Here is a 49,947-nt window from a genome sequence, read left to right as displayed (position 1 = left end):
GTTGCGTGGCGGTTTAGAAATCGCGTTTGTAGAAGATGTCCAGCGAACTGGCCACGCCACCGGCGGCTTCCAGGTAAACCTTTTTGCTCAGTTTGTAGCGCAAGGCAATGGTGTTGGCCGGTTCGAACACACCAACGCCATAACGCAGGCTGAGCTTCTCGGAAAGGTTGCCGCTGGCGACCACGCTGGTGGCGTTGCCACTGCCCTCGGTGTCGAGCTGGAAATCGTCGATGCCCAGGTTCTTCGCCAGGCCACCGGTTACCCCGGAGCTGCCCATCAGGCCCAGGCCGAGTGCAGCCTGGGCGAGCATGTTGTTGTCTTCACCGTTGGTACTCAGTGGACGCCCCAGCACCAGATAGGACAGCGCCTGTTCCTGGCTCATGGCCGGTTCCGAGAAAATCTGCGTGGTCGGTTGCTCGGCGCTGCCGCTCAAGCGGATGCCGGCGATCACATCGTCGGTCTGGCGGATGGCCTCGATGTCCAGGTACGGCTGGTCGAGCGGGCCGGCGAACAGCAACCGCGCCCGGCGCACCGTAAGTCGCTGACCGTAGGCGCGGTAGCGGCCGTCGTTGAGCCATAGCTCGCCACGGGTGTCCATGTTGTCGCCAATGTGCACATGCCCCTGCACATTGGCGGTCAGGCCAAACCCGGCAAAGCTCAGCTTCTCTTCGCCAACCACCACATCGATGTCCATTTTCATCGCCAGGGGTGGTTTGCCCTCTTCGGTCTGCTGGCCGATGATCACCGTGTCATCGGAGAGCTTGACCGTCGATGGCGGCAACTCGCGAATGGTGATGTCGCCCTTGGGCACCCGCACTTTACCGGCGATGGCCAGCTCATCGCCCTTGAGCGAGATTTTCAGGTCCGGGGCCACTTCGACCTTGGCGTAGGGTTCGACGCTGACCGGCAACTGCGAGCCCTTGAGCGCCAGGTCCACTACCGGTGCCTGGCCCCAGGCGACATTGCCGTTGAGGCTGCCCTGCCCGGCCTTGCCGCTTTTCCAGCCGCCATTGAGCTGCACGGTTTCACCGGCGATCACCGCCTGCAGTTGCAACGCTTGAATCTCCATCGGCAACTCGGCGCCGGACACTTCGCCGTCACTGAGCACCAGATTGCCATTGACCAGCGGCGCCAGCAGGCCACCGGAAATCGTGCCGCTGCCATTGAGGCGACCGGTCAGTTTCTCGACCATGGGCACAAACGGCCGCGCCACCGACAGGTCCAGGCCACTCAAGCGGAAGGTACCGGTCAGCGGTTTGTTCTGCGGCAACGGGTTGATCTGCGCCTGTACCATCAATTCCCCAAGCTTGCCGCCAACGAAATTCAGGTTGGTATCGATGCGCTTGGGCGCAAGCGTGCTGGTGAGCTTGAGGGTCTGATACGGGAAATCCAGCCACTGCTCTTTCTCGCGCACGCGCAACGTCCCGCCGCTGGCATCGATGCTGATCACGCCGTTCGGGCCGCTGGCTGGCAGGTCCAGCTGCACGTCGGCGTTGAGCCGGCCCTGCCAGGCGAAATCCTTCGGCAGCCACTGGGCGAGGCTGTCGATGGGGAATTGCCGCAGGTGATAACGCAGCTTCGGCTCCGGCATCAGACGCTGGTCTTCACCGCACAGACTGGCCGGGCCAGAGGCCCAGCAATGGGCGCCAAAATTGATTTTGCCGTCCGCCAGCCGCTCGAGTCTTGCCGGACCTTGCAGCTTCCAGTCCTGGCCACCGGCCTGGATGTCGCCGCTGGCCAGACGTCCTCGCCAGTTGCCTTTGTCCAGTGCGCCGTCCAGACCAAGGGCCAGTTTCAACTTGGGCCCTTGCAGGTCAAGGCTCAGTTTCTGGTTCTTGATGTCGCCCTGACCGCTGGCGGTCAGGGTGCCCAACGAAGTGTCACCGGCCTGGATACCGCTGCCCTTGAGGTCGATTTTCGCCCGTTGCGCGCTGTCGAGGGTCGCGTCCAGGTTCAGGCTTTGCAGGCGATTGTCCTGGAAAGCCAGTTGCGTGCCTTGCAACCCGAGCTTGCCTTGCGGTGCCTTGAGCGTTCCGGCGACATCGACCCGGCCGTTGATCTGGCCCCGCAATTGCGGCCATAGCTGGGCCAGACGCGCCAGCTTGATGTCGATCTGGCCGTTAAGTTTCTGTTGCAGGCTGCCCTTGCCGTTGATGCTGTTGTCGCCGAGGCGAATCTGCAGGGCGTTCAGGTTCCATTGCTCGCCGCTGCCATCGGCCTTGGCTTGCAGGACGGCCGGCTGGCCACGCAGCTTGCCCTTGAGATCCAGGTCGGCGCTCAGGCTGAGCTGTTCATTTTTCATCTCGCCTTTGCTGCGCAAGGGGCCTGCCAACGTGCCCGGCAGTTCCGCGACCCAGTACGCCGGATCGATCGCGGAAAGATCCAGCGCAGTGTCCCAGGCGATGCCGTCGGCGAATTGCAGATTCAAGTGCCCTTCGGCCTTCCCCTGCCCGGCGACGAGTTGGATCTGTTGCAGGTAGATTTTTGTCAGGTCACCGGCGAACGGGCTGGTCAGGCTGAACGCCCCGGCCGGGCCATCCAGGGCGGCGTCGAAGTGCCCCAGGTATTTGCCGTCGGTGTAGGAGACGTCACCGTTGAAGCTGCGCAGGGCCACTTGCGGTTCGTCGATCAGCGGATAGAGCCGGTGCCAGGGGAAGTCCAGCCAGGCTATCTTGGCATCGGCGCTCAGGCCTTTGCTCCAGTCCAGTTGTCCGGTGAGCTTGAGGCTTTGCTTGTCGTTGGCGGTCAGGTCCAGGGCGGCGATCTGCGCGCCGTTGGCGTCGACCTTGCCTTGCAACGCCAGCGCGACCGGGCCTTGTTCGGCTGGCAGCATGGCCTTGCCGACTAACTGATAACCGTTTTTCAGGTCGCCGGCGCCAGTGAGTTCGAGCTGATTGAGTTGCAGGGTGTCCGGCAAGTCGGCGCTGGGTTTGAAGCCGTCAGCGGTGATGCGCACTGTGGCCGGCAGGTTTTCCACCAAGGGTTGCAGCTTGCCGGTCAGTTGCCCATTGAGATAGCCGCTGCTGTCGGCCTTGAGGTTCAAGGTGTTCAGCAGGTCACCGTCGACTTGCAGGGCCAGCGCCCAAGGTTCGGTGCCAGGTGCTGGCAGGGTCAGTTTGCCGTCTGCCTTCAGCGGCCAATTGCCAGTCGGTTGCAGCAAGCCGGACAGGTGCAGGCTCAGTTCATCGCGCTGCAGTTGCACCGAGTCGATCTGCAAGCCGTTGGCCGTCCAGTGCGCCGCCAGTTGCAAGCCCTTGAGCTGTTCGCTGCCGTTGAACAGCAGGCTGCCGACCTGGATGTCCCCCAGTTCGAGCGCCAGCGGCAAGTTCAAGTCTGGAAGACTGATCGGCCCGCTACTCTCTTCTGGCGCGCCGGGTGGAAATTGCAGGCTGACCTGATCGGCCTTCAGTTGTTCGATGCACAGGGTCATGCGCGTCAGACACAGCGGCGACCAGGCGAAGATGACTTTGCTGAGCTCGACCCGGCTGCTGTCTTGCTGCCACAACAGGCGATCGGCACTCCACTGCCCGCCCAGGCGACCCTGGAAATTGTCGAGGCTCAAACCCGGCACAAACCCGAGTGCCCGGCGACTGCCGGTCGCCGTGCCCAGCACTGTGGCCAGGGTCAGGACCACCAGCATCAGCAGCGCCAAAATGGTCAGCAACGTTATTTTCAAGCCACGTTTCACAACTCGGGTCCCATGGAAAAGTGCAAGCGAATGCCGCCATCGTCGTCGAGCGCATGGGCCAGGTCGAGGCGGATCGGCCCAACCGGAGAGACCCAGCGCACGCCGATGCCGACCCCGGTCTTGAGGTTCGGCAGTTCAAGTGTATTAAAGGAGTTGCCCTGGTCGACGAAAGTCGCCACGCGCCATTTTTCCGCAACGGAATACTGGTATTCGGCACTGGCGGTGACCATGTAGCGACCACCGATGCGGTCACCCTGGTTGTTTTCCGGGGACAGGCTCTGGTAGTCGTAGCCGCGCACACTCTGGTCGCCACCGGCGAAGAAGCGCAACGACGGCGGTATCGATTTGTAGCCGTTGGTGGCACTGCCGCCGACCTGCACCCGACCGAGCAAGCGGTGCTTGTCGAACACCGTGGTCAGGCCTTTGACCAGCGCCGTGCCGTACAGCAAGTTGTTATCGGAACCCAGGCCTTCCTTGGCGACCTTGGTTTCGAACTGCAGGCGATAACCATTGTGCGGGTCGATACGGTTGTCGCTTTTCAGGTACGAATAGCTGACACCGGGCATCAGCAAGGTACTGAGGCCGGAATCGTCGCCCAGGCGGTATTCCTCGCGCTGCCACTTGAGCGACACCACCCGCTGCCAGCCGCTGGGCAGCTTGCTGTGCCACTCGGGGCCTACGGTCAGCAACTTGCTGAGGCTGTCCTTGTCGGCGATTTCTTCGTTCTGGTAACCACCGGCGAAACGCAGCTTGTCGGTCAGCGGCGGGTCCAGGGGAATGTCGTAGAACAACCCGACGTTTTGCCGAGGTGCCGAGACTTCGGTCTCCCAGCCATAACTGTGGCCCTGGGGGTTGACCCAGTGCCGGGTCCAGTTGGCCTTGACCCGTGGGCCGACGTCGGTGGAGTAGCCAATGCCCAGGCCCATGGTGCGTGGCTTGCGGGTTTCGAGCTTGACGTCCACAGGGATCACATCGTGCTTGGACGCTGTCGGCGCGGCGTCGACCCGCACGCCTTCGAAATAGCCGCTCGATTGCAGCGCCTGATTGAGCTCGGCGATCAGTTCGGAGTCGTACGGCGTACCGGCCTTGAAAGGCACCATGCGTTGCAGCAGGTCTTCGTCGAACGGTGTGTCGCCTTCAAAATTGACCTTGCCCAGCGAGTAGCGCGGACCACTGTCGTAGACCAGCTCGATATCGGCCACGCCGGCCCGCGGGTCGACCGCCAACTTCTGGCGGCTGAAGCGGCCACTGAAAAAACCAAAACGCGAGGCCTGGTTCTGGATCAGGCGCTTGGCGTCCTCGTACTGACCGTGGTTGAGTACCGCACCGGTTTGCAGTGCAGGGCTCTTGGGCACACGAAAGGATTTGAGGCTGGCCGCCGGGCCGTCGACGCGGATGGTGACGTTGCGCAGATGTACCGGCTCGCCGGGATCGATGGTCAGCACCAGGCGCGGCGACTTGCCGCCCTTCACTTCGCTGTCGATTTGCGGCTGGTAGTAACCCAAGGCCTGGGCGGCCTTGCGCGCCTGTTCCTCGGCGCCACGGCTGAAGCGCAGCAAAGCCTCTTCGTCACGATCGCCGAGACTGCCGATATAGCCTTCGATATTGGCCTTCAGTGCATCGTTGGACGGTTTGATCCGCACATCCAATTCACTTTGCGCCAGTGCCGCGCAGCTGGTGATCAGCAGCAGTACGCCACTGGTAATTCTTCCTGGAAAATTCATAGGCGCGGATGCTATCACGAGCGTGGAGCGTGATAGAGCCTGGCGTGCACGTAAAGTTCGGCCTCAAGCCGTTGCTGAATGTAATACCTGCGGATTCGCGTGGAAAAACACGTGTTCGCGAACCGGTCCAACGGCCACCTCGCCGATTTCTTCGTAGCCCTGGCGCTTATAGAAGTCGAGATAACGCGGGTTGCCGGTGTCGAGAATCACGCCCTGGGAGTTTTCATCCACCGCGCACCAGTTATGTACCGCCTGCAACAGTTGCTCACCAAAGTGCTTGCCCTGGAATTGCGGGTGAACCCCCAGCAACGGCAGTACGTGCACCGAATCATTCGGCACGCAGGCCGCCACGGCGTCGTGGTACTCAAGGTAGCGCCGGGTGCAGCGAAAACCGGTACTGAGCACCATGCGCAGGCGCCAGGCCCAACTTTCCGTCACCCCCAGGCGCCGTTGTGGCGGCGCGATCAGGGCAATGCCGATCAACCGGTCGTTGACCAGCAGGCCGATGGCCGGCAGCTCCTGGAAAAAGTGTTGCTTGACCAACTCGCGCACGGTGGCGCGCACCCGTTGTTCATAGCCCGGACGCTCGGCTTCGAACAGGTAGCTGAACGTCGGCTCGTGGCGGTAGGCCTGATACAGCAGAGAACGCGCTTCGCGGGAATAGCCGCTGTCGAGCATGTGGATATCGGCAATGGCGGTGGAGGTTTCAGGCATGACGGTCGTTCTCCCTGACGCAGCTCGCGGGGCTGCGCTCTTGTTGTTACGAGCTCATTGGGGCCGAGACAGTTCCTTGCTGATCGCAAATCAGTGTAGGCAATGAAACCCTGTTCGTCCCACCCCGCACTGGCCCCCATTGCCCATGTCAGCTAGCATCGCCCTTTTGCCAGGACTGCCGAGCATGAAGATCGTCTCCTTCAACATCAACGGGCTTCGCGCCCGTCCCCATCAGCTGGCGGCGCTGATCGAAAAACATCAGCCGGACGTGATCGGGTTGCAGGAAACCAAGGTCCACGACGACCAGTTCCCGCTTGAAGAGGTCAAGGCCCTGGGCTACCACGTGTATTTCCATGGGCAAAAGGGTCATTACGGCGTCGCTCTGCTGTCGCGCCAGGAGCCACTGGCCTTGCACAAAGGCTTTGCCACCGATGAAGAGGATGCCCAGCGGCGTTTTATCTGGGGCACCTTCGCCGATGCCAACGGTGTGCCGGTGACCATCATGAACGGCTACTTCCCCCAAGGCGAAAGCCGCGACCACCCGACCAAGTTCCCGGCCAAACAGCGTTTCTACAGCGACCTGCAGGTGCTGCTGGAAAGCCAGTTCAAGAACGACCAGCCGCTGGTGGTGATGGGCGACGTGAACATTTCCCCGGAAGACTGCGACATCGGCATCGGCCCGGACAACATGAAACGCTGGCTGAAAACCGGCAAATGCAGCTTCCTGCCTGAAGAGCGCGAGTGGATGGCCCGATTGAAGAACTGGGGCCTGGTGGACAGTTTCCGCCACCTGAACCCCGAGGTGGCTGACGTCTTCAGTTGGTTCGACTATCGCAGCCGTGGCTTTGAGGATGAGCCCAAGCGCGGGCTGCGGATCGATGTGATCCTCGCCTCCCATGGTCTGTTGCCACGGGTCAAGGCGGCCGGTGTCGACTACGAACTGCGTGGAATGGAGAAGCCGTCGGATCATGCGCCGATCTGGTTGGAACTGAGCTAATACCAAAAGATCGCAGCCTGCGGCAGCTCCTACAGGAGTACGCCGATCCAATGTAGGAGCTGCCGCAGGCGCGATCTTTTGCTCTGTCATATTCAAGACATCTTACTGACTTAATCTCTCGGCACCTCCTCTGGCCATTTAGGTGCCGGCATGACCCTGCGCGTGTTGTTCCTGTTGATACTGTGCATCGGACTGCCGCCGACGGCCACGGCCAGCCCGTTACCGATCCCCGGGCAAGGTCCGGTGTTGCGCATCCAGGGCTCCAACACCATTGGCGCGGCACTGGGGCCGGCGCTGGTCGAGGGTTTGATGCGCGAGCAGGGTCTGCTCAAGGTGCACAGCGAAGCGGCGGACAAGGCCAACGAATCGCGTATCGTCGGTGAAACCCTGGAAGGCCGTCGGGTCGAAGTGGAGCTGGCGGCCCACGGCTCCAGTACCGGCTTCACCGCGCTGAAAAGCGCCAGTGCCGATCTCGCTGCCTCTTCCAGGCCGATCAAGGACAGCGAGCTGGTCAGCCTCCAACCACTGGGTGACCTGAAGAGCGCCGCCGCCGAACAGGTCATCGCCATCGATGGACTGGCGATCATCCTGCATCCGCAAAACCCGTTGAACACCCTCGATACCGGCCAACTGGCACGCATTTTCAGCGGCGAGGTGAAAAACTGGGAAGAACTCGGTGGCCAAGGCGGCGCCATTCATCTCTATGCGCGCGATGATCAGTCCGGCACCTACGATACTTTCAAGGAGCTGGTTCTCAGTGGTCATGGCAAAACCCTGAGCGGCAGCGCAAAACGGTTTGAATCCAGCGAACAACTGTCCGACGCCGTCACTCAGGATCCCCATGGCATCGGCTTCATCGGCCTGCCCTACGTGCGCTCGGCCAAGGCCGTGGCGATTGCCGACGGCCAGTCCATGGCGATGCTGCCGCTCAGCAGCCTGATTGCCACGGAAGACTACCCGTTATCCCGGCGCCTGTTCCTTTACCTGCCACCCAAGGGCAACAACCCTTGGGCGCAAGCGCTGGTGGCCTTCGCGCAAAGCCCCAAGGGCCAGGCGATCGTCGCGGCCAATGGCTTTATTGCCCAAACCATCCAGGCCATGAACGTCACGCCGAATGCGTTGATGCCCGAGGGCTACCAGGCACTGAGCCGCCACGCCATGCGCCTGACGGTGAACTTTCGCTTCGAAGAAGGCAGCGCCAGCCTGGACAACAAGGCCCGACAGGACCTGTCACGGGTGCTCGACTACATGAAACAGCACGACAAGACCGATCGCCGGGTAACGCTGGTAGGGTTCGGCGATGCCAAGCTCGACCCGGCACGTGCCGATCTGCTCTCGAAACTGCGGGCCATGGCAGTGCGCCGCGAACTGGTGAAAAGTGGCGTGGTGCTGCGTGATGTTCGCGGTTTCGGCGCCGAAATGCCGGTGGCAGCCAACAGCGAGGATGAGGGGCGGATCAGGAACCGGCGGGTCGAGGTGTGGGTTTATTGAGTCTGTCAGGCCAGGTCCTTCAGCAAAGCGGCTGATCGAACCTGGCCCGAAACGCCATCAGCCCAGCAGTTTCTCAAGCTGCGCAACGGTATCGACGGCACCCATGGTCTTGGCGGCATCCAGCGCGGTAATGCCGTTGGCGTCCTTGGCGCGCGGGTCGGCACCTTTGCCGATCAGGTAGTCGACCACTTCGACGCGGTTGAACATCGCGGCCATCATCAGCGCGGTGCGGCCGTCGAAAGACGAACCTTCGACCTGTGCGCCCCCCTCGACCAAGGCCTTGATCACGGCCAGGTCACCCTTGAAGGCCGCGCCGGCAATCGGGCTCTGGCCGTTGTCGTTGCGGATTTCCGGATCGGCCTTGTGTTCGAGCAAGACTTTTACCGTGTCGACATGGCCGTGGTAAGCGGCCAGCATCAGCAAGGTGTCGCCCTTGTGATTGCGCAGGTTCGGCGGCAGGCCCTTGCTCAGCAGCGCAGCCATCATGGCCGCATCGCCCTCACGCGCCTTGTTGAAGACCTGTTCGGCAAACTCGGCAGCTTCTTCGGGGGTCATCTGGCGGCTGTTGTCTGACATTGAACGCTCCACTTTCAGTTTTTCGCAAAGCCGACAGTTTCCCGAGCGGGCTCGTCACTGTCACTTCTTTTTTCTGGAACACGGCCATAGCCCTGTTCAATAGCGATGCTTGCCTCCCTGGATCTCCGCCAGGACCTGCTCGGTGACTTGCACATAGGTGTCGGTGCCCGGCAACCAGGCGTAGATCGGGTCAACGCCGGTCCTGCCGGGGTCGAACGCTTCGTCCTTGAGTCGGGTCTTCTGGTATTTGAACGTCCCGGTGGTTTCCATTTTCACTTTCACCCGCAAAAACAACGGCACCGCGTAGGCCGGCATGTGTTGACGGGCGAAGGCCAGCAACTCGTCGAAGTCCAGGGTCGCCAGGGATTCCGCGGGGGTGATCGCGGCCATCCCGGCCCGGCCGTTGGTGTTGTTCACTTCCACGCCATAGGCCACGGCCTCGGAAATGTTCGGGTGCTGCAGCAGGATGTTCTCGACCTCGGTGGTCGACACGTTTTCACCCTTCCAGCGGTAGGTGTCGCCCAGGCGATCGACAAACTGCGCATGACCGAATCCGATGTTGCGCAACAGGTCGCCGGTGTTGAAGTAGCGGTCACCCTTGACGAACACGTCGTGCAGCACGACCTTTTCGGTCTTGTGCGGGTCGGTGTAACCATCCAGCGGTGCCTTGTCGTCGATCCTGGCGAGCAGCAGCCCCTGCTCGCCCTTGCCGACCTTGCGCATGAAACCGTTGGCGCCACGGGTCGGCGCGCCGCTGTCGTGGTCGTACGCCGCCAGCTCCCAGGACATCAGGGAAAAGCCCACGGTATTGTCGAAATTGAGGATGTTGGTAAAACCGATGTTGCCGTCACTGGCGGCGTACAGTTCGCAGATATGCTCGACCGCGAAGCGCGTCTTGAACTCGCCCCATGCGCCCGGACGCAAACCGTTGCCGATCATCTTGGTCACGCCGTGCTGGCTGTCGTCGACACTGGGAGGCTGGTCGACCAGGTAGCGGCATAACTCACCGACGTAGCCCAGGGTGGTCGCCCGGTACTTGCGTACATCGCTCCAGAATTCTCTGGCGCTGAACTTGCGGCGGATGGCGAACCCCGAGGCCCCGCTGATGGCCGAGCCCCAGCACACGCACAAGCCGGTGGCGTGATACAGGGGCAAGGTGCAGTAGACGATGTCCTCGGGACGCATGTCCAGCGCGATCATGCCGAAGCTTGCGCAACTGCGCATCCAGCGCCCGTGCTTGAAAACCCCGGCCTTGGGCAACCCGGTGGTGCCCGAGGTATAGATGTAGAAACAGGGGTCGTCGAAAAAGACCTGCTGACTGCTGGCGGGGTTGTCGCTACAGGCGTCAACGCTGGCGGTCATCAGGTTGACGAACCCTTCGGGCGCTATGCCCGGGTGGCTGTAGGTGTCCTGATCGGCGACGAACCAGGTACGCGCCACCTCGATCGACACCCGCTCGCGCACCGCCAGGTAGGCCGGGACCAGTTCCGCACCGACGACAATCGCCGCTGGCGTCACCAGGTTCAGGCTATGGATAAGGGTATCGCGGGTTAACGAGGTATTGAGCAACGCGCTGATGGCGCCGACCTTGGCCAACGCCAGAATGGTCACCAGCAGTTCCGGGCGGTTCTCGATGAAGACCGCCACCACGTCGCCCTTACCGATGCCTTGGGCCATCAGGTGATGGGCGATGGAATTGGCCCAACGGTTGACCTGCGCGTACGTCAGTTGCACCTCGCCATACAGCAAGGCCGGGCCTTCGGGGTTACGCAGGGTGGCCTGCTCGAAACTCCAGCCCAGGCCACACGCTTGGGTCGGATCCGTGACGTTGGCGACCTTCATGCCCTTGACCACGCGAGGAATGGCTTTGGCAATGGAAGGCAGCTTGCGGAGCATCATGCCCCAGGTGATGGTGTCGCGCTGCGTGCGGCTCATGGCGGTTCCCGTTGGCTCTTCTTATTGTCGGGCGGCATTGATCGACCCCGAAAATACGTCAACGGTTCTGCAGCTGTACACGCGGTTTTTGAAATGTTTTGTATCCGCGACACCGACGTTTGAAATGATGAGCGCGTGGATGGGAAATGGTTCAATCGAATCGCCGAGGACCCCGCAAAATGCAGGATGCACGATAGCCATTCATGCAGATTGCACGAAAGCAAAAAACTTCAAAAATTATAAGTCGTTGTTTTATATGAATATTTTCTACGGATAAATACTGGCACAATCACTGCAACAGCCTCCCCATGCTTTGCCATCCAAGCACTTACGGAGCTGATAGACATGAGCCTGATCCAAGAAAAATTCTCTTCCTTGTTCTCCAACTTCGACGTGATCACCCAGGATCGACCTGACGGCGGCATCCTGCTCACCTTGCGCAGCGAAGGCCGGGAATTCAAACGCTCGATTTCCTACCAGCAGCTGCACAATGGCGACCAACTGTCGTGGGTCATCAGCGCCATTCGCCGCGACCTGGCCGAACAGGCCAGCGAGTTGCCGCAAATCTCCATGCTGCAAAGCCAGCAGCGTTTTGCCCTGCCGACCTATCATTCGCTGTAAGCGTCAGGCTTCGGTAAACCATCAGGCCGTGCAAGCTGGCGCTTCACGGCCTGAGTTGTGTTCGCAGACCGCTCAGTCGTCCATTCGCGGGAATCGACCCGCAATGTCGTCGCCGGTGAAATTGGCCACCCAAGGCTGATTGCTGGACAGACGAATCGCAACGACAAAAGGCTGTTCGCCGATGTCCAGCCACTGCCGCGTGCCCGCCGGCAGCATTATCAGGTCGTTTTTCTCGCACAGCACGGCGTAGACGTAATCGTCGATACGCACAGACAACAAGGCGCTGCCCGCGGCGACCAGCATGACTTCGTCCTGGTCCTGGCGCTGTTCTTCGATGAAGCTTGCGCGTATCGAGTCTTTTTGCGGGTGATCGCGGTCAAGGCTGATCACATCCATCGCACGCAACCCGTGCTCGGTCATCAGACTGTCACTTGGCGCCTGATAGGCATTGATGACGTCTTCATGGCTGGCGCCGGGGCGGACCTTCGCCGTGGCTTCCCAGCGGTCGAAGCGAACCCCCTGCTCGGCAAGCGTCGAAGCAATGTCTTCGAAGTGGGTCAGCACCTTGTTGGGGATGTCGGGACTGGAAAGGTGATAAACGGACAGGCTACTCATCTGGCAACTCCTTGATTGTTCAAGAGGGAGCGCGTGTCCTCTTGCATTCGTGTGGCAATGATAACGGCTGCCGCCAGCGCTGCGAGGCTGGCAATACTAAAGGTTAAGGGGGCGCCGAGGGCATTCCAGCTGTAACCGGAATACAGCGCGCCCATTGCGCCACCGGTGCCGGCCAGTGCGGCGTACAACGCCTGGCCCTGCCCTTGCTGGCGCGGGCCGAAGCTGCGCTGCACGAACTGGATGGCCGCGGCGTGAAAACTGCCGAATGTCGCCGCGTGCAGCACCTGGGCAAACAACAACACCCAGAGAAATTCGGCGAACGAGCCGAGCAGCAGCCAACGCAACGCCGCCAGCAGGAAGCTCGCCAGCAGCACGCGCCGCACCGAGAACCGCGCGAGGATCCGGCTCATGGCCATGAACATCAGCACTTCCGCCACCACGCCGACGGCCCAGAGCATACCGATCACGCCGCGGCTGTAACCCAGTCGCTCGAGGTGCAGGGTGAGAAAGGTGTAATAGGGCCCATGGCTCATCTGCATCAGCGCCACGCACGCGTAGAACGCCAACACCCCGGGGCTGCGCAATTGCGCGAGGAAACCTTCGCCAGTCAATCGCTCGCCCTGCACGGGCTGGGCGTTCGGGACCCACAGGCTGCTGAGCACGATCCCGGCCAGGATCAGCACCAGCGCTGCGGGATAAATATCCAGGCTGAGCCATTCGAACAAGCGCCCGAGCGCCACCACCGTAATGATGAAACCGATGGAGCCCCACAGGCGAATCTGGCTGTAGCGAGAGGTTTGCCCTTGCAGGTGCGCCAGGGTAATGACCTCGAACTGCGGCAGTACCGCGTGCCAGAAGAACGCATGCAAGGCCATGACCATCGCCAGCCAGGCATAGGTCTGGCTGACGAAAATCAGCGAAAACGTCAGCAGCGTGCACACTGCGCCCAGGCGCACGATGGCCAGCCGCCGCCCGGTGTAGTCGCCGAGCCAGCCCCAGAGGTTCGGCGCCACGCAACGCATCAGCATGGGGATGGCCACCAGCTCGCCGATGCGCGCCGCGGAGAACCCCAGGTGATCGAAGTACAGCGCCAGAAAAGGCGCTGTCGAACCGAGCAAGGCGAAATAGAACAGATAAAAGCTGGAAAGCCGCCAGTACGGGAGGGCCGCCACCGGTGTCTTAGATCTGGCCCAGCACCGGCGTGCTCACCCGCACATCGGCGTTCTGCCCACGGTGGCGTAGCAGGTGGTCCATCAGCACGATGGCCATCATCGCTTCGGCGATCGGCGTGGCGCGGATGCCGACGCACGGGTCGTGACGACCCTTGGTGATGACTTCCGCCGGGTTGCCATGGATGTCGATGGAACGGCCCGGCGTGGTGATGCTCGAGGTCGGCTTCAACGCCAGGTGGGCCACGATCGGCTGGCCGGACGAGATGCCGCCGAGAATGCCGCCGGCGTTGTTGCTGAGGAAACCCTCTGGCGTCATCTCATCGCGGTGCTCGGTGCCGCGCTGGGCGACGCTGGCGAAACCGGCGCCGATTTCCACGCCCTTGACCGCGTTGATGCTCATCAGCGCATGGGCCAGCTCCGCGTCGAGTCGGTCGAAAATCGGCTCGCCCAACCCCGGCATCACGCCTTCGGCGACCACGGTGATCTTCGCGCCGACCGAATCCTGGTCGCGGCGCAATTGGTCCATATAGGCTTCCAGCTCCGGCACCTTGTCCGGATCAGGGCTGAAGAATGCGTTCTGCTCCACCGAGTCCCAGGTCTTGAACGGGATTTCGATCGGGCCGAGCTGGCTCATGTAGCCACGAATGACGATCCCCTGGGTTGCCAGGTACTTCTTGGCAATCGCACCGGCCGCCACGCGCATCGCGGTTTCCCGGGCCGAGCTGCGCCCGCCCCCGCGATAATCGCGCTCGCCGTATTTGTGGTGGTAGGTGTAGTCGGCATGGGCCGGACGGAACAAGTCCTTGATCGCCGAGTAATCCTTGGACTTCTGATCGGTGTTGCGGATCAACAGGCCGATGGAGCAGCCGGTGGTGCGACCCTCGAACACCCCCGAGAGGATTTCGACCTCGTCGGCTTCCTGGCGCTGGGTGGTGTGACGGCTGGTGCCGGGCTTGCGGCGATCGAGGTCGCGCTGCAGATCCTCCAGGGAAATCTCCAGGCCCGGCGGGCAGCCATCGACAATGGCGACCAACGCCGGGCCATGGCTTTCGCCAGCGGTGGTGACAGTGAACAGCTTGCCGTAGGTATTGCCGGACATGCAGGACGCTCCGTGAAATGAACCTGAATACGTAATGCGCGCCAGTATACGCAGGCTATCCAAGTAGTTCATCCTCGAACCTTATGGGTGCGTGTGAGTCCAACTCGCACCTTGACGATGATGGCGTGACGATGCTGCGAGTTCTAGCCTTGAGCCTTACCCTGATTTCCGGCTTTGCCCAGGCCACTGTCCTGCAGCGGCCGATCACCCTGGATACCGGCACCGGAGAGCTGTTCGGCTCGTTGCTGCTGCCCAAATCCGAAACGCCGGTGCCGGTTGTGCTGATCATTTCCGGCTCCGGTCCGACCGATCGTGACGGCAACAACCCCGACGGCGGGCGCAATGACAGCCTCAAGCGCCTGGCCTGGGTACTGGCCAAACACAACATCGCCAGCGTGCGCTACGACAAGCGCGGCGTGGCGGCGAGCCTGGCGGCAGCCCCTGACGAACGCAATCTGTCGGTGGAAGGCTACGTGGCCGACACCGAAGCCTGGAGCCGCAAACTCAAGACCGACCCGCGCTTCAGCCAGCTGATCCTGCTGGGCCACAGCGAAGGCGCCTTGATCGCCAGCCTCGCGGCCCCCAGCGTCGATGCCGCGGCGGTGATTTCCATGTCCGGCAGCGCCCGCCCGATCGACCAGGTGCTGCGCGAGCAACTGGGCAACCGCCTCCCTCCTCCGCTGGTGCTGCGCAGTAACCAACTGCTCGACAGCCTCAAGGCCGGGAAGACTGACGACAACGTGCCACCGCAACTGCAGGTGATTTTCCGTCCGAGTGTGCAGCCGTACCTGATTTCACTGTTCCGCCAGGACCCTGCCGCGGCGTTCGCCAGGTTGAAAATGCCGGCGCTGATCATCCAGGGCAGCAACGACATCCAGGTCGGGATCAATGACGCCAAGCTGCTCAAGGCGGCCAAGCCGGACGCCGAACTGGCGCTGATCGAAGGCATGAACCACGTCATGCGCATCGTGCCCAACGACGTTAAACGGCAATTGGCCTCCTATAAAGACCCGCAATTGCCGTTGGCGGCTGAGCTGGGCACGCGAATCCTGGCTTTTATTGACGGACTTCGCACCTCTTAAGCGCCTTTAGCACTCCAGTCCTGAAAAAAACGGCCGATAAGTCTTTGTCGCCAGCGCTATGGCTGGCGACAAGTAGAGCTTGGACAGGATCTCGCCGTTATGACCGATACCCCGACTTCACCCGACACCACCGCTGAAAAAGAGGCACCGCCAGCGGTCGAGCTGCCCTGGGCGGACGTCGACGTCGAGCACCCGAAAATGCTCCGTCTGGCGCCGCTGCAGACCGATCGGAGCACCGGTGGCCGGCCCCTGCGTTTTGTCGAGTTCGGTTATGCCGAGCGCCAAGACAAGGTCCGCAGCCTGCTGCGCATGCGCATCACCCTGCCCGGCCAGCGGGTGCGCAAGGAACAGAATCATCTGGATGTGTGGGTCGATCACCTCGAAAAACGCGTGCATTTCGGACCGGACAGCGGCCTGCAAATCGAACCGCTGAACCGCGGCATCGGCCGTTTCATGGCCGCCTACGGTATCAACTGGGCGAAGAAACGCTGGCCTGGCTACACCGTCGACGGCACCGACCTCAACAACAAGGACGCGCTGAACGAAGACACGCGCCTGCGCCGCGATCACTTTTTGCGGGTGCACGGTTTCGACGTGGTCTACGCCGATGCCCAGCATTTGAAAGGCAGCGTCAAGGAAGTCAGGGTCGGTGACTTGCTGGGCGACTGGAACACCGAGAAACTGCAGGTGGTGGAGATTCTCGAGGCGGCGCAGATGCTCCAGCAAGCCGAGCAGAACCTGGCCGAGCAGGAAGTCAAACTGAAGAAACACGAAGAGAAGGTCAGCAAATACCAGCGTGAAGACGCCGGTTTGCGCTTTACCATTGCCTGTTTGGTGGCGTTTGCAGTGTTTCAGGCGGGGTTGTTGATCTGGATTGCGACACACCGGTAGTCGGCGGCGATGCCATCGCTGGCAGGCCAGCGATAGGGTTTCAAGGAATTAGACGCGGGACGCGAATAATGCCTGATGCTCGCGGCACTGCTCGGCCGTCAACATGAACACGCCATGCCCGCCGCGCTCGAATTCCAGCCAGGCGAAATCGACTTGCGGGTACAACGCCTCGACATGCACCTGGCTGTTGCCCACTTCGACAATCAGCAAGCCCTTCTCGGTCAGGTGGTCCGCGGCCTCGGCCAGCATGCGCCGCACCAGGTTCAAACCGTCATCGCCGCAGGCCAGGCCCAGTTCCGGTTCGTGCTGGTATTCGTCCGGCATGTCGGCGAAATCCTCGGCGTCCACGTACGGCGGGTTCGACACGATCAGGTCGAAACGCTGCCCCGGCAAGCCATCGAAGCCATCGCCCTGCACCGTGTAGACACGCTGGTCGACGCCGTGGCGCTCGATGTTCTGGTTTGCCACTTCGAGCGCTTCGAACGACAGGTCGGCCAGCACCACTTCTGCGCTCTGGAACTCATAGGCGCAGGCAATACCGATGCAGCCGGAGCCGGTGCACAGGTCGAGAATCCGCGCCGGCTCAGTGCCCAGCCATGGCGTGAAACGGTTTTCGATCAGTTCGCCGATCGGCGAACGCGGGATCAGCACGCGCTCATCGACAATGAACGACAGGCCGCAGAACCAGGCTTCACCCAGCAGGTAAGCGGTTGGCACGCGTTCTTCGATGCGGCGCTGGAGCAGGTGCTGCAGGTGGGCCACTTCGTCTTCTTCCAGATTGCAGTCCAGGTAACTGTCGGCGATTTCCCACGGCAGGTGCAGCGCACCCAACACCAGTTGACGGGCTTCGTCCCAGGCGTTGTCGGTCCCATGGCCGAAAAACAGATCCTCCCCATGGAAGCGGCTGACGGCCCAACGGATATGGTCACGCAGGGTACGAAGGCGGGAAGTGATCACGACGGTAAACTCCAGAAAAATCGACGGGCGATTCTACCAGTCAAACGTCGTCTCGACAACGCAGGAAAAATACCGGGGCAAATGTAGGAAACTTCTGGTTTTCTCACCCACCCTTGAACAAAACGTCATACTTGACAACGCTGCACGCCAGTAACGACGGTGCCTACGATGGTAGCGATTCACAGAAGCGCTCAGCCAGAGGACAATGTCGCAAAAGCCCCACTCGAAGGAGCCCCAGAATGTCCGTTCCACAAACGATGTTTCAACTCAGCGGCCGCGGTTACGCAGCAGCCAAACTGAGTCATGCGACCCTGATCATCATCGATGCCCAGAAAGAATACCTCAGCGGCCCCCTGGCCCTGAGCGGCATGGATGCGGCTGTCGCGAACATCAAGCAATTGGTGACGGCTGCCCGTGCGGCCGGCCGGCCCATCGTGCATGTCAGCCATCTCGGCACCGTCGGTGGGCTGTTCGACCCCCGCGGCGAGCGTGGCCAGTTCATCCCGGGGCTGGAGCCGCTGGCCGGCGAAATCAAGATCGAGAAGATCCTGCCCAGTGCCTTCCATGGCACGGACCTGAAAAAACGCCTGGAAGAACTGGGCTCGGTGGACCTGGTGGTGTGCGGCTTCATGAGCCATTCCAGTGTCAGCACCACCGTGCGGGCGGCGAAGAACCTGGGTTTCCGCTGCACCCTGGTGGAAGACGCCTGCGCCACCCGCGATCTGCCGTACAAGGGCGGCGTGCTGAGCGCCGAGCATGTGCAGCAGACCGAAATGGCGATCATGGCGGACAACTTTGCCGCCCTCGCCCTGACCAACGACCTGGTCTGAGCAGGGTTCATGGGCGGCGCAGGCCGCCGCTCATCCGCAAAAGCCTCTCGTTCGCCGTAAATGTCTTAGCCTCAGGAACATCCCGGTCAACTTCCGGTCGAAGGGCCGATACCCATTGAGGAAGGTCGGAATGAAGTTATCCGATGGTTTTGACGCTCGCCGCTTGCGGCCCAAAGGCCAAAGCAACTGGCGTTTTCGATTCGGCGCGGCCTTTGCCGCCTTGCTGGCGACCTGTGGCGTGCTGCTGGCGATGGCAGGTGCCGCCGCCCTGTTCGGTCACATGCCCGCCCTGGGCGAGTTGAACAGCAACCGCGCGGGGGCGGCAGTGATCCTGGTCATCGGCCTGTTCGTGCTGTACCTGGGCGTGTGGCTGTGGCGCCGCTGCCGCCGCCGTTCACGGCAGTCGAACGCGCTGAACATGTCCCCACACCTGATGAAAAAACACGACTAAGCGCACATCGTCGCCCGCTGCCGCGCGTTTTCTCACGCCCGATTCCCTTCGAGTTGGGTAAACTGGCCGCCCTTCGCGGAGGCTGACATGCAAGACGACGATTTTTCCCTGTTCAAAAGTGCGATCCAAGGCGTCAAGCCGATCAAGCACGATCGCGCCGAAACCGGCAAACCCAAGGCTGACCGCGCGCAGATCGCAAAATTGCGCCAGGCCGCCACCGTGCGTACCGATGCCACCACCGTTGACGGGCTGTCCGACCAGTTCGTCATCGACGTCGGCCCGGAAGACGAGCTGATGTGGGCCCGCGACGGTGTGCAGGAAAGCCAGATGCGCAAGCTCAAGATCGGGCAGATTCCGTTCGAAGGCAGCCTTGACCTGCACGGCATGAACGTGGAAAAGGCCCGGGAAACCCTCTGGGCCTTCCTGGCTGAAGCGACCAAGTTCGAAATCCGCTGCGTGCGCGTCACCCACGGCAAGGCCGTGCGCCTGGACGGCAAGCGGCCGATGATCAAAAGCCACGTCAATACCTGGCTGCGCCAGCATTCGCAGGTACTTGGTTTCACCTCGTGCCAGCCCAAACATGGCGGTGCGGGCGCTGTTTATGTGATGCTCAAACGAACCATGATGGAAGGCCGCGACGAGTAAAGCTGATGCTTCACGCTTGCAGCGTCGTGTCCGTCACCGTACCCTTGCCCTTTGCGTAAAATCCCACAGGTAGTTTCATGTCCCTGGAACAGAATTACACCGCGATCCTTGGCCAACTGGGCGAGGATCCCTCCCGCGAGGGCCTGCTCGACACGCCAAAACGTGCCGCCAAAGCCATGCAGTACCTCTGCCGCGGTTATGAACAGACGCTGGAAGAAGTCACCAACGGTGCCCTCTTCAGCTCCGACAACAGCGAAATGGTGCTGGTCAAGGACATCGAGTTGTACTCGTTGTGCGAACACCACCTGCTGCCGTTCATCGGCAAGGCCCACGTGGCCTACATCCCGAGTGGCAAAGTATTGGGCTTGTCGAAAGTCGCGCGGATCGTCGATATGTACGCCCGCCGCCTGCAGATCCAGGAAAACCTCAGCCGCCAGATTGCCGATGCCGTCCAGCAGGTTACCGGCGCCCTGGGCGTTGCCGTGGTGATCGAGGCCAAGCACATGTGCATGATGATGCGCGGTGTGGAAAAGCAGAATTCGTCGATGATCACCTCGGTGATGCTGGGCGAGTTCCGTGAGAACGCCGCGACTCGCAGCGAATTTCTCAGCCTGATCAAGTAATTCGCCCCACGAAGAGAACCGGCATTCATCGCCGGTTTTTTTTCGTCCGGGAAAAATCAGGTAAGCTGCGCGCCTTTCTCCAATAGCACCGTGAGGCTTCAACGTGTTCGTAAAAGCGCTTCGTGTCGGCCTTGGCCAACTGATCATCTTCATCGACTTCATCACCCGTCCCGGCAAGAAGCAGCGCCCTGCCGCTGCCCAGGCCCAGGTCGAAGCCGCCGCCAAGGACCTGACCCTGTATCAGTTCCATGCCTGCCCGTTCTGCGTGAAAACCCGCCGCACCCTGCGTCGCCTGAACGTACCGGTGGCCTTGCGTGATGCGAAGAACAGCGAAACGGATCGCCAGACCCTGCTCGAGCAAGGTGGCAAGATCAAGGTGCCGTGCCTGCGAATCGTAGAGAATGGGCAGACGACCTGGATGTATGAGTCCAAGGTGATCATTGATTATCTGGACAAGCGGTTTGCTGCAGCCTGATGTATTTGGGGTGTGATTGACGGCCCTATCGCCAGCAGGCTGGCTCCCACAGGTTTTGTGAACACCACAAATCCCCTGTGGGAGCCAGCCTGCTGGCGATGAGGCCGGTACAACCGCCACAAACTCCAGACAAAGAACCGGCCATTGAGCCGGTTTTTTTCTTCAGGCCGCTTGCATGGCCCGCGCCTGCCGCACCACCGCCGCCAATCGCTTTATCCCCTCCTCCAGCCGCACCGGATCAATGTGGCTGAAGTTGAGCCGCAGATGCCCGTGATGATTGTCCGGCTCAGGGAAGAACGGCTCACCCGGCATGAACGCCACGTCATTGGCCAGCGCCGCATTGAGCAACGTCCGGGTGTCCAGCGGTTGCTTGAGCGTCAGCCAGAAAAACAGCCCGCCCTGAGGAACGTTCCAATCCGCCAGATCGGCAAAATGCCTTTGCAGCGCCGCCTGGAATGCGTCGCGGCGCTCCCGGTAAAATCCCCGCAATTCACTCAAGTGCTGCTGATAGGGCTCGCTGCCGAGCCATTGCAGCGCCTGCCACTGGCCGACCCGATTGGTGTGCAGGTCCGCCGATTGCTTGAGCTTCAACAGGTGCGGGAACAGGTCTGGACTGGCGATCAGATAGCCGACGCGCAGGCCCGGCAGCAAGGTTTTCGACACGGTGCCGGTGTAGATCCAACTGGCTTTCTTCAGGCGACCGGCAATCGGTTGGGCGCTGCCGCCATCGAAGGTCAACTCACGGTAAGGCTCGTCTTCGATCAGGGTCACGCCAAACTCATCCAGCAATGCCGCGACCGCCTCGCGCTTGGCTTCGCTGTAACGCACCGCCGATGGATTTTGGAACGTCGGGATCAGGTAGATGAACGCCGGGCGATGTGTTTCCAGGCGCGCGCGCAGTTGCGCCAGGTCCGGGCCATCGGCTTGCAGCGGCACGGTGAGGCAATGGGCTCCGAACAGCTGGAAGCTCTGCAGCGCCGCCAGGTAGGTCGGTGCCTCGAGCAGAATCTCGGTGCCTTTGTCGATATACAGCTTGGCGGCCAGGTCGAGGGTTTGCTGGGAGCCACTGACCACCAAGACCTGATTCGCCTCGCATGGCACACCCAACGCGCGCGCCTGTGCCGCCAGGGCTTCGCGCAAGGCCGGTTCGCCTTCACTCATGCCGTATTGGCCCATGGACACCGGCATCTGGTCCCAGTCGACTTTCGGCAGCATGGCTTCGGCCGGCAAGCCTCCGGCGAACGACATCACCTGCGGACGCTGGGCGGCCGCGAGGATTTCACGGATCAAGGAACTTTTAAGGCGCGAGACACGTTCGGAAAAAGCCATGGGAGTCACCGGTAGCGAGGCCAGGGGAAAATAAGTCAAACTTGTTGACTGAAATTACGACAGCCCGAGCGGATACGTCAACATGATTGACCTTAAAAACCCGATTTCCCAACAGCAGGCCATGGAAGCGTTTTTCTTCGGTTACCAGGCCTTTACCGCCAAGGCCGATGAAATGCTCGAGCGGCGCGGCTTGAGTCGGGTGCATCAACGCATCGTGTTTTTCATTGCCCGTTACCCGAACCTGAGCGTCAAGGAGTTGCTGGCGTTGCTGGGCGTGAGCAAGCAGGCGTTGAACATGCCGTTGCGCCAACTCCTGGAAATGCATTTGGTGGACAGCGTGGCATCCGAGATGGACAAGCGTAAGCGGCTGCTGGAATTGACCGCCGAGGGTGCGCGGTTTGAGCAGGCGCTGCGGCGTGAGCAGGTGAAATTGCTTGAGCGGGTGTTTGCCGAGGCTGGGGAGTCGGCGGTGAATGGGTGGTTGGCGGTGAATCTGGCGCTTGGGAAAAGTCAGGCTGTTGTTGATTGACTGTTCTGCCCCTATCGCCAGCAGGCTGGCTCCCACAGTGATCTGTGGTGTACACAAAATCTGTGGGAGCCAGCCTGCTGGCGATGAGGCCCACGAAGGCGATATATCCCTATTGCCAAACTTTTCGTCGACAAAACCAAAAACATTATTTGCTTTATTTGTATACAAAAGCATAATCCACTTCGTGCGAGTTCCTGACCTATCGGTCAACAAATTCGCAAGTGCCTCAAAGGGCCGCTGCCACCCTCATGGGTCCGGCCCTGGAAATAACAATAAAACTCTTGAGGAGTACCTCGCTGTGGAAAGCCGCAAATCCGAAGCATCGACGCTGGATCTCTCGCCGCCTCTACGCAATGGCTGGCTGGAGCGCATCTTTAAACTCAGCTTGCATGGCACCACGGTGAAGACCGAGCTGATTGCCGGTCTGACAACCTTCATCACCATGGCCTACATCATCTTCGTCAATCCCAACATCATGGCCGACGCCGGGATCGACCATGGCGCGGCGTTCGTCGCCACCTGCATTGCCGCCGCTCTGGGCTGCCTGTTGATGGGGCTGTACGCCAACTGGCCGGTCGGCCTGGCGCCGGGCATGGGCCTGAACGCTTTCTTCACCTACACCGTGGTCGGCACCATGGGCTACAACTGGGAAACCGCGTTGGGGGCGGTGTTCGTCTCCGGTGTGCTGTTCATGATCCTGACCTTCTCGCGGATCCGCGAATGGCTGCTCAACAGCATCCCGGTCAGCTTGCGCTTCGCCATGGGCGCAGGCGTTGGCCTGTTTCTCGGGCTGATCGGCTTGAAAACCGCGGGCATCGTCGTCGATAGCCCGGCGACCTTGATCAAGCTCGGTTCCCTGCGCGAGCCTGGCCCGCTGCTCGCCGCCGTGTGCTTCCTGATGATCGCCATCCTCAGCTATCACAAGGTGTTCGGCGCGATCCTCATCAGCATCATCACCGTGACCCTGGCCGGTTGGGGCCTGGGCCTGGTGCACTACGAGGGCATCATGTCAGCCCCGCCGAGCCTGGCCCCGACCTGGATGGCCATGAACGTCGCCGGCGTGTTCAACGTCAGCATGATCAGCGTGGTGCTGGCCTTCCTCTTCGTGCACATGTTCGACACCGCCGGCACCTTGATGGGGGTGGCCCAGCGCGCCAACCTGGTGAACGCTGACGGCAAGATCGAAAACCTCTCGCGCGCCATGAAAGCTGACAGTGCCTCCAGTGTGTTTGGTGCGGTAGTGGGCGTTCCACCGGTCACCAGCTACGTGGAAAGTGCTGCTGGCGTCGCGGCAGGTGGTCGGACTGGTCTTACCGCCGTGACCGTAGGTGTGCTATTTATTGCAGCCATGTTCTTCGCTCCGCTGGCCGGGATGATCCCCGCCTACGCAACCGCCGGTGCGCTGATCTATGTGGCCATGCTGATGATGGGCGGCATGGCCCACATCGAATGGGACGAGGCGACCGACAGCATTCCGGCGATCGTCACGGCAATCATGATGCCCCTGACCTTCTCGGTCGCCGACGGCATCGCGCTGGGCTTCATCACCTATGTGGCGCTGAAGGCCGGCACCGGCAAGTACAAGGAAATTTCCGTCAGCCTGTGGGTGCTCTGCGCAATCTTCATTGCCAAGTTCATCTTCCTGTAAGCCTCGGCGGGACGCGCTTGAAACCAGCCTCACCCCGTCGGGTGAGGCTTTTGTGCAAATGGAGGAAAGTGATGAGTCTGGAAACCTGGCTGCTGTTCAGCGGCGCTGCGCTGGTGGTGATCCTGATCCCGGGGCCACTGTCTTTGCTGATGATCAGCAACAGTTTGAATTACGGCCTGGTCCGTTCCTACCCGGCGTTTCTCGGCGGCGTGATTGCCTCGATCTGCCTGTTGAGTGCTTCGGCACTGGGCCTGGGCGCCCTGCTGCTGGCATCGGAACAGTTGTTCAGCGCATTGAAAATCGTCGGCGCGTTGTACCTGTTCTATCTCGCCTGGCAGAGCTGGCAGCAATCGCGCCAACCGTCCCACGGCGCCGAAGTGCCTCAGGCGCCAGCGATTCCACGCTTTCGCGCATTGTTCGGGCGAGCCTTCATGCTGGGCGCCAGCAATCCGAAGGACATCCTGTTCTTCGCCGCATTCCTGCCGCAGTTCCTCAGCGCCGAGCAACCCTTCCTGCCGCAACTGCTGGTGATGATTGCCACCTGGACCGTTCTGGATTTGCTGTGCAAGCTGGCCTACGGCCTCGGTGCCCATGGCGCTGCGCGGTATTTGCGTAGCGGCAAGGGCCAGAGCTGGTTCAACCGGGTCAGTGCCGGACTGTTCGGCGGTGCCGGTGCAGCTTCGTTGTTGAGTAGCCATTAAGGCTCACTGACTCAAACCGGCACACAAGTTGCTCGGTTCCAGCACCCCCACGCCGGAACCGAGCATGCTCCACTCCCATCTGACCACCCTCAACGCCGTCTCCCTGGTGCTCAACGCCTTCAAGGCCGAAGGCCTGTCCAGCGAAGCCTTGTTGGCCGGCAGCGGCATCAGCGCCGCGGACCTTAGCCGGGCGGACACCCGTATTACCACCAACCAGGAAATGCAGGTCTGCGCCAACGCCGTCGCGCTCAAGCGTGATATCGGCCTGGAACTGGGCCAACGGATGCACGTTTCGTCCTACGGCATACTGGGCTATGCCCTGCTCACCAGTGCCACCTTCGGTGACGCGTTACGCCTGGCGATGCGTTATCCGGCGCTGTTGGGAACACTTTTCGAGCTGAGCCTGGAAGAGGACGACGAGTGCGTCTGGTTCGTCGCCGCCGATTACCGGGAGAATCCGGCGCTGGCGGTGTTCAACGCCGAGTTCTGCCTGGTGTCGCTGAAAGTCATTTGCGACGACCTGCTCGGGCATGTCCTGCCGCTGCTCGCCGCGCGCTTCGAACATGCCGCGCCCGACTATGAGGCGAGCTACGCCGAACACTTCGACTGCCCGCTGCACTTCGGGGCACGCAACAATGCCTTTGCCTTCGACAAGCGCTGGCTCGATCAACCCCTGCCGCTGGCGGATGTCATCACCCACCAGGCCATGGCCGAACGCTGCCGCAAGCAGAACACCGAGTTCACCGGACGCCAGGCGTGGTTGGGGCGGATTCGCCAGTTGCTCAGCGCGCAATTGAATCCGGCGCCTGGGCTTGAAGGGTTGGCCGAACAGATGAATTGTTCAGCGCGCACCTTGCGTCGGCATCTCAAGGATCTGGGGTGCAGTTATCAGGAATTGCTGGATGAGTTGAGATTCGAGCAGGCCAAGCAGATGTTGTGTGAGGACCAGATGCCGATCTACCGGATTGCCGAAGCGTTGGGTTTCAGCGAGACCGCGAGTTTCCGCCATGCGTTTGTGCGCTGGAGTGGGGTGGCGCCCAGTCAGTTTCGGCCCTGAAGATCAAAAGATCGCAGCCTTCGGCAGCTCCTACAGGTACAAGGGGCGAATTTCGGTCAATCATTTTGGCCATATTAATCCCCTTTTGGCCTTTCCTGCCGTTCTCCGAAACGCTCGACGCCGCAAGACTGTATGCAACCGAAACAGCCTGCGGAGAACAACAAAATGCTGACGATCTACTCGGACGATCACCACCTGCACCACGGCCGCTGTGAACTGATCGACGGGCAACTCAAGCCCTGCTTCGAGATGCCTTCCCGTGCCGACCACGTGTTGCAACGGGTGCAAAAGCAGAACCTGGGCCCCGTCGAGGCACCCGGGGATTTCGGCCTCGGCCCGATCGAACGTATCCACAGCCGCGACTACCTCGACTTTTTCAAAGGCGCCTGGGCGCGCTGGACCGAGTTCAACACCGACGGTGACCTGCTGCCCTACACCTGGCCGGCCCGCACCTTGCGCAGCATCAAGCCCACCAGCCTGCACGGTCAGCTCGGCTACTACAGTTTCGACGGCGGCGCACCGATCACCGCCGGTACCTGGCAAGCGGCCTACAGCGCGGCGCAAGTCGCACTGACCGCACAAGCAGAGATCCAGCGCGGCGCCCGCGGTGCCTTTGCCCTGTGCCGTCCACCGGGGCACCACGCCGCCAGCGACTTGATGGGCGGATATTGCTACCTCAACAACGCCGCCATCGCCGCCCAGGCCTTCCTCGACCAGGGCCACAAGAAAGTCGCGATCCTCGACGTCGACTACCACCACGGCAACGGCACCCAGTCGATTTTCTATGAGCGCAGCGACGTGCTGTTCACCTCGATCCACGGCCATCCGGAAGCCGAGTTCCCGTTCTTCCTCGGCTATGAAGACGAGCGCGGCGAAGGCGCCGGGGAGGGCTTCAACTTCAACTATCCCCTGCCCGCCGGCAGTGGCTGGGATGCCTGGAGCGCTGCACTGGAGCAAGCCTGCAACGAGATCGAAAGCTATGGCGCCGACATCGTCGTCGTATCCCTGGGCGTGGATACGTTCAAGGACGACCCGATCTCGCAATTCAAGCTCGACAGCCCTGATTATCTGGCGATGGGCAAGCGCATCGCCGCCCTCGGCAAACCGACGCTGTTTGTCATGGAAGGCGGTTACGCGGTGGAAGAAATCGGCATCAACGCGGTGAACGTGCTGGAAGGTTTTGAACAATGAACAAGATCAAGCATGTCATTGCTCCGGCCCTGTGCGCGGCGCTGCTCAGTACTGGCGCTCACGCCGAAGAACGAACGCTGCGCGTCTACAACTGGTTCGACTACATCACCCCCAAGGCCCTGGAGGATTTCAAGGCGCAGAACCCCCAGGTCAAACTGGTCTATGACATCTTCGACACCAACGAGGCGCTGGAAGCCAAGCTGCTGACCGGCAACTCCGGCTACGACGTGGTGGTGCCGTCCAACGTGTTCCTTGCCAAGCAGATCGAAGCCGGCGTGTTCCAGCCGCTGGATCGCAGCAAGTTGCCGAACTGGAACCACCTCGATCCCAAGCTGATGAAGCTGATCGAGGCCAACGACCCGGGCAACAAGTTCGCCGCGCCCTACATGTACGGCACCATCCTGATCGGCTTCAACCCCGACAAGGTCAAGGCCGCACTGGGGGCCGACGCACCGGTGGACAGCTGGGACCTGATCTTCAAGGAAGAAAACATCAGCAAGCTCAAGCAGTGCGGCGTCGCCCTGCTCGACTCGCCCTCGGAGATCCTGCCCCTGGCCCTGCAACACCTGGGCCTGGACCCCAACAGCAAGAAGCCCGCGGACTACGACAAGGCTGAAGCGCTGCTGATGAAGATCCGTCCGTACGTCACCTACTTCCACTCCTCCAAGTACATGGCCGACATCGCCAACGGCGACATCTGCGTCGCCGTCGGTTACTCCGGCAGCTTCTCCCAGGCCGCCAACCGCGCCAAGGAAGCCAAGAACGGTGTGGTCGTCGACATGCGCCTGCCCAAGGAAGGCGCGCCGATCTGGTTCGACATGCTCGCCATCCCCAAAGGCGCGAAGAACCCGGAGGACGCCTACACCTTCATCAACTACCTGCTGCAACCCCAGGTGATCGCGCCGGTCAGCGACTTCGTGGGTTATCCGAACCCGAACAAGGACGCCACGGAACTGGTGGACCCGGCGATCCGCAATAACCCCAACCTGTACCCGACCGAAGCGGCGATGGGCACGCTCTACACCCTGCAGCCGTTGCCACGGGATGCCGAACGCGCACGCACCCGGGCCTGGACCAAGATCAAATCCGGAACCTAGTTGAAACAGAAGACCCGCAGTGACGCGGGTCTTTTTTGTCAGCGATACATATCTACCACCCTGAGCCACCGCCAGCCCTCTACCTTGCCCGAAAACCGCGTTGCCCCCCGCAGCGCTCCACCGGACACAGGAAACGGCCATGCCCGACTCGCCCGCCATAAACCCCGACGACGTACTGACCCAACTGGTGGCAGGTCCTTCGATCAGGGAAGTCGCTGCAAAATCACTACGTACCGCCCTCGACATCCACTACCCCAATCTGCACATCGACCCGAATGTGACGATGGTGGTGACACCTGCCTGGATCATGACCGACGCTCAAGTCGTTCCAGGTACGAGCCATTTTGAATTCCTGACCGAGGTGCTGGTAAGACTGAGCCTGTCAGGCAAATCGGTGACCTATCTCGACGGTGAACATTTCCTGACACGGCAACCGGGAGTCGAGCCGTTAACTCATCTACCGGTCAAGATCAACGCCGTCGGATGCCTGCTCAACACATTGGCCAAATTATTGTTCGTTGCCTATCAGGAGCAACAACTCGATTACTGGAACCGGCCCATCGCGGACTCGACGCCGCGCTGGCATCAGTTGCGCGACGCGCTACACAAGCTCTGGAACGTCGACAAGGTGACGGACTGGGACGAGGACCTGCGAGAAATGGCCCTGTCCCTTTTCCAGTACCCCGACAAGCACGAACGAGCAGCTCACGACCGCTACCAGACCAAGGCCTGCCTGATCGATATCGATAGCCTCGATACCGCCACGAGCAAACACTCGTGGGTCCTGGAAATGGCGGTGCTGGTGGGCACACTGGAGGATCGCACCCTTGTCGTGACCCATTCGATCGCCGAAGGCTTCAAGCGCTACGATTCGCTGGCGTTATTGGGCGAAATGCTGTCCGGGCGCATGGTCACGTCCAGACATGACCGCACGTTGCAATGGCGCCTGTACGAGCCCGCAGGGATGTTTTTCGAGCATCAGGCCTGGGCGCTGATTGCCCTTGAGATCGACGCCATCGGCGCCTTTGGTAATGCCACCTGGGCCCCAACCCTTGATCCGCAGGTGGCCGCATCGGCGAACAATTTCTCGCAACTTCACCCACCCTCGACGTCGCGCTACAGCCAGATCCAGCACCTGTTGCCGGACTGGCTGGCAAACGCGTCGCCCACCGATCTGACCCGCTACAGCCGACACTTGATGGACCTGGCGCTGCTGCGTGAACAGCACCACGGCCAGACCTTTGATGAAGGCATTGCCGCGCTGCCTGATTTTGCCCTGCAGGCGTTGACCGATCAGATGATCAAGGACCAGAAGATCAAGGATCAGGCAGCCGCGACCTCACTGAAACTGGCGGACATCGAAGTCAGCATTACCAGCCTGGTTGTGCTCGGCGCGGTCATCGTGCCCGGCCAGACACAGACCCTGAAAATGTCGTTGGCTGAATTTGCATTGCAGAACCTCGCCGGCCTGCCGCTGGGCGACAAAACCGTGCAATACAACGACGGTGAGGCCGCGCCTGCGTGGCTGACGCCGGCCTACCTGGAAGAACTGGTCAGCACCGTCAACATCGGCAAAACCTACCCAGAGCTGATCAAGAACAAGTTGCTGGTCGATCCCGGGGAAAGCCTGCGTCGACAACGCCTCTACACCAGCCAACTGCACCTGCAACTGCCGCTGCTGGCGCTGCAACTGAAGATCCGTGGCGGGGCCAGCGGCATCGACGAACAGGGCTATCGGTACGTGGTCGCCGCCTTGCAGGAAAAGACGGCCGATCGCTACGTCGACGGGCAGGAAATCGCCATTCGTCCGTTGGCATTCATTCCAGGGGGACGCAGCGACAACAAGGCCGACGAAGTGGCCAACATGTTCCTGATCGGGCCGAAACTGGCCGACAAGGGGCCATGTCTGCTGTATCGACCGCTGCTCGATCATCCGCTGACGCAGTATTCCAGCGAGGCGAATCTGCTGTACGCGATCAAACACGACAAGGCGCTACGCCAGTCGGTCCTGGCCTGGCTGCCGCAAGACCTGTACTTCAACTATTCCCAGTATGTCTTCCCAGGAGAGCTGCCCTCGGTCTGGACGCTCTCGCAGTGGTTGGTCGACCCCACCTCGACATTGGGCATGATGGGGGCTGTCACCTTCAGTCCTGCGCCACTCCCTGAGCCGCCGCTGCAAGCGGTGTTCAACGCCAACGCCAATGCACTGGTCACCCTGGCGGACAGGCAATCGGTGTCCAATGGAGAACGGCGTTGGGCGACGTTTAAACAGGGCGCATGGATGCTGTTCAATGTTGCCCTGCCCTTCCTCGGTCGCACCGCCGGGACGGCCGCCTGGATCTGGCAAATCATGGATGACCTGCATGAAGCCAATGAAGCCCGCGAAGTCGGCGACAGTGATCAACAATGGGCCGCGCTGACCGATCTGTTCCTGTCACTGGGCATGGTGCTTGCCCATCACGCGGCAAGTCGCGACAAACCTGCGCCGCAGACCGTCGAGAAGGTTTCGACACCGGCTTCCAGACCCCTGCGGCCGGCAAAAATCACCCTGAATCAAGCGGCCGATGTCGCCGCCGAGCAGTTGCCTGCCAACCATGAAACGTCGGTCTACACCCAAGGCTTGTTGCCAAGCGTGCCGCTGGGGGTCTTGCTGGACAGCCTGGCGATTGCCAAGCCTGCGGCATTGAAAGACACACCTGCCGTGTCCGGTCCTCATCGCTTCCTGATCCCGCTCGAGCAGAAATGGTATGCCCGAATCAATCAGCGCTGGTTTGAAGTGATGCTCAATGACAACGGTGATGTGCAGATCATCGATTCAAGACAAACCCCGGCCAGGACGGGGCCCCTGTTGATTCACTCGGAAAAGGGCGAATGGTTCGTCGACACACGCCTGCGGCTGCGCGGCGGCGGTAGGGCCCGAAGGGAAATCGAACGCAAGAACCAACAGCACAGGGAGGATTTGAGGAAACAACTGACCACGTTCGATGCCCGCAAGCTTGAACTGCAAAATGAACTCGAGGCCGCGGAAAAGGCCGCCACCGATGCAAATCGCCAGCCCCTGCTCGACCTGCTGGACTCACAGCTGGCGGCCTACGGCGCCTACATCGACCAAGTGAAGAATTTCAACGCCATTGAGCCCATCGTCAATTATCGCCCGGTCACGGTCAGTTGCCTGGACTATCAGCTGTTACTGACGGAGAAATGGTTCACCCGGCAAAACCTGGCGTTCGGAGAAAGCATGCGCAGGTCCCTTGCCTTGCTGGACAATGAGACCCTCGAAGGCACCCAGACTCCCCGCCAGGTCCATCAGCTCACCAGCGACATGACCCAGGGCTACATTGAGAAGATCGAGTTCGCCCACGCCCGCATCGAGGATCTGATGCGCCTGGGCAAAGAGGCGGGGGAAGCGGCCCGCCAATGCAAGGCGCAACTGCCGAAGTTCGACCTGCAGGATCTGAAGCTGTTCCAGATCAGCCTGGCGCAGGAGTTATGCCTCGACGACAGCGCCACGGTCGACACCGCGCCAGCCAGCCAGGCCATGCAGCGACTCGTCGAAGATGCCGGCCTTACCATCCAGTCGTCCATCGACCTGGCGGCCCAGGACCATGAGCTTGGCCTGGAAGAACGCATCGACGGCTTCAATGATCTGGTGGAGCAATACGCAACCCTGGACCAACGAATCGTCGATCTGCCCGACGAGTATTCGGGGCAATTGCTACAGCCCCCGCTGGAGCGGATGCGCCAGCAAATCGAAGAATTCAAAAAGCGCAGCGAGAGACACCTGGCGAGCCTGCTCAATGAGCGCAGGATGCTGGAACCGACGCCCGGCCCCTCACGCCCGGCGCCTGCGCCCAGGCGCGTGATCAAGACCCGTTTCAAGGGAACGGTCGTCGGCAAGCTGCGCGAGCGTACCAGCGCTGATGGCACCGAGCTGCTCGATGTGACCTCGACATTGAGCGGCAAGGTCGTGACCTTTCACGAGAAAACGCCCGGTGTCTGGCTCGAACATGTGTCGAGCTCGCGCGCGCCTGAGGCCACCGGTCCGGTTGATCTGAAGACCAGTACCCAGACGGGACAAGCCTTACTCGACGAGCTGGACGAATTTACCCGCAGAACCGAGGCCCACGCCAAACGGCCGGGGCGTATCCCCGTGGAAATCGAGGACCTTTTCCAACAAAGGGCCCGCCGGATGGAGGACGCCGCGACCGCCATCGAAAAGGCCCTGACCAAGCTGAACATTACTGACGGCGGTCCGGGCTCCGCTGTGAGCATGGCCAAACAGCTTAATGAGGGCGCGGTCAGCCTTGATCAAAAGGGTCTCCAGACTCGAATCAGCATGACCAAGCAACAACCTCCCACCGTCGCTCGCGTCGAATGGCTGCACAGCCAAGGGTTGGTCGTCATCGTCAAGACTGCGGGGCGCAAGCGGCTCAAAGGGCACCGCAAGGACTATCTCGAGGAGTATGAAATTCGTGACGCCAGCTCCGCCAAAGTGCTCTGGTACGCCCACTTTCACTACCCGACGCCCTCCGCCGCTGCCGACGCCTACAGTGCGGCGCACTTGAAAACCGAAGCGCAACGCACACTGGGCGGCGCGTTTGATCTGCGCACGGTCAGCAACAACGAGTTGATCGCGATCTACCGCAGCGAGATCAGTCCACAACTGGCTCGATCATTGTTCTTGCCGAAAGCGAAAACCGGGGGCACGACATCATGACCAGTACCCCGACACCGATCGCCCCAAAAGACTCGACACCCCTTCTCGAAAAAAGTGATCTGGTCAGCCAGACCAGCCACAGTCCGCTGCCGAGTGAAGTCGCTTCGGACCTGCTGCGCGAGAAATTGGCAACGCGCTACCCGGCACTGAACATCGCCCCTGACAAAACCCTCGTCGCCACCCCGCAATGGCGGGTGGTGGATGATCACGTCGAGATGGAGTCGGTCGAATTCCTTTCGCTCACCCACACACTTGTCCTGCAGAGCCTGTATGGCACAACCGCCAACTATCTCGAAGGCGAACATTTCCTGACCCTGGAATCCGACGCCAACGACCCGGTTCATCTCGCCGTCAGCATCGAAGACATTGCCCAGGTACTCAACGACTCGGTGCCACAGTTGTTCGTCGAACTGCAGAAGCGCCAGCTCGATTACTGGAACCAGACAGGCCAGAAAATCCCTCGCTGGCAGGAGTTGTCCGATTCACTGCGCAAGGCATTGAATGTGCAAACGGTAAAAGGCTGGGACGTCGACGAGTGCACGATGGCGCGCGAAGTGTTCGAAGCCCCGGACAAGGCCGCACGAAAGAATTCGAACAGCGGCCTATCGGCCATTCAGGCGTGCCTGATCGATATCGACATCGTTAAAAACACGGTTGCCAGCCACCTCGTGATCGGCGGGGCCCTGGTGCTCAAGGCCACCTGCCGCGAACGCGAGTTGCTGGTGATGTACACGATCGAGCGCGGTTATGAGTCGTTCAGCTCAATGGAACAATTGGGCAATTCGCTGCCCGCCCGCCTTGAGGAATCGCTCGAAGGGCGCACCTTGACATGGCGGCTTTTCGAGCCTGATGGCAACGTTTTTGACCATATGGCCTGGGCCCTGGTCTCGTCACAGCTTGATGCCATCGCCTTGATAGGTTCCCTTGAAAAACCGGTCGAAGATGATACCGAACTCGAAAGCGGGCTCGACGAAACCGAACACGCGCGGCTCATGCAACTGCACGCGGCGATTCCCGACTGGCTGCGCAACGCATCGCCCAAGGACATTCAAGACTACAGCCGCTACATCACCGCACTGGGCAAGCTCTATCGACAGCCTGAGCACAAGGCAGCCAGAAACGAAATACCTTCCATCATCGACTTTGCCCAGCGCCTGATGGCTGAAGCGATCATCGCCGATACCCGCGCAGTCGATGCCGCGACGCTGCCGCTCAATGAACTGCGAATCAACATCACCAACAGCTTTACCTCTGGCAACTTCACACTGCCCAACCCCCTCGACCACCGCACCGAGACGCTCGCCGAGTTTGCCATGGAAAACCAGGCGCCCTACATGGCAACCGTATCGTTCCTGCACGGTCAGTCGGTTCCGCCATGGCTCACACCAGCGTTCCTCACCACCCTGGCTGCACAAGTCAATATCGGCGAGGCGTACCCGGCGCTGATCAAACGCAAGCTGATCGACGAGCCCGTGGAATCCCGACGCCAGGAAAACTTCTACTGCGACCAGTTGCGCTTGCTGTTGCCGCTGCTGGCGCTCGAAGGCAAGGTCAAACAGGAGGCGGGCATTGATGAGCTCGGCTACCGATTCATCTGCGAGTTGCTCGACAGCGATACCGAAAAGGCCCATTCCATCGCCATCTACCCGCTCAAGCTGACGCCGCAACATCGCCTGATCAGCAGCAGTGACAGCGTTGAGAACATGTTCCTCATCAGCCCTCGAAATGCAGAAAGCGGGCCTTGCCTGCTGTATCGCCCGATGCAGGACCTGCCCCTGTTGCAGTTTCCTTCCAGGCAAAACCTGCTGTACGCATTGCATCAACCCGGCGAGCTGAGGGACTCCGTGCTGGCATGGCTGCCGGACAACACCCTCAGTTATGAGTATGACCAATATGTACTCCCCACCGGCCTGCCATCGCCGTGGATCGTGGCCGAACAGTTGGTCAACCCGTTCAAGCAGGCGCAAGGGTTCGGGCAAGTAACGTTCGCGAATGACGAAATAACCGGGAATGTCCTGTCGGCACTGTTCAAAAGCAACGCCCGGGCCTTGGTCGACCTGGCTGACCGCCAGTCACAATCGAATGCCGAACGCCGCTGGACCCTGCTCAAGGAAAGCAGCTGGGCATTGTTCGCCGTCACCTCGAACTTTCTCACCGGCGCTGTCGGGACGGCCGTATGGGTATGGCAGACCATCAACGAAATCCAGCAGGCCATCGACGCCAGTAATCGAGGCGACTCGTTCATTGAATGGACTTCGCTGTCGGACCTGCTGCTGATCACCGGCATTGTCCTCAGCCATCATGCCGCGATGCGTCGCAATACTCTATCAGGCAAGCCTCGACTGGCGCGGCCGTCGTTAGAGAAACCAACACTGCCTGGGGGCGAGCCTGTCACCGTCCAGTTCGACCCGGCCCCACTGGTCGCAGAACTTGCACCCGGGCACCGCTCCTCGCTTGAGGTGGCCGGCTCGGTGCCACGTCGTACACCGGCGGCGCTGGGTACTTATCTGGACACGTTCAAGGTCGCAGCCATTGATATCACCGACAGGAACGTGACAAAGGTCAACGAAAAACCTCCTCACCTCTATCAACACAATGACAGGAACTTTGCCCAGGTCGGCGAGCGCTGGTTCCAGGTCATGGTAAGCGGCGAGGACCCTCCTCACATCGTTGACCCTGACGAGCCAAATCGCAGCGGTCCGCTGCTCACGCATAATGCCAAGGGTGAGTGGTTCATCGACCTGCGCTTGCGCCTGCGTGGTGGCGGCGGCAATGCCTTCAGCAAACCCCTGGTCGCTGCCAATGAGATGCGCTTCAAGGAACTGGAAGAGTCCCTGACCTCATTCAGCGATCAACAGAAAGTGCTGGAAGATGAGCTTTCCACATTGCAAACCGACATGCAGAAGTCAACCCAGGAGCATTTCGAGAGCCTGAGCAAGGCGTATGCGCAAAAACTGGAAGTCACCATTACGGCGTATCGGCAGGCGCTGGAAAAACTCCGCGAATGGCGCACCCTCGGCGGTAGCAAAAACTACGTCCATGAATTGCTGCGTATCAGCACCTCGCTGCAGAAGAACCTGTCGTTGTGGTTCGTCATCAAGAGAACCGAATATGCCCAGGCGACAAGGATGATGACCGACACCGGCCAGACAGAACCGATGCCCCTGAAAACCTATGTGGCCAACATTCAAGTGGCGACTGACCTGAGCCAGGAAATGGTCGAAAAACTCGAGCTTTCGCACTCGACGATCGAGGGTCTGCGCGCGGCAGGAAGGTCCGGCATCGAGAGAGCGAACGAAATAAAAAAGCTCGCGCCATCGTTCAACGTGCTGGATCTGAAAACCAACGAGATTGGCATGGCCCAGGAACTGTGTCTTGAAGACAAGGCCAGCCCCCTGATGCCCCAGGCACGGGATGCCGTGGGTAAAATCATCGTGAGTGCCGCCAAGGCCGCCATTCAAGTGGCTGACATGGCAGCGGCTGGCGACAACCTGCGCCCTCTGCAGTCTCGCATTGAAGCGCTGGACAGCCTGATTGAAACCTTCGCCGATGCCGACCAGCGCCTACAGGAGTTGCCGGACGCCTACCCCGACCTGCTCAAGCCAGCCCGACTTCTGCACCTGCGTGGACTGATCGGCGAGTTCGCGCAATTGGCCCAAAACCGACTCCAGGCGTTGCTGCCGCAGCCCCCAAAGCCGCTACAAAAAGCCACGACGAGCAGTCGCCAGGCGTCTTACCATCAACCGGCAAAAGTCCGAAAAACCCGGCCGAAGGCCCCGGCCAAGAGCGAACCCGGCACTACCGCGCAGGCTCCCCTCACGCCCATCGCGCCCATGATCCGCCAACAACCGGCTTCGACACTCAGCGACGAGGAGCTCATCGCCGCCGCCATGGACCTGAACCTGGATACGTCCAGATTCATCGAGCGCACCGCCAAGGACGCGTTGCGCCCAAGGCGTATACCCGCTGACATACAGGATCTGTTCGATCAACAGGCGCTCAAACTGGAGCAAGGCGCCGACAGCGTAGATCAGGCCGTGCTGCGGAGTAAAAAACGGGACGGCGAACCGCTGCCGGTCGCGACCCTGAGCCTCGAGATGCGTGCAGCCGCGCGTCAAATGCGTGAAGAAGGCATCAGCGTTCGAGCGAAGTTATACAAGCTGCGCAAACCGACTCAAACGGCTTTCAAATGGATGCACGAACACCAGCAGGTCGACGTCGCCGCCGACCCACGAGGGCGAATCCAGACCACAGGGATGGGCGACTTCTTTCGGGAGTACCGGATTCTCGACAAGGCCAAAGGCAAGACGATCTGGGTGGCGCATTTTCACTATGAGAGCTTGACCAGCCCCGCCGACCAGCCAACGGCAGCCCACCTGAAAATCGCCGATGACTATCTCAAAACCCTCTCCCCCGACCAGCAAACGGCATTGAGCGCCTTCGAGCCCATCGATGGCGTCCTGCGAAAGCTCGTCGACCCCGACCTGCGCAAGCTCTTCTGGGACATGGAACCTAAGGCCAAATCCTGAGGCTATTCACGCCAGGCTGCTTGCAGACGCCCAAGCGCCGCGCTGATCGCCGCCTCGGGCACCGCCGCAAAACCGAGGACCAGCCCCGCCCTCTGGTCCTCCGGTTCTTGGGAATCCGGCAACCAGTAGCTGCTCAGCCCGTTGATTTCGACGTCGACCCGGTCGGCTTTTTCGATCAGTTCACGCTCGCGGGCCAGGGAGTCGACCGCGACCGTCAGGTGCAGCCCCGCCGCGACGCTCGGCAGGCTGCCGACACCGGCGATGTCCCGGGGCCAACCCGTCAACAAGGTGTTACGGCGGCTCAATGCGGCGCGGCGCATGCGCCGGATGTGTCGCTGAAAGTGCCCGGCGGCCATGAATTCGGCCATCACCGCCTGGGTGCTGACCTCGGAATGACGCACGTCCACCGCTCGACGTTGCGAGAACGCGTCCACCAGCGCCGGCGGCAACACCAGATAACCCAGGCGCAGCGCCGGAAAGGCGACTTTACCGAACGTGCCGACGTACAGCACCCGTCCCTGCCGATCGAGTGCTGCCAGCGGCGCCAGGGGTGCGCCGCTGTAGCGGTATTCGCCATCGTAGTCGTCCTCGACGATCCAGCCGTTGGCGCGCTCGGCCCAGGCCAGCAACTCCAGGCGCCGGGCCAGGCTCATCACCACCCCCGTGGGGTACTGATGCGATGGCGTCACATAGGCCAGGCGACAATCGCCCAACCCCGCCAATGCCTGGCAATCGATGCCCTCGCTGTCCACCGCCACGCCGTGCAAGCGCGCGCCGGCCACCGCGAACGCATGACCCGCCGCGCGATAACCCGGGTTTTCAATCGCCACCCCGTCCCCCGGTTCCACCAGCAACTGCGCACAGAGGCTGATCCCCTGCTGCGCGCCACTGGTGATGACGATTTGTTCGGCGCTGCACTGCATGCCTCGGGAACTGCGCAAATACGCCGCGATCATCCCGCGCAACCGCGCGTCCCCTTCAGGTGCGCCATAACACAGCTGCTGCAAATCCGGTTTGCGCCAGAACGCCGCGTTCAGTTTGGCCCACACCTCGAACGGAAACAGATCGAACGCCGGCACGCCGACCCGAAACGCCCGGGGCGGACCACTGGGTGGCGTGGGCAAATGGTTGTTTTCGACGCGCCGCAACGCGCCGCTGTGGATGACCTTGTCAGGTACAACCACCGGTAGATCCAGCCATTGCGTCGGCGCTTTTTTCGAGGACTTCCTGACCGGCAACGACGCCTGGGGCAATTGCGCGACATAAGTCCCGTCCCCCACCCGCCCCTCGATAAACCCTTCGGCGTAAAGCTGATCGTAGGCGCGCACCACGCTGTTACGCGAGATCGCCAATGCCGCCGCCAGGTCCCGACTGGCGGGCAAGCGCGTACCACTGGCCAGTCGTCCGTCCAGCACCCTCGCCCGCAATGCCTGATAAAGCTGGCGACTCAGCCCCTGACGAGGGTCGAGTTGGATACCGGCCGGATTGAAGGACAAGGACAGCGACGCATTCGTCATGACAATGGACCCATGAAATTCGACGTTAATGGCTCTTACAACAGACCAATAGCCTGCCTAGGATGCAGGCATTCGCCAAGGAATATTTCCATGTATACGCCCAGTGGTTTCGCCTTCAATGATTTGCCCGAGCTGCAGCAACAGATCCTCGGTACCCGACTCGCCCTGTTGGTCACCCATGGCGAACAGGGTCTGCAAGCCAGTCACCTGCCCTTGCTGCTGAACACCGACGAGGGCCCGAACGGCACCTTGTACGGCCATTTCGCCAAGGCCAATCCTCAGTGGAAGGAACTGCAGAACGGTGCCGAAGCACTGGTCATTTTCGCCGGTGCCGATGCCTATGTGAGTCCCGACTTCTACCCGAGCAAGGCCGAGCACGGCAAAGTCGTGCCGACCTGGAACTACGTCGCCGTGCATGCCTATGGCAGCGCCGAAGTCTTCACCGACGCCGATCGCCTGCGCTCGCTGGTCAGTGCCTTGACCGATCGCCATGAAGCCGGTCGCGCCCAGCCGTGGAAAGTCGCCGACGCGCCCGCCGACTACATCGATGGCATGCTCAGGGCCATCGTCGGGTTTGCCTTGCCGATCCAGCGCCTGGAAGGCAAACGCAAGCTCAGCCAGAACCGCAGCACCGCAGACATCGCCGGCGTGCGCGAGGGGCTGGCCGCCAGCCCCGATGCCCACGACCAGGCCCTCGCCCACTTGATGCGTTAAGGAATCAGCATGAGTCAACTCGAAATCCGCCAGGTCAACGCCGAGGACCACGCCGCCTGGCTGCCGTTGTGGCAGGCTTACCTGCGCTTCTACAACACCGAACTGCCGGACGCCGTCAGCCAAAGCACCTGGCAGCGCATGCTCGACCCGAACGAGCCGACCCACGCCGCCCTCGCCTGGGCTGACGGCAAAGCAGTGGGCATGGTGCATTTCATTTACCATCGTTCAAACTGGAGCATCGAAAACTCGTGCTACCTGCAGGACCTGCTGGTGGTGCCGGAAACCCGAGGCACTGGCGTTGGCCGCCAGTTGATCGAGTTCGTCTACGCCACGGCCAAGGCCGACGGTTGCAACAAGGTGCACTGGCTGACCCACGAAACCAACGCCACCGCGATCCAGCTCTACGAGCGCATCGCCGAGCGTCCGGGTTTCATCCAGTTTCGCAAAGCCATTTAAGGTTCAAGGAGAACAGCATGTCGATTTCACTCGCCGACTGGAAAGGCGTCCCGGCCCCGACCGTCCAACTGATCGAAGGGCGCTTCATCCGCCTGGAAAGACTCGACCCGACGCGCCACGGCGACGACTTGTTCAACGCCCTGCAAGGCCCCGGTGCCGACCCGAAACTGTGGGACTACCTGCCTTACGGGCCCTTCCCGGAGCGCGGCGCCTTCAACGACTGGCTGAACAATCATGCCGCCAGCAGCGATCCCTATTTCTTCAGCGTGATCGACCGCGCCAGCGGCGAGGTGCAAGGCCTCCTCAGCCTGATGTCGATCGTCCCGGCCCAGGGCCGCATCGAAATCGGCCACGTGACCTTCGGCGCGCCGATGCAACGCTCACCGAAAAGCACCGAGGCGGTCTACCTGCTGGCCAAGGAATCCTTCGCCCTCGGCTACCGGCGCCTGGAGTGGAAATGCAACAACGGCAACGCCCGCTCCAAATACGCCGCCGAGCGGCTGGGCTTCAGTTTCGAAGGCGTCTTCCGCCAGCACATGGTGGTCAAGGGACAGAACCGCGACACCGCCTGGTATTCGATCATCGATTCGGAGTGGCCGGCGGTTGGCGCGGGGTTCGAGCGCTGGTTGAGTGATGAAAACCAGGCGGCTTCGGGGCAGGTAAAGGGGCTGGTGGAGTGTCGGGGGTAACTTGACCAGGGGGAAGGAAACGGCATTAACTTCGCCTTCCCGAAATAAATGATCACCATCGCCCCTCGCCACGTTCCAGAGGGGCTCTTGATTTACGGGTCATTTCCCGCCTGCATGATGACAAGGAAAACACATGTCGACGCTGGTCTATTACGTAGCCGCCACCCTGGATGGTTTTATTGCCACTCAACAACACAAACTCGATTGGCTGGAGAACTTTGCGCTGGGGGATGACGCAACGGCCTATGATGATTTTTATCAGACGGTCGGAGCGGTGGTCATGGGGTCGCAGACCTATGACTGGATCATGTCGAACGCTCCCGATGACTGGCCCTACCAGGATGTACCCGCCTTTGTCATGAGCAACCGGAATCGGTCAGTCCCCGCCAATCTGGATATCACCTTCGTACGCGGTGATGCCGGGGCCATCGCGGCCAGGGCCAGGCAGGCGGCGAAGGGCAAGAATGTCTGGCTGGTCGGTGGCGGCAAAACGGCAGCCTGTTTTGCCGACGCCGGGGAATTGCAGCAGCTGTTCATCACCACCCTTCCGATCATTCTGGGCTCCGGCGTTCCCGTACTGCCCGTTGACCGTGCGTTTGAAGTCGTTCTCAGAAAACAGCGGACGCTGCAGAGCGGTGCCATGGAATGCGTCCTGGACGTGAAAGCGGATTGACGGCACAGGGTTGCCAAGCCAGCGGACGACACCTGCAGGATCAGCCAAGTGACGGTCCTGCGAACTTTTCTCTGATTACCGGTCTATTTGGATAGGCACATCCGCTCGGCAAGTGCGAACCCGCAGCTTGCCGCAGCCGGATGGCCACACGACCAATTGTCAATCAGAGGTTGCCTTCGCGCATGAAATTCCATGACCCTCGGATGGTGCTCTTCGGCCTGTTCGCGTTCGCGGCAATGGGCTCGGCATCAGCCACACAGATAAAGCCCGCAACCCCTGTTTTCCCCACTGAAGTCACAGCCATCCAGGCGCCTGCCAAGGCCGCCGAGAACCCTTGGCCGACCTTGGCCAGTATGGCCGACAAGCAGCCTGGGCCATTGCTGGCCCATGACGACCGGAACTGGCACGATCATCGAGACGATTGGCGCCGGGACCAATGGCGTAGAGACCAATGGCGTAGAGACCAATGGCGCCGGGACCAGTGGCGTCGAGAGCAAGCCCGCCGGGAAGCGGAACGCCATCGTGATTGGGAGCGCCACCACCGGGATCGTGTCATGGGCCACCGCTACGACGACGATCGCCGCTACTATCGTCGCTAAATCAATCCGCCTTCAGGCCTGCCTCAAGGCGCCCTCGAACGCAGGCGTCAATCCCGACAACTCCAGCTTGCGCACGAAGGCGCCGAGACGCTCTTGCCTGTAGGCGTCCACGTCCAGGTCACGGTAATCGTAGAAACCCTGGCCATCGCGCAAGCCATTGCGGCCGTTTTGCATGTTGTCGGTTATCACCTGGGGCGACTCGAAACGCGGTGACAGTGCGCCGCTCAAGTAGCGCGAGGCGTAGTAGAGAATGTCGCCGCCGCCCCAGTCGATGAACTCCAGCAGGCCCAGCACCGAGAAGCGCAAACCGAAGCCGACGCGCACTGCGGTGTCGATATCTTCGGCGCTGGCCACGCCCTCTTCCACCATCCGTGCCGCTTCGTTCATCGCCAGTGCCTGGATGCGCGGCACGATATAACCCGCCACCGGATTGCACACCACGGGCACCTTGCCGATGCGCTTGAGCAGTTGCAGCAGCCGCTCGACCACCTGCGGGCAGGTCGCCTCGCTGCGGCTGACTTCCACCAGCGGCATCAGGTGCGCCGGATTGAGCCAGTGCGCGTTGACGAAGCGCTGCGGCCCGCTGACCATTTCGCTCAACTCGGTGACCAGGAAGGTCGAGGTGGTCGAGGCGATGATGGTCGATGCCGGGACATGCTCGCTGACCCAGGCGAAGGTCTGCTGCTTGACCTCGATGACTTCCGGCACGGCTTCGAACACCAGATCGCACCGGCGCAATGCCTCGGCGGCCCGGGACCTGGATTGCAGGGTCAACCGCGATAGCGCGATGTCCGCCTGTTCCGGCTGGAGCATGCCAAGGCGAACCAGCATCTGCAGTTCGCTGCGGACGTTGTTGCGCACGCGCTCGAAGTAGCCGTGGCGCTCATTCTCGGCGCGATCCTTGATGTCGATGAGGGTGACCGGCAGGCCCGCATGGATGAAGGCCAGGGCAATGCCCTCGCCCATTCGGCCGGCGCCGACCACGCTGACTTGCGGCAGCGCGGCGTTCATCGGTTGCAGCCCTCGGTCAGGAGTTCGCTCATCTGTGCTCGACTCAACCCGGCCAGGCCGAGGTTCTCCAGGGTGCGGCCCTCGGCGTAGAGATCACGCCCGGCGACGACCGAGGCAATGCTCAACAGGCCTTGGGCAATCGGGGTCGGCACACCGGCCCAGCGGCCGACGGACACCAGGAAGGACAGGCCCAGGCGGGTGTCTTCGAGCATGTAGCGATGTGTTTGCAGGTCGATGTCTTCGCGCCAGTCGCCGCTGTCGGTCAGCTTGCCATGGGCACCGCGACCGTACATCCACGCCTCGCCTTCGCTGCGGTTGTAGTGATCCGCCAGGGGAAAATGCGGTGCGCCGTAGGTCAGTGCTTCGCGCACGGCCATGCGCTCGGCATCGAGCTGGTTGGTGACGCGGCGAATCGATGGTTGGGTGCCTTCGTTGTGGATGTCCCAGGCCTCGAAATGCTCCAGGGGACCGGCATTCATCATGATCAGCGGCGGGTGGATGATGGGGCCCGCGTTCATCAGCGCACCGCTCAGGGCGTCTTCGATCGGTTCGACGCTCGGGTAGGCCTCGCGCAGCACGGCGAAGGCGTGTTCGGACAGGTTGCCGGGGAATACGCCCGTCGGCAGGCGGGTGGCGTAGCAACTGATCACCAGGTCGCTGGCGCCATGCTTGCGCACCAGGTACGGCAGCGTGCCGGTCTCGGCGAAAGCGACTTTGCTGCGGTTGCCCGCGCCGGCCATGGCCTTGGCGAACACGTAGCTGCCGAAGGTGCCCGGCGGCAGGAACACCACCTGACCGTCGCGCAGGTGCGGCGCCACCTGTTTGGCCAGGTCTTCGTGGGACGTCGAGGGCAGCGGGATGATGATCAGTTGCGCGTCGGCCAGGGCTTCAGCCAGGTCGTCGGTCAGCGCCAGCTTGTCCTCGGGTTTACCGACCGAGAGCTGACGAGTGCCCCGGTAGTCCTTGATGGTCAGGCTGCCGATCGCCAGCAGCTCCTTGAGCGCCGCCGAGTCGCGACGCCACAGGCGGGTCTGATACCCTTTCTCAGCCATTTCGACAGCAGCGGCATAACAGCCGTGTCCACCACCCAGCACGGTAATATTCATCGAGTCACTCCTCTGGTAAGAGACTCGATGCTATCGAGCGCTGCCGCCCCAGGCTTATCCGAATGCGCAGCCGACTCACGGATTGCGCAGAAGTCTCAATGCTTCTGTCGTCGCAGGGTGTCCGACGGCAGGCAGCCATAACGTTGCCGATAGGCACTGGAAAAATGCCCGAAGCTGTTGATGCCGTGGCGCAAGAGGATATCGGTGACGGTCTCAAAGGCGTTGCCCCGCTGCAGCGACTCGTGGACCAGCGCCAGGCGACGGTCTCGGATGTACTCCACCGGTGCCTGCTGGAGAAACTGCCTGAAGCCGTTCTGCAAGGTGCGCACCGAAACCCCACACAGCTCGCTCAGGGTCGCCAGGCTGATTGGTTGGTCAAGGTGTTCCTCGATGTAGTCACGGGCCTTTTTCACGTGGTGCGGCAGTGGCGCGCGGGAATCGTGCAACAGATCTGCGGAGTAGTTATGCGGCAACTGGGTGAGTAGCAGTTGCATCAGGTAGTCGGACAGGCCGCTGGCGAGGCGCGAGCCGTCCACGCCGCTGCCGTACAGCCGGCAGATGTAGTCCAGGGTGTGATAGAGGCTGACGACGCCGGCGCCCAGATGATCGACACTGACATCGAAGATCACCGATTGCCGCAGGCTGCGGCCGAGCAGATGTTGCAATTGCGTCTGCAGGGCATCACGGTCGACGCGCAGGATCAGGTTGCGGCACTCGCCATCGGTGACGATGCGGCTTTGCGCGTACGGCGAGGACACGCTCAGGCAGCCCGACTGCATCGCCGCGCTGCGCCGCCCGTGGGCCACCTGGCAATGCCCCTGCAAGGTGATGCGAAACAGGTACTGATCGGCAATGTCGCCGATGGTGATCTCCACCGGCGCGCCATAGCGCAAGTCGAGCAGCGCCGAAGTGCCGAAGAACACGCCGTTGAGCCGGGTATGAATCGGCTCGTCACGCAGCACGTTGAAACTGTGCGGGCACAGGTAGTGGCTGACCTTGTCCTGGATCTCGCGGCAGTCGGCCGAGCAGAGCAGGCTGTGCCGTTCCAGCAGGTGTACGTCATTCAACATCAGAGACTCTCCTGACCTGAAGCGGATCGACCCCGCGCCGTCTAAACGCAGCGGGGTCGTTGCACCGACATATTCATGTCATGCGTGGGTCGGGTACTCCCGGGCATAACTTTCGCGGAAACGCCGGCAACCGCGCCACAGCAAAAGCACGGTCAACGCCGATGCACCGGCGATCACCAGCGACATCGAAGAGCCCACTGCTGCTGGCGATCCGAAGTAGCGATCGGTCAACAGCGCCACCAGCGTTGTGCCCAGGCCCAACCCCAGCAGATTGCTGATCAGCAGGAACACCGCCGAGACCTGTGCGCGCACCTGGTTCGGCGCGAGGATCTGCATCGCCGCCGTTGAAGCCGGCATCGGGAACGAGGCGAAGAACATCGCCGGCACCAATAGCGTCACCGACAGCCACAGTTGATCGACTTGCGGAAACAGCACGGCCGGCACCGCCATGCCCAGGGCGCCGATCACGCCGGTGCGCATCGCGGCATCCTGGTGACCTTTCTTGGCCTGGTAATCGGTGAGCCAGCCACCGAACAGCACCCCGGCGGTGTTGGCCAGCAACAGCACGGTGCCGAGCATGTAGCCCGCTTCCATCGGGGTCAGGCCGAACTTGCGGATGTACAGCGCCGGGCTCCAGCTCATCATGCAGAACAGCACCATGGCGTAGAACGAAAAGCCCAGGTAATGGCAGGTGAAGGTGGCACGGTGGCGCCCGAGAAAGCGCAGGCCATCGCTCATTCCAACCTTCTTGGCCCTACCCTGCGCATCGACCTGCAGGCCCTTGCGCGCAGGGTCGCGCACGGTGAGCCAGATCAGCAGGCCGACCACGATGCCAGGCAGACCGACGATGAAGAACGCCAGTTGCCAGGCCTTCATCGCACCGAGAAAAGCCACCTCGATGGTGTTCATGTCCTTGAGCATGGCGATCACATAGCCGCCCACCAGGAAGGCCAGGCCACCACCGACGAACGAGCCGATCGAGTAGATGCCGACGGCGCGTCCGAGTTTCTCCTTGGGGAACATGTCGCTGAACATCGAGTAAGCCGAGGGCGACAGCGCCGCTTCGCCGACGCCGACGCCAATGCGCGCGAGGAACATGTGCAGGAAGTTTTTGCTCAGGCCGCAGGCGGCCGTCGCCAGGCTCCAGAACACCACCCCGACGGCAATGATCTTCGGCCTGGAGAAGCGATCGGCCAGGTAGGCGATGGGCATGCCCATGAAGGCGTAGAACAAAGAAAAGGCCAGCCCGTGCAGCAGGCTGAACTGGGTGTCGCTGATCTGCAGGTCGGCCTTGATCGGCTCGATCATCAGCGCCAGGATCTGCCGATCCACGAATGAAAAGATGTAGGCGATCATGCACAGGCCGACCACGTACCACTCGTAGATATAGGTTTTCTTTTTCTGTTGTTGCAGGACCGCATTATCGACCTGGATATTCACTAGTGTTTGCTCCTTCTGGAATCCGCTCATGGGCGCAGCGCGCCGGGTGACGGTGCGGGGCGCACCGACTGGATAGTTGCGGGGCAGATGCAAAGGACAATGGGTTCGAACATGGTCAGGCCTCTTATTGTTATGGGGGTAGGCACGCTTACCAGAACTTCCAGGTGTAGGTCGTGGCGACACGGAACTCGTTGTAGTCGTAGCCGTACTTCTGTTTCACATCGATGTTGCGCAGGTCCAGCCCGAGGCCTGCCAGCGCCCCGCTCTGCACCACGTAGCTGAGCCCCAGGAAACGTTCGCTTTCCTGGTTGTCGCTGAGGTTGCCGCCACGGTCCCAGTTCGTGCCCTTGATGTAGCGGGTATAGAACTTCAGCCCAGGCATTCCCATCCCGGCAAAGTCGTAGCTGTAGCGTGCGCCCCAGGATTTTTCATCCGGGCGGACAAACCCCAGGGACGACCAGTGCACCAGGTAAGGTTGCGGGATATAGCCGTTCATGGTCGGGAACACGCTGTCACCGAGCATGCGCTGGTAACTGAGGCCAAACATGTGCGCGCCCTTGAGCAGGGAGAACAAGGCACCGTAGGAACGGTTGTCGATTTCACCGTTCAAGGCACTGCCGTCTTCATTGTTATTGAAGTAGCGCAGGTCGGTCTTGAGTTTGTAGCCATTACCCAAGTCGGCCATATGCATCAGGCCGAAATAGTGCTGCTGATAAATGTCGTGCAACACGCCGTAGAAATAACTGGCTTGCAGGTTTTTACTGATGTCGTAAGTAACGCCGCCAAAATCCAGGCCGTCACTGTCCAGGTTATCGGTGGAACCAAACTTGTAGAGCTTCTCGTGGTTGGAAGACTCCCGGGTCACCGCAGACCAGAAACGGCCACCGGTCAGCGTCAACCCATCGACCTCCTTGGACTCGACCACCGCCCCTTGGTAGATGGTATCCAGCTGCCGACTGGTGTCATCGAATGCCACCGGCAATTGCGGGCGAAGGTCACCGACTTTCAACTCGGTCTTGCTGTAGCGCATCTTGAAGGTGGCACCGGCGCGACTGTAGTCATCGGCCGTCTGCTGCTCGCTCACGCTATAGGGCAATGAACCGTCGTTGCCCGACGAGTCCAGGCGCACGGCGTATTGCGCATCCACATCGAGGCCGATGGCCAAGGCCGTGTCGGTATACCCGGAAGTAAATTGCGCATCGAAACCCTGGGACCAACTGTGGACTTCGGAAACCGGTGCATCGGTGTTGGTGTAGTTGCGATGCAAGTAGAAGTTGCGGGTGTCCACCTTGAAGTGACTGTCATCGATGAGATCTGCATGGGACGGCGAACAGATCATCCCCAACACGCTGGCAATACCGAGCCCACGGCAAGACTGCTTTACCTGATACATCCAACATCTCCACATCTGTATGTGCCTGGGCACTGTATTTATAGGAGCAGTGTCAAACGAAGAACAAAACGCTTTCTTGTTGTTATGGCGCCAGGCGAGCCCGATGGAACAATCCACTACGACGGCACGCCTCAGGTGTACGCAAGGTAAGCGAGTAGACGCCGCGCCGGTATCAAGACGAACAGCATCCGAAGGGGGGAAATCTCCAACGCGGCTAAAGTTTTCCCTTAGTCGATCCTGCGCAGCCGGCCATCGCGGATGATTTTCCGGGCGCCTTGTTTACGCATAGGCGTAGCTGCCGTAGCTCGGTAAACTGCTCGGCAAGCTTGTCGGGGTAATTTTTTCAATTCAGGAATAAACGTGACCAAATCTATTGAGGACAATGCGTCTCTCGAGTCCTTTTCTCTTGAGAGTCCCTCCCCCCTGTATGCGCGGGTCAAGCAGATCATCATGCAGAAGATTCGCTCCGGTGCCTGGCTGCCCAATTCCAAGGTGCCGTCTGAAAGCGAATTGCTGAATTTGCTGGGGGTCAGTCGCATGACCATCAACCGCGCCTTGCGCGAGCTGACCATTGAAGGCGCGCTGGTGCGCATGCAAGGGGTTGGCACCTTCGTGGCGGAGCCCAAGGGGCATGCTGCGCTTTTCGAGATCCACAACATCGCCGAAGAAATCGAGGCCCGGGGTCACGAGCACCGCTGCGAAGTGATCGTGCTCGAGGAGATGCCGGAGCGGGCCCGCGCTTCCATGCCCTTCCCCCTGGAGGGGGTCAAGCGCCTGTTCCATTCGGTGGTGGTGCACCACGAGAACGGTGTGCCGGTGCAGATCGAAGAACGCTTCGTCAATGCCGAGGTCGCACCCGCTTATTTGCAGCAGGACTTCACCCAGGTCACGCCCTACGCCTACCTGATCCAGTTGGCCCCGCTGACCGAAGGCGAACATGTGGTCGAGTCGATCCATGCCAAATCCGCGGAGTGCAAGCTGTTGCAAATCAAACGGTATGAGCCGTGCCTGTTGATTCGCCGCCGTACCTGGGCTGCCAAAGGCCAGGTCGGTTGTGCGCGGCTGGTGTATCCCGGTTCGCGTTATCGCCTGGAAGGCAAGTTCGGCAACTGATTTACCCGTCGAGCGGCCCCCGCTTGCCGCTCGACAAGGCTGTTGTTGCAGACACTCTGCAGGGCTGTTACTGCCAAGGCCAAATGTGGCAAAAAAGTGACATTCCAGCGTTTCCTTTCGCACAAAAGTGTTACGAGATGCTCACCATCGCAGCAAACTTTTTCAAAGTTGCAACAGAAATTTGATCAAGCTCTGCGTTAGTCAAGTTTTCTCTGTTTTGATAAGTATCTGATTCAAATCGATTTATCACCTTTCTAGAATTTTTCTGCGGCCGCCAGATCGGATTTTGGCCCTTCACTTGCATTCACTTGTACATACAGGTTGGTATAAGCATACATGTACATCCTTGTTTGCCGATGCCACGCCACTGACCGCTGAATGAGGAGAACGCCATGACCACTAAGAACACACGCCTGCGTGATGTTGAAATCCGCGCTGCCCGCGGTAACAAGCTGACCGCCAAGAGCTGGCTGACCGAAGCGCCGCTGCGCATGCTGATGAACAACCTCGACCCGCAAGTCGCCGAGAACCCTAAAGAACTGGTGGTTTACGGTGGTATCGGTCGTGCGGCACGTAACTGGGAGTGCTACGACAAGATCGTCGAGAGCCTGACCCACCTGAACGACGACGAGACCCTGCTGGTGCAATCCGGCAAGCCGGTCGGCGTGTTCAAGACCCACGCCAACGCCCCGCGCGTACTGATCGCCAACTCCAATCTGGTACCGCACTGGGCGAGCTGGGAACACTTCAACGAACTCGACGCCAAGGGCCTGGCCATGTAT

Annotated in this window: 40 protein-coding genes and 1 pseudogene; 25 read left to right on the top strand and 16 right to left on the bottom strand. The window is 61.0% G+C overall.

Annotation, left to right across the window (positions count from 1 at the left end; genetic code table 11):
* Positions 1–13: 13 nt before the first annotated feature.
* The 3 genes from NPS56_RS28180 to NPS56_RS28170 all read right to left on the bottom strand — a co-directional run bounded on the left by NPS56_RS28180 (position 14) and on the right by NPS56_RS28170 (position 6,126).
* Positions 14–3,688 carry a translocation/assembly module TamB domain-containing protein gene (locus tag NPS56_RS28180; RefSeq protein ID WP_274077683.1) on the bottom strand — a complete coding sequence of 1,225 codons (3,675 nt, stop codon included), beginning with the start codon at positions 3,686–3,688 and terminating at the stop codon, positions 14–16.
* Positions 3,685–5,412, bottom strand: a complete 1,728-nt coding sequence (locus NPS56_RS28175; RefSeq protein WP_274077682.1) for an autotransporter assembly complex protein TamA — start codon at positions 5,410–5,412, stop codon at positions 3,685–3,687. Before NPS56_RS28175 ends, NPS56_RS28180 begins: the two co-directional genes overlap by 4 nt.
* Positions 5,413–5,475: 63 nt before the next feature.
* Positions 5,476–6,126, bottom strand: coding sequence for a GNAT family N-acetyltransferase (locus NPS56_RS28170; protein ID WP_274077681.1), 651 nt, complete (start codon positions 6,124–6,126; stop codon positions 5,476–5,478).
* Between the two features lie 184 nt (positions 6,127–6,310).
* On the opposite strand from NPS56_RS28170, the gene xthA reads away from it, so the two are divergent.
* Both xthA and NPS56_RS28160 read left to right on the top strand, forming a co-directional pair.
* Positions 6,311–7,123 (top strand): exodeoxyribonuclease III, encoded by an 813-nt coding sequence (gene xthA, locus NPS56_RS28165; RefSeq protein WP_274077680.1) that lies wholly within the window; start codon positions 6,311–6,313, stop codon positions 7,121–7,123.
* A 150-nt stretch (positions 7,124–7,273) separates the two neighbouring features.
* Positions 7,274–8,614, top strand: a complete 1,341-nt coding sequence (locus NPS56_RS28160) for a phosphate ABC transporter substrate-binding/OmpA family protein (RefSeq protein WP_274077679.1) — start codon at positions 7,274–7,276, stop codon at positions 8,612–8,614.
* Positions 8,615–8,671: 57 nt separating this feature from the next.
* On the opposite strand, the gene NPS56_RS28155 is transcribed toward NPS56_RS28160, so the two are convergent.
* Positions 8,672–9,190, bottom strand: coding sequence for an ankyrin repeat domain-containing protein (locus NPS56_RS28155; protein ID WP_274077678.1), 519 nt, complete (start codon positions 9,188–9,190; stop codon positions 8,672–8,674).
* 96 nt (positions 9,191–9,286) lie between these two features.
* Positions 9,287–11,125, bottom strand: coding sequence for a long-chain-acyl-CoA synthetase (locus NPS56_RS28150; RefSeq protein ID WP_274077677.1), 1,839 nt, complete (start codon positions 11,123–11,125; stop codon positions 9,287–9,289).
* A gap of 345 nt (positions 11,126–11,470) precedes the next feature.
* Here NPS56_RS28150 and NPS56_RS28145 point away from each other — a divergent pair, with 345 nt between their 5' ends.
* Positions 11,471–11,746, top strand: coding sequence for a DUF3509 domain-containing protein (locus NPS56_RS28145; protein ID WP_274077676.1), 276 nt, complete (start codon positions 11,471–11,473; stop codon positions 11,744–11,746).
* Between the two features lie 72 nt (positions 11,747–11,818).
* Here the strand turns inward: NPS56_RS28145 and NPS56_RS28140 are convergent, their stop codons facing one another.
* The 3 genes from NPS56_RS28140 to aroC are packed head-to-tail and all read right to left on the bottom strand — an operon-like array spanning position 11,819 to position 14,632.
* Positions 11,819–12,361, bottom strand: coding sequence for an acireductone dioxygenase (locus NPS56_RS28140; RefSeq protein WP_274077675.1), 543 nt, complete (start codon positions 12,359–12,361; stop codon positions 11,819–11,821).
* The gene (locus tag NPS56_RS28135; RefSeq protein WP_274077674.1) at positions 12,358–13,533 is read right to left on the bottom strand and encodes an MFS transporter; all 1,176 of its coding nucleotides are present in this window, start codon (positions 13,531–13,533) and stop codon (positions 12,358–12,360) included. The genes NPS56_RS28140 and NPS56_RS28135 overlap by 4 nt, the downstream gene beginning before the upstream one ends.
* 7 nt (positions 13,534–13,540) lie before the next feature.
* Positions 13,541–14,632 (bottom strand): chorismate synthase, encoded by a 1,092-nt coding sequence (aroC, locus tag NPS56_RS28130; RefSeq protein WP_274077673.1) that lies wholly within the window; start codon positions 14,630–14,632, stop codon positions 13,541–13,543.
* Positions 14,633–14,715: 83 nt separating this feature from the next.
* Between aroC and NPS56_RS28125 the strand changes: the two genes are divergently transcribed.
* Positions 14,716–15,714 (top strand): alpha/beta hydrolase, encoded by a 999-nt coding sequence (locus tag NPS56_RS28125; protein WP_274077672.1) that lies wholly within the window; start codon positions 14,716–14,718, stop codon positions 15,712–15,714.
* Positions 15,715–15,813: 99 nt separating this feature from the next.
* Positions 15,814–16,605: a hypothetical protein gene (locus NPS56_RS28120; protein ID WP_274077671.1), complete on the top strand. Its 792-nt coding sequence runs from the start codon at positions 15,814–15,816 to the stop codon at positions 16,603–16,605.
* A gap of 48 nt (positions 16,606–16,653) precedes the next feature.
* Here NPS56_RS28120 and prmB read toward each other — a convergent pair whose 3' ends face one another.
* Positions 16,654–17,562 (bottom strand): 50S ribosomal protein L3 N(5)-glutamine methyltransferase, encoded by a 909-nt coding sequence (gene prmB / locus NPS56_RS28115; RefSeq protein WP_274077670.1) that lies wholly within the window; start codon positions 17,560–17,562, stop codon positions 16,654–16,656.
* Between the two features lie 239 nt (positions 17,563–17,801).
* On the opposite strand from prmB, the gene NPS56_RS28110 reads away from it, so the two are divergent.
* From NPS56_RS28110 to NPS56_RS28090, 5 genes are all read left to right on the top strand, one after another.
* Positions 17,802–18,392: a cysteine hydrolase family protein gene (locus NPS56_RS28110; protein ID WP_274077669.1), complete on the top strand. Its 591-nt coding sequence runs from the start codon at positions 17,802–17,804 to the stop codon at positions 18,390–18,392.
* Positions 18,393–18,522: 130 nt separating this feature from the next.
* A complete protein-coding gene (locus NPS56_RS28105; protein ID WP_274077668.1) occupies positions 18,523–18,843 on the top strand; it encodes a hypothetical protein in 321 nt (106 codons plus the stop codon).
* A gap of 87 nt (positions 18,844–18,930) precedes the next feature.
* A complete protein-coding gene (locus tag NPS56_RS28100) occupies positions 18,931–19,488 on the top strand; it encodes a Smr/MutS family protein (RefSeq protein WP_007898817.1) in 558 nt (185 codons plus the stop codon).
* Positions 19,489–19,565: 77 nt separating this feature from the next.
* Positions 19,566–20,111 (top strand): GTP cyclohydrolase I FolE, encoded by a 546-nt coding sequence (gene folE, locus NPS56_RS28095; RefSeq protein ID WP_046815589.1) that lies wholly within the window; start codon positions 19,566–19,568, stop codon positions 20,109–20,111.
* 103 nt (positions 20,112–20,214) lie between these two features.
* Positions 20,215–20,586 carry a glutathione S-transferase N-terminal domain-containing protein gene (locus tag NPS56_RS28090; protein WP_274077667.1) on the top strand — a complete coding sequence of 124 codons (372 nt, stop codon included), beginning with the start codon at positions 20,215–20,217 and terminating at the stop codon, positions 20,584–20,586.
* 162 nt (positions 20,587–20,748) lie between these two features.
* On the opposite strand, the gene NPS56_RS28085 is transcribed toward NPS56_RS28090, so the two are convergent.
* The gene (locus NPS56_RS28085; protein WP_274077666.1) at positions 20,749–21,915 is read right to left on the bottom strand and encodes a PLP-dependent aminotransferase family protein; all 1,167 of its coding nucleotides are present in this window, start codon (positions 21,913–21,915) and stop codon (positions 20,749–20,751) included.
* Positions 21,916–21,997: 82 nt separating this feature from the next.
* On the opposite strand from NPS56_RS28085, the gene NPS56_RS28080 reads away from it, so the two are divergent.
* The 8 genes from NPS56_RS28080 (at position 21,998) to NPS56_RS28045 (ending at position 37,384) form a co-directional block, all read left to right on the top strand.
* On the top strand, positions 21,998–22,444 hold the full coding sequence (locus tag NPS56_RS28080; RefSeq protein WP_274077665.1) for a MarR family winged helix-turn-helix transcriptional regulator: 447 nt from the start codon (positions 21,998–22,000) through the stop codon (positions 22,442–22,444).
* A gap of 298 nt (positions 22,445–22,742) precedes the next feature.
* Positions 22,743–24,092, top strand: coding sequence for an NCS2 family permease (locus tag NPS56_RS28075; protein ID WP_095196825.1), 1,350 nt, complete (start codon positions 22,743–22,745; stop codon positions 24,090–24,092).
* Between the two features lie 71 nt (positions 24,093–24,163).
* Positions 24,164–24,793: a LysE family translocator gene (locus NPS56_RS28070; protein ID WP_274077664.1), complete on the top strand. Its 630-nt coding sequence runs from the start codon at positions 24,164–24,166 to the stop codon at positions 24,791–24,793.
* A 64-nt stretch (positions 24,794–24,857) separates the two neighbouring features.
* Positions 24,858–25,850 carry an AraC family transcriptional regulator gene (locus NPS56_RS28065; protein WP_274077663.1) on the top strand — a complete coding sequence of 331 codons (993 nt, stop codon included), beginning with the start codon at positions 24,858–24,860 and terminating at the stop codon, positions 25,848–25,850.
* A 165-nt stretch (positions 25,851–26,015) separates the two neighbouring features.
* Positions 26,016–27,041 (top strand): histone deacetylase family protein, encoded by a 1,026-nt coding sequence (locus NPS56_RS28060; RefSeq protein WP_274077662.1) that lies wholly within the window; start codon positions 26,016–26,018, stop codon positions 27,039–27,041.
* On the top strand, positions 27,038–28,138 hold the full coding sequence (locus NPS56_RS28055) for a polyamine ABC transporter substrate-binding protein (RefSeq protein WP_274077661.1): 1,101 nt from the start codon (positions 27,038–27,040) through the stop codon (positions 28,136–28,138). Before NPS56_RS28060 ends, NPS56_RS28055 begins: the two co-directional genes overlap by 4 nt.
* A gap of 139 nt (positions 28,139–28,277) precedes the next feature.
* Entirely contained in the window at positions 28,278–32,855 is a 4,578-nt protein-coding gene (locus NPS56_RS28050) for a dermonecrotic toxin domain-containing protein (RefSeq protein ID WP_274077660.1), read from the top strand.
* The gene (locus NPS56_RS28045) at positions 32,852–37,384 is read left to right on the top strand and encodes a dermonecrotic toxin domain-containing protein (RefSeq protein ID WP_274077659.1); all 4,533 of its coding nucleotides are present in this window, start codon (positions 32,852–32,854) and stop codon (positions 37,382–37,384) included. Before NPS56_RS28050 ends, NPS56_RS28045 begins: the two co-directional genes overlap by 4 nt.
* Before the next feature lie 2 nt (positions 37,385–37,386).
* Here the strand turns inward: NPS56_RS28045 and NPS56_RS28040 are convergent, their stop codons facing one another.
* On the bottom strand, positions 37,387–38,901 hold the full coding sequence (locus NPS56_RS28040) for a PLP-dependent aminotransferase family protein (RefSeq protein ID WP_274077658.1): 1,515 nt from the start codon (positions 38,899–38,901) through the stop codon (positions 37,387–37,389).
* 90 nt (positions 38,902–38,991) lie between these two features.
* Here NPS56_RS28040 and NPS56_RS28035 point away from each other — a divergent pair, with 90 nt between their 5' ends.
* The 5 genes from NPS56_RS28035 to NPS56_RS28015 all read left to right on the top strand — a co-directional run bounded on the left by NPS56_RS28035 (position 38,992) and on the right by NPS56_RS28015 (position 42,032).
* Complete coding sequence (locus NPS56_RS28035; protein WP_274077657.1) at positions 38,992–39,615, top strand: FMN-binding negative transcriptional regulator; 624 nt, start codon at positions 38,992–38,994, stop codon at positions 39,613–39,615.
* Between the two features lie 9 nt (positions 39,616–39,624).
* On the top strand, positions 39,625–40,071 hold the full coding sequence (locus NPS56_RS28030; RefSeq protein ID WP_274077656.1) for a GNAT family N-acetyltransferase: 447 nt from the start codon (positions 39,625–39,627) through the stop codon (positions 40,069–40,071).
* Positions 40,072–40,088: 17 nt separating this feature from the next.
* Positions 40,089–40,760 carry a GNAT family N-acetyltransferase gene (locus NPS56_RS28025; RefSeq protein ID WP_274077655.1) on the top strand — a complete coding sequence of 224 codons (672 nt, stop codon included), beginning with the start codon at positions 40,089–40,091 and terminating at the stop codon, positions 40,758–40,760.
* Between the two features lie 133 nt (positions 40,761–40,893).
* Positions 40,894–41,433, top strand: coding sequence for a dihydrofolate reductase family protein (locus NPS56_RS28020; protein ID WP_274077654.1), 540 nt, complete (start codon positions 40,894–40,896; stop codon positions 41,431–41,433).
* 182 nt (positions 41,434–41,615) lie between these two features.
* On the top strand, positions 41,616–42,032 hold the full coding sequence (locus NPS56_RS28015) for a hypothetical protein (protein WP_274077653.1): 417 nt from the start codon (positions 41,616–41,618) through the stop codon (positions 42,030–42,032).
* Between the two features lie 12 nt (positions 42,033–42,044).
* Here NPS56_RS28015 and NPS56_RS28010 read toward each other — a convergent pair whose 3' ends face one another.
* From NPS56_RS28010 to NPS56_RS27990, 5 genes are all read right to left on the bottom strand, one after another.
* On the bottom strand, positions 42,045–43,043 hold the full coding sequence (locus NPS56_RS28010; protein ID WP_274077652.1) for a 3-hydroxybutyryl-CoA dehydrogenase: 999 nt from the start codon (positions 43,041–43,043) through the stop codon (positions 42,045–42,047).
* The gene (locus NPS56_RS28005) at positions 43,040–44,149 is read right to left on the bottom strand and encodes an NAD/NADP-dependent octopine/nopaline dehydrogenase family protein (RefSeq protein ID WP_274077651.1); all 1,110 of its coding nucleotides are present in this window, start codon (positions 44,147–44,149) and stop codon (positions 43,040–43,042) included. The genes NPS56_RS28010 and NPS56_RS28005 overlap by 4 nt, the downstream gene beginning before the upstream one ends.
* 95 nt (positions 44,150–44,244) lie before the next feature.
* Positions 44,245–45,219: an AraC family transcriptional regulator gene (locus NPS56_RS28000; RefSeq protein WP_274077650.1), complete on the bottom strand. Its 975-nt coding sequence runs from the start codon at positions 45,217–45,219 to the stop codon at positions 44,245–44,247.
* 78 nt (positions 45,220–45,297) lie between these two features.
* The gene (locus NPS56_RS27995; RefSeq protein WP_274077649.1) at positions 45,298–46,659 is read right to left on the bottom strand and encodes a spinster family MFS transporter; all 1,362 of its coding nucleotides are present in this window, start codon (positions 46,657–46,659) and stop codon (positions 45,298–45,300) included.
* Positions 46,660–46,807: 148 nt separating this feature from the next.
* On the bottom strand, positions 46,808–48,052 hold the full coding sequence (locus NPS56_RS27990) for an OprD family outer membrane porin (RefSeq protein ID WP_274077648.1): 1,245 nt from the start codon (positions 48,050–48,052) through the stop codon (positions 46,808–46,810).
* Between the two features lie 360 nt (positions 48,053–48,412).
* Between NPS56_RS27990 and hutC the strand changes: the two genes are divergently transcribed.
* On the top strand, positions 48,413–49,165 hold the full coding sequence (hutC, locus tag NPS56_RS27985) for a histidine utilization repressor (RefSeq protein WP_274077647.1): 753 nt from the start codon (positions 48,413–48,415) through the stop codon (positions 49,163–49,165).
* Between the two features lie 392 nt (positions 49,166–49,557).
* A pseudogene (locus tag NPS56_RS27980) lies at positions 49,558–49,947 on the top strand (urocanate hydratase); the annotation flags it as partial.

It is taken from the genome of Pseudomonas putida (genome assembly GCF_028682635.1).
GTDB lineage: Bacteria > Pseudomonadota > Gammaproteobacteria > Pseudomonadales > Pseudomonadaceae > Aquipseudomonas > Aquipseudomonas putida_AE.
The sequence above is the reverse complement of the archived record's forward strand: the minus strand, read 5'-3'. Positions and strand labels throughout refer to the sequence as shown.

What these genes read in the sequence shown, in the direction of transcription:
- NPS56_RS28170 (WP_274077681.1), bottom strand. Translation starts at nt 6,126, where the DNA reads ATGCCTGAAACCTCCACCGCCATTGCCGATATCCACATGCTCGACAGC.
- NPS56_RS28040 (WP_274077658.1), bottom strand. Translation starts at nt 38,901, where the DNA reads ATGACGAATGCGTCGCTGTCCTTGTCCTTCAATCCGGCCGGTATCCAA.
- NPS56_RS28005 (WP_274077651.1), bottom strand. Translation starts at nt 44,149, where the DNA reads ATGAATATTACCGTGCTGGGTGGTGGACACGGCTGTTATGCCGCTGCT.
- NPS56_RS28065 (WP_274077663.1), top strand. Translation starts at nt 24,858, where the DNA reads ATGCTCCACTCCCATCTGACCACCCTCAACGCCGTCTCCCTGGTGCTC.
- NPS56_RS28070 (WP_274077664.1), top strand. Translation starts at nt 24,164, where the DNA reads ATGAGTCTGGAAACCTGGCTGCTGTTCAGCGGCGCTGCGCTGGTGGTG.
- NPS56_RS28100 (WP_007898817.1), top strand. Translation starts at nt 18,931, where the DNA reads ATGCAAGACGACGATTTTTCCCTGTTCAAAAGTGCGATCCAAGGCGTC.
- NPS56_RS28030 (WP_274077656.1), top strand. Translation starts at nt 39,625, where the DNA reads ATGAGTCAACTCGAAATCCGCCAGGTCAACGCCGAGGACCACGCCGCC.
- NPS56_RS28140 (WP_274077675.1), bottom strand. Translation starts at nt 12,361, where the DNA reads ATGAGTAGCCTGTCCGTTTATCACCTTTCCAGTCCCGACATCCCCAAC.
- NPS56_RS28175 (WP_274077682.1), bottom strand. Translation starts at nt 5,412, where the DNA reads ATGAATTTTCCAGGAAGAATTACCAGTGGCGTACTGCTGCTGATCACC.
- NPS56_RS28050 (WP_274077660.1), top strand. Translation starts at nt 28,278, where the DNA reads ATGCCCGACTCGCCCGCCATAAACCCCGACGACGTACTGACCCAACTG.
- folE (WP_046815589.1), top strand. Translation starts at nt 19,566, where the DNA reads ATGTCCCTGGAACAGAATTACACCGCGATCCTTGGCCAACTGGGCGAG.
- NPS56_RS28045 (WP_274077659.1), top strand. Translation starts at nt 32,852, where the DNA reads ATGACCAGTACCCCGACACCGATCGCCCCAAAAGACTCGACACCCCTT.
- NPS56_RS28110 (WP_274077669.1), top strand. Translation starts at nt 17,802, where the DNA reads ATGTCCGTTCCACAAACGATGTTTCAACTCAGCGGCCGCGGTTACGCA.
- NPS56_RS28085 (WP_274077666.1), bottom strand. Translation starts at nt 21,915, where the DNA reads ATGGCTTTTTCCGAACGTGTCTCGCGCCTTAAAAGTTCCTTGATCCGT.
- NPS56_RS28080 (WP_274077665.1), top strand. Translation starts at nt 21,998, where the DNA reads ATGATTGACCTTAAAAACCCGATTTCCCAACAGCAGGCCATGGAAGCG.
- xthA (WP_274077680.1), top strand. Translation starts at nt 6,311, where the DNA reads ATGAAGATCGTCTCCTTCAACATCAACGGGCTTCGCGCCCGTCCCCAT.
- NPS56_RS28000 (WP_274077650.1), bottom strand. Translation starts at nt 45,219, where the DNA reads ATGTTGAATGACGTACACCTGCTGGAACGGCACAGCCTGCTCTGCTCG.
- NPS56_RS28020 (WP_274077654.1), top strand. Translation starts at nt 40,894, where the DNA reads ATGTCGACGCTGGTCTATTACGTAGCCGCCACCCTGGATGGTTTTATT.
- NPS56_RS28010 (WP_274077652.1), bottom strand. Translation starts at nt 43,043, where the DNA reads ATGAACGCCGCGCTGCCGCAAGTCAGCGTGGTCGGCGCCGGCCGAATG.
- NPS56_RS28120 (WP_274077671.1), top strand. Translation starts at nt 15,814, where the DNA reads ATGACCGATACCCCGACTTCACCCGACACCACCGCTGAAAAAGAGGCA.
- NPS56_RS28155 (WP_274077678.1), bottom strand. Translation starts at nt 9,190, where the DNA reads ATGTCAGACAACAGCCGCCAGATGACCCCCGAAGAAGCTGCCGAGTTT.
- NPS56_RS28060 (WP_274077662.1), top strand. Translation starts at nt 26,016, where the DNA reads ATGCTGACGATCTACTCGGACGATCACCACCTGCACCACGGCCGCTGT.
- NPS56_RS28055 (WP_274077661.1), top strand. Translation starts at nt 27,038, where the DNA reads ATGAACAAGATCAAGCATGTCATTGCTCCGGCCCTGTGCGCGGCGCTG.
- NPS56_RS28105 (WP_274077668.1), top strand. Translation starts at nt 18,523, where the DNA reads ATGAAGTTATCCGATGGTTTTGACGCTCGCCGCTTGCGGCCCAAAGGC.
- NPS56_RS28150 (WP_274077677.1), bottom strand. Translation starts at nt 11,125, where the DNA reads ATGAGCCGCACGCAGCGCGACACCATCACCTGGGGCATGATGCTCCGC.
- NPS56_RS28035 (WP_274077657.1), top strand. Translation starts at nt 38,992, where the DNA reads ATGTATACGCCCAGTGGTTTCGCCTTCAATGATTTGCCCGAGCTGCAG.
- NPS56_RS28160 (WP_274077679.1), top strand. Translation starts at nt 7,274, where the DNA reads ATGACCCTGCGCGTGTTGTTCCTGTTGATACTGTGCATCGGACTGCCG.
- aroC (WP_274077673.1), bottom strand. Translation starts at nt 14,632, where the DNA reads ATGTCCGGCAATACCTACGGCAAGCTGTTCACTGTCACCACCGCTGGC.
- NPS56_RS28015 (WP_274077653.1), top strand. Translation starts at nt 41,616, where the DNA reads ATGAAATTCCATGACCCTCGGATGGTGCTCTTCGGCCTGTTCGCGTTC.
- NPS56_RS28125 (WP_274077672.1), top strand. Translation starts at nt 14,716, where the DNA reads ATGGGTGCGTGTGAGTCCAACTCGCACCTTGACGATGATGGCGTGACG.
- NPS56_RS28145 (WP_274077676.1), top strand. Translation starts at nt 11,471, where the DNA reads ATGAGCCTGATCCAAGAAAAATTCTCTTCCTTGTTCTCCAACTTCGAC.
- NPS56_RS28025 (WP_274077655.1), top strand. Translation starts at nt 40,089, where the DNA reads ATGTCGATTTCACTCGCCGACTGGAAAGGCGTCCCGGCCCCGACCGTC.
- NPS56_RS27990 (WP_274077648.1), bottom strand. Translation starts at nt 48,052, where the DNA reads ATGTATCAGGTAAAGCAGTCTTGCCGTGGGCTCGGTATTGCCAGCGTG.